Annotated in this window: 44 protein-coding genes (1 of these 44 running past the window's edge); 19 read left to right on the top strand and 25 right to left on the bottom strand. The window is 43.2% G+C overall.

All coding sequences use genetic code 11. From position 1 onward, the window contains the following. Window positions 1-402: 402 nt before the first annotated feature. The 4 genes from rimP to HHA42_RS01475 are packed head-to-tail and all read left to right on the top strand — an operon-like array spanning window position 403 to window position 5,585. The gene (gene rimP / locus HHA42_RS01460; RefSeq protein ID WP_168460415.1) at window positions 403-927 is read left to right on the top strand and encodes a ribosome maturation factor RimP; all 525 of its coding nucleotides are present in this window, start codon (window positions 403-405) and stop codon (window positions 925-927) included. Window positions 928-962: 35 nt separating this feature from the next. After that, a complete protein-coding gene (nusA, locus tag HHA42_RS01465; RefSeq protein ID WP_168417579.1) occupies window positions 963-2,447 on the top strand; it encodes a transcription termination factor NusA in 1,485 nt (494 codons plus the stop codon). A 10-nt stretch (window positions 2,448-2,457) separates the two neighbouring features. Continuing rightward, window positions 2,458-5,181 carry a translation initiation factor IF-2 gene (gene infB / locus HHA42_RS01470; RefSeq protein WP_168417578.1) on the top strand — a complete coding sequence of 908 codons (2,724 nt, stop codon included), beginning with the start codon at window positions 2,458-2,460 and terminating at the stop codon, window positions 5,179-5,181. Next, on the top strand, window positions 5,181-5,585 hold the full coding sequence (locus HHA42_RS01475) for a ribosome-binding factor A (RefSeq protein ID WP_168417577.1): 405 nt from the start codon (window positions 5,181-5,183) through the stop codon (window positions 5,583-5,585). The genes infB and HHA42_RS01475 overlap by 1 nt, the downstream gene beginning before the upstream one ends. Before the next feature lie 77 nt (window positions 5,586-5,662). Here HHA42_RS01475 and HHA42_RS01480 read toward each other — a convergent pair whose 3' ends face one another. The 14 genes from HHA42_RS01480 to HHA42_RS01545 all read right to left on the bottom strand — a co-directional run bounded on the left by HHA42_RS01480 (window position 5,663) and on the right by HHA42_RS01545 (window position 21,872). Beyond that, window positions 5,663-6,061, bottom strand: a complete 399-nt coding sequence (locus HHA42_RS01480; RefSeq protein WP_168417576.1) for a Na+/H+ antiporter subunit G — start codon at window positions 6,059-6,061, stop codon at window positions 5,663-5,665. Window positions 6,062-6,072: 11 nt separating this feature from the next. Next, window positions 6,073-6,348: a monovalent cation/H+ antiporter subunit F gene (locus HHA42_RS01485; RefSeq protein ID WP_104852958.1), complete on the bottom strand. Its 276-nt coding sequence runs from the start codon at window positions 6,346-6,348 to the stop codon at window positions 6,073-6,075. Beyond that, window positions 6,345-6,878: a Na+/H+ antiporter subunit E gene (locus tag HHA42_RS01490; protein WP_168525195.1), complete on the bottom strand. Its 534-nt coding sequence runs from the start codon at window positions 6,876-6,878 to the stop codon at window positions 6,345-6,347. The genes HHA42_RS01485 and HHA42_RS01490 overlap by 4 nt, the downstream gene beginning before the upstream one ends. Window positions 6,879-6,880: 2 nt before the next feature. After that, a complete protein-coding gene (locus HHA42_RS01495; RefSeq protein WP_168525197.1) occupies window positions 6,881-8,689 on the bottom strand; it encodes a monovalent cation/H+ antiporter subunit D in 1,809 nt (602 codons plus the stop codon). Continuing rightward, window positions 8,689-9,054: a Na+/H+ antiporter subunit C gene (locus tag HHA42_RS01500; protein ID WP_168417573.1), complete on the bottom strand. Its 366-nt coding sequence runs from the start codon at window positions 9,052-9,054 to the stop codon at window positions 8,689-8,691. The genes HHA42_RS01495 and HHA42_RS01500 overlap by 1 nt, the downstream gene beginning before the upstream one ends. Before the next feature lie 4 nt (window positions 9,055-9,058). Next, entirely contained in the window at window positions 9,059-11,896 is a 2,838-nt protein-coding gene (locus HHA42_RS01505) for a monovalent cation/H+ antiporter subunit A (RefSeq protein ID WP_168525199.1), read from the bottom strand. Between the two features lie 663 nt (window positions 11,897-12,559). Then, complete coding sequence (locus HHA42_RS01510; protein WP_168525201.1) at window positions 12,560-13,933, bottom strand: AAA family ATPase; 1,374 nt, start codon at window positions 13,931-13,933, stop codon at window positions 12,560-12,562. Between the two features lie 16 nt (window positions 13,934-13,949). Then, the gene (locus tag HHA42_RS01515; RefSeq protein ID WP_168460411.1) at window positions 13,950-15,452 is read right to left on the bottom strand and encodes a UvrD-helicase domain-containing protein; all 1,503 of its coding nucleotides are present in this window, start codon (window positions 15,450-15,452) and stop codon (window positions 13,950-13,952) included. 26 nt (window positions 15,453-15,478) lie between these two features. Further along, entirely contained in the window at window positions 15,479-16,261 is a 783-nt protein-coding gene (gene hisIE / locus HHA42_RS01520) for a bifunctional phosphoribosyl-AMP cyclohydrolase/phosphoribosyl-ATP diphosphatase HisIE (protein WP_168525203.1), read from the bottom strand. Window positions 16,262-16,387: 126 nt separating this feature from the next. Beyond that, window positions 16,388-17,467: a patatin-like phospholipase family protein gene (locus tag HHA42_RS01525; protein ID WP_168525205.1), complete on the bottom strand. Its 1,080-nt coding sequence runs from the start codon at window positions 17,465-17,467 to the stop codon at window positions 16,388-16,390. Window positions 17,468-17,660: 193 nt separating this feature from the next. Then, window positions 17,661-19,280 (bottom strand): AarF/UbiB family protein, encoded by a 1,620-nt coding sequence (locus HHA42_RS01530; RefSeq protein WP_168460409.1) that lies wholly within the window; start codon window positions 19,278-19,280, stop codon window positions 17,661-17,663. Window positions 19,281-19,293: 13 nt separating this feature from the next. Continuing rightward, on the bottom strand, window positions 19,294-19,989 hold the full coding sequence (locus HHA42_RS01535) for a hypothetical protein (RefSeq protein WP_168460408.1): 696 nt from the start codon (window positions 19,987-19,989) through the stop codon (window positions 19,294-19,296). A gap of 11 nt (window positions 19,990-20,000) precedes the next feature. Continuing rightward, complete coding sequence (gene ubiE, locus HHA42_RS01540) at window positions 20,001-20,945, bottom strand: bifunctional demethylmenaquinone methyltransferase/2-methoxy-6-polyprenyl-1,4-benzoquinol methylase UbiE (protein ID WP_168460407.1); 945 nt, start codon at window positions 20,943-20,945, stop codon at window positions 20,001-20,003. Window positions 20,946-21,164: 219 nt separating this feature from the next. Continuing rightward, on the bottom strand, window positions 21,165-21,872 hold the full coding sequence (locus HHA42_RS01545) for a hypothetical protein (protein ID WP_168525207.1): 708 nt from the start codon (window positions 21,870-21,872) through the stop codon (window positions 21,165-21,167). 191 nt (window positions 21,873-22,063) lie between these two features. Between HHA42_RS01545 and HHA42_RS01550 the strand changes: the two genes are divergently transcribed. Continuing rightward, window positions 22,064-23,482, top strand: coding sequence for a phosphate--AMP phosphotransferase (locus HHA42_RS01550; protein ID WP_168417563.1), 1,419 nt, complete (start codon window positions 22,064-22,066; stop codon window positions 23,480-23,482). 63 nt (window positions 23,483-23,545) lie between these two features. On the opposite strand, the gene HHA42_RS01555 is transcribed toward HHA42_RS01550, so the two are convergent. Then, entirely contained in the window at window positions 23,546-24,052 is a 507-nt protein-coding gene (locus HHA42_RS01555) for a hypothetical protein (RefSeq protein WP_168417628.1), read from the bottom strand. A 206-nt stretch (window positions 24,053-24,258) separates the two neighbouring features. On the opposite strand from HHA42_RS01555, the gene HHA42_RS01560 reads away from it, so the two are divergent. From HHA42_RS01560 to HHA42_RS01585, 6 genes are all read left to right on the top strand, one after another. Further along, window positions 24,259-27,987 (top strand): exodeoxyribonuclease V subunit gamma, encoded by a 3,729-nt coding sequence (locus HHA42_RS01560; protein ID WP_168525209.1) that lies wholly within the window; start codon window positions 24,259-24,261, stop codon window positions 27,985-27,987. Continuing rightward, window positions 27,984-31,754 (top strand): UvrD-helicase domain-containing protein, encoded by a 3,771-nt coding sequence (locus HHA42_RS01565; protein ID WP_168525211.1) that lies wholly within the window; start codon window positions 27,984-27,986, stop codon window positions 31,752-31,754. The genes HHA42_RS01560 and HHA42_RS01565 overlap by 4 nt, the downstream gene beginning before the upstream one ends. Before the next feature lie 61 nt (window positions 31,755-31,815). Then, window positions 31,816-33,597, top strand: a complete 1,782-nt coding sequence (gene recD, locus HHA42_RS01570) for an exodeoxyribonuclease V subunit alpha (RefSeq protein WP_168417560.1) — start codon at window positions 31,816-31,818, stop codon at window positions 33,595-33,597. A gap of 819 nt (window positions 33,598-34,416) precedes the next feature. Then, window positions 34,417-34,686 carry a 30S ribosomal protein S15 gene (rpsO, locus tag HHA42_RS01575; protein WP_067761248.1) on the top strand — a complete coding sequence of 90 codons (270 nt, stop codon included), beginning with the start codon at window positions 34,417-34,419 and terminating at the stop codon, window positions 34,684-34,686. Window positions 34,687-34,946: 260 nt separating this feature from the next. Continuing rightward, complete coding sequence (gene pnp / locus HHA42_RS01580; RefSeq protein ID WP_171525211.1) at window positions 34,947-37,034, top strand: polyribonucleotide nucleotidyltransferase; 2,088 nt, start codon at window positions 34,947-34,949, stop codon at window positions 37,032-37,034. Between the two features lie 226 nt (window positions 37,035-37,260). After that, window positions 37,261-38,499, top strand: coding sequence for a magnesium transporter CorA family protein (locus tag HHA42_RS01585; protein ID WP_168417558.1), 1,239 nt, complete (start codon window positions 37,261-37,263; stop codon window positions 38,497-38,499). A gap of 156 nt (window positions 38,500-38,655) precedes the next feature. Here the strand turns inward: HHA42_RS01585 and HHA42_RS01590 are convergent, their stop codons facing one another. The 7 genes from HHA42_RS01590 to HHA42_RS01620 all read right to left on the bottom strand — a co-directional run bounded on the left by HHA42_RS01590 (window position 38,656) and on the right by HHA42_RS01620 (window position 46,185). Further along, window positions 38,656-38,919: a DUF465 domain-containing protein gene (locus tag HHA42_RS01590; protein ID WP_104853289.1), complete on the bottom strand. Its 264-nt coding sequence runs from the start codon at window positions 38,917-38,919 to the stop codon at window positions 38,656-38,658. Between the two features lie 88 nt (window positions 38,920-39,007). Continuing rightward, entirely contained in the window at window positions 39,008-39,343 is a 336-nt protein-coding gene (locus HHA42_RS01595; protein WP_168417556.1) for a chaperone modulator CbpM, read from the bottom strand. Between the two features lie 364 nt (window positions 39,344-39,707). Further along, window positions 39,708-40,148, bottom strand: coding sequence for a DUF2147 domain-containing protein (locus tag HHA42_RS01600; protein ID WP_168417627.1), 441 nt, complete (start codon window positions 40,146-40,148; stop codon window positions 39,708-39,710). Between the two features lie 276 nt (window positions 40,149-40,424). Beyond that, window positions 40,425-40,889, bottom strand: coding sequence for a DUF2147 domain-containing protein (locus HHA42_RS01605; protein WP_168417555.1), 465 nt, complete (start codon window positions 40,887-40,889; stop codon window positions 40,425-40,427). Between the two features lie 232 nt (window positions 40,890-41,121). Continuing rightward, window positions 41,122-41,997 carry an Hsp33 family molecular chaperone HslO gene (locus tag HHA42_RS01610; RefSeq protein ID WP_104852971.1) on the bottom strand — a complete coding sequence of 292 codons (876 nt, stop codon included), beginning with the start codon at window positions 41,995-41,997 and terminating at the stop codon, window positions 41,122-41,124. Window positions 41,998-42,047: 50 nt separating this feature from the next. Continuing rightward, a complete protein-coding gene (locus HHA42_RS01615) occupies window positions 42,048-43,889 on the bottom strand; it encodes a monovalent cation:proton antiporter-2 (CPA2) family protein (protein ID WP_168417554.1) in 1,842 nt (613 codons plus the stop codon). A gap of 73 nt (window positions 43,890-43,962) precedes the next feature. Further along, a complete protein-coding gene (locus HHA42_RS01620) occupies window positions 43,963-46,185 on the bottom strand; it encodes a primosomal protein N' (protein ID WP_168525213.1) in 2,223 nt (740 codons plus the stop codon). Between the two features lie 151 nt (window positions 46,186-46,336). Between HHA42_RS01620 and gspF the strand changes: the two genes are divergently transcribed. Continuing rightward, window positions 46,337-47,542 (top strand): type II secretion system inner membrane protein GspF, encoded by a 1,206-nt coding sequence (gspF, locus tag HHA42_RS01625; RefSeq protein ID WP_104852974.1) that lies wholly within the window; start codon window positions 46,337-46,339, stop codon window positions 47,540-47,542. A 76-nt stretch (window positions 47,543-47,618) separates the two neighbouring features. Then, a complete protein-coding gene (gspG, locus tag HHA42_RS01630; RefSeq protein WP_104852975.1) occupies window positions 47,619-48,053 on the top strand; it encodes a type II secretion system major pseudopilin GspG in 435 nt (144 codons plus the stop codon). Window positions 48,054-48,187: 134 nt separating this feature from the next. On the opposite strand, the gene lnt is transcribed toward gspG, so the two are convergent. Beyond that, window positions 48,188-49,744: an apolipoprotein N-acyltransferase gene (lnt, locus tag HHA42_RS01635; RefSeq protein ID WP_168525215.1), complete on the bottom strand. Its 1,557-nt coding sequence runs from the start codon at window positions 49,742-49,744 to the stop codon at window positions 48,188-48,190. Beyond that, on the bottom strand, window positions 49,741-50,580 hold the full coding sequence (locus HHA42_RS01640; RefSeq protein ID WP_104852977.1) for a CBS domain-containing protein: 840 nt from the start codon (window positions 50,578-50,580) through the stop codon (window positions 49,741-49,743). The genes lnt and HHA42_RS01640 overlap by 4 nt, the downstream gene beginning before the upstream one ends. Window positions 50,581-50,779: 199 nt before the next feature. Here HHA42_RS01640 and tusA point away from each other — a divergent pair, with 199 nt between their 5' ends. From tusA to HHA42_RS01655, 3 genes are all read left to right on the top strand, one after another. Further along, window positions 50,780-51,037 (top strand): sulfurtransferase TusA, encoded by a 258-nt coding sequence (gene tusA, locus HHA42_RS01645; RefSeq protein ID WP_004975955.1) that lies wholly within the window; start codon window positions 50,780-50,782, stop codon window positions 51,035-51,037. A gap of 451 nt (window positions 51,038-51,488) precedes the next feature. Continuing rightward, complete coding sequence (locus tag HHA42_RS13615; RefSeq protein ID WP_354667082.1) at window positions 51,489-52,925, top strand: autotransporter domain-containing protein; 1,437 nt, start codon at window positions 51,489-51,491, stop codon at window positions 52,923-52,925. 30 nt (window positions 52,926-52,955) lie between these two features. Beyond that, window positions 52,956-53,189, top strand: coding sequence for a hypothetical protein (locus tag HHA42_RS01655; RefSeq protein WP_168525219.1), 234 nt, complete (start codon window positions 52,956-52,958; stop codon window positions 53,187-53,189). 208 nt (window positions 53,190-53,397) lie between these two features. Here HHA42_RS01655 and HHA42_RS01660 read toward each other — a convergent pair whose 3' ends face one another. Further along, a complete protein-coding gene (locus tag HHA42_RS01660; RefSeq protein WP_168417550.1) occupies window positions 53,398-55,110 on the bottom strand; it encodes an electron transfer flavoprotein-ubiquinone oxidoreductase in 1,713 nt (570 codons plus the stop codon). Window positions 55,111-55,305: 195 nt separating this feature from the next. Here HHA42_RS01660 and HHA42_RS01665 point away from each other — a divergent pair, with 195 nt between their 5' ends. The 3 genes from HHA42_RS01665 to HHA42_RS01675 form a co-directional block, all read left to right on the top strand. Continuing rightward, complete coding sequence (locus HHA42_RS01665) at window positions 55,306-55,917, top strand: DUF1285 domain-containing protein (RefSeq protein ID WP_168460395.1); 612 nt, start codon at window positions 55,306-55,308, stop codon at window positions 55,915-55,917. Window positions 55,918-55,962: 45 nt separating this feature from the next. Beyond that, window positions 55,963-56,838 (top strand): glutamate racemase, encoded by an 876-nt coding sequence (murI, locus tag HHA42_RS01670; protein ID WP_168525221.1) that lies wholly within the window; start codon window positions 55,963-55,965, stop codon window positions 56,836-56,838. A gap of 86 nt (window positions 56,839-56,924) precedes the next feature. Then, a protein-coding gene (locus HHA42_RS01675; protein ID WP_168525223.1) for a DUF4062 domain-containing protein crosses the window boundary here: on the top strand, window positions 56,925-57,671 show its 5' portion. Its footprint extends 273 nt past the window's final position; only the first 747 of its 1,020 coding nucleotides appear in the window; the start codon lies at window positions 56,925-56,927; its stop codon lies beyond the right edge, outside the window.

Raw genomic sequence — 57,671 nt, forward strand, 5'->3', positions numbered from 1 at the left:
GATGGAGCAGTCTGGTAGCTCGTCGGGCTCATAACCCGAAGGTCGTTGGTTCAAATCCAGCTCCCGCTACCATTTTTGAAAGTATGGTAACGCTGTTTATTGATAAGTCGCTACTCAAGCATGACTTTAAATTACTAGCGAAGATACTTGGTTCAGACCCAGTTTTCATTACCAAATTTCTTAAGAGGCTCACAACAAGGTGGGCCTTTTTGCACAGTGGACATTGGTTTTGCTGTGTAAGAATAGGGGCGATTACGCCCTTTTTTATTGGCTATCGTGTAGTGTCGATACAAGCCGTGCGCGGCCTAAAGTCAAAGTGTCATGTTTCACTACTACTATAGTTTGTATGAATGTGTAGTGGTCAAATAAGACCATTGAACCGCAGCAGAATGACGAGAGTAAATGAAGCTATCAAATAAAACTCAAGCACTTCAGGACTTAATTGCGCCAGCAGTGCAAGCATGTGATGTGGATCTTTGGGGAATCGAATTTATTCCACAAGGTAAGCGTTCTTTATTGCGTATTTATATCGACAAAGCGGTCGATGAAAATGCTGAACCTGTCTTAAATGAAGATGGTGAGTTAGAGCAAGGCCGTGGTATTGGTGTGCAAGACTGCGTGCGTGTGACTCAGCAAGTCGGCGCAATGTTGGATGTGCATGATCCAATTTCAGGTGAATATGCACTTGAAGTGTCCTCTCCTGGTTGGGATCGTCCGTTTTTTCAACTTGAGCAGTTGCCTGCTTATATTGGGCAAACTGTCGCGTTACGTTTGATCAGTGCTGTAGATAACCGTCGTAAATTTCAAGCGAAATTGGTTGCGGTAGATCTAGAAAATGAAACCATTCAGGTTGAAGTTGAAAAGCAGCAAGTATTGGAGATTGACAGTCACAATATTGATAAAGCAAACCTGATCTACCAAGATTAATCAAATTAATAAGAATCTGAACGAATAGGTGACTTATGGCACGTGAAATTCTTACCGTCGTTGAAACGGTTAGTAACGAAAAAGGTGTAAGTCGTGAGGCAATTTTTGAGGCGCTTGAACAGGCTCTTGTTGCTGCGACGAAAAAGAAATTCTACGAAGGCACAAACTCAGAAGAAGCACGTTTGCGTGTGGAAATTGATCGTAAAACAGGTGACTACCGCACTTTCCGTCAATGGGAAGTTGTGGCAGATGAAGATCATGAAATGCCTGCATGCCAAGATGCGATTTCTGATCTAGACCCTGCACAATGGTCAATTGGCGATATTCGCGAACTTGAAGTTGAGTCGATTGACTTCGGTCGTATTGCAGCACAAATCGCTAAACAAGTGATTGTGCAAAAAATTCGTGAAGCAGAACGCGCATTGGTTGCAGATGCTTATGAAGCCAAAGTAGGCGAGCTGATTTACGGTGAAGTGAAAAAGCAAACTAAAGATGGTTTTATTATTGATTTAGGCGATAACGCAGAAGCGTATTTGGCACGTGAAGAAATGATTGCCAAAGAAATTTTGCGTCCTAAGCAACGTGTGAATGCAATTTTGTACAACGTAAACCGTGAAGGTCGTGGTGCACAATTATTGTTGTCACGTGCTAAGCCTGAAATGCTGATTGCTTTGATGAAGAAAGAAATTCCAGAAATTTCTGAAGAAATCATCGAAATTAAAGCAGCAGCGCGTCAGCCGGGTGTACGTGCAAAAATTGCCGTAAAAACCAACGACCATCGTATTGACCCTGTAGGTGCATGTATTGGTATGCGTGGTACACGTATCCAAGCAGTACAACAAGAGTTGAATGGTGAGCGTATTGACGTCGTGGTATGGTCTGATGATCCAGCTCAATATATTGCCAGCGCTTTAGAGCCTGCCGATGTATCGGGTATTGTGATTGATGAAGAAGAACGTACTGCAGACATTATTTTTGCAACCAGTGATCAGTTGGCACGTGCAATTGGTTCACAAGGTCAAAACGTACGTTTAGCGTCTGAACTTACAGGTTATAAGCTGAATATGATGCTTGAAGAAGAGTATCACGCACGTCAGCAAAACGAAGCACAACAGTACTTAGATTTATTTGTTTCACGTTTAGACATTGCTGAAGACTTGGCAATGGCTTTGGTTGAAATGGGCTTCACTTCATTAGAAGAAATTGCGTATGTTCCTGCGGAAACATTTGACGAAATTGATTTAGATGAAGAAATCGTTGAAATGCTACAAAGCCGTGCCAAAGAAGTGGCATTGGCAGATGCATTGCAACAGCAAGAAAATATTCAAGATCCGAGTGACGAACTTCTGGCAATGGAAGGCATGACACAAGAGATCGCTTATGCGCTTGCCGCTCGTGGTGTCATCACAGTTGATGATTTAGCTGACCAAGCAACTGACGATATCGAAGATATTGAAGGTTTAGGTTCAGATAAAGCGGGTCAATTGATTATGAAAGCGCGCGAATCATGGTTTAACTAGGAGGTAATGTATGACGGACAAGTCGATTAAAGAGTTAGCGCTCAGTGTAGGTCGTCCAGTTGAGAAGCTCCTGGAACAGGTTCGTGACGCAGGTTTACCACAGCGTAAGGCTGACGATATTATTTCCACTGAACAACAAAATACCCTAGTGAACCACTTGAAAAAGGTTCACGGTCAAGAGGGTAATGCAGGACAAATCACGTTGAAACGTAAAACCACCAGTACGGCTAAAGTGGCAAGTACTTCGGGCAAGGCGAAAACGATTAATGTAGAAGTTCGTAAGAAACATACATTTGTAAAGCCAGACCCTGAACAAATTAAAGCGGAAGCACTGGCAAAAGCACAGGCTGAAGCAGCTGAAAAAGCTCGTGCGGAACAGCAATCACAAGCGACTGCAAAAGTACAAGCAAAAGCTGATGCGCCGCAAGCAGGTGCAGCAAAAGCAAAACAAGCTTTAGATGCAATGCGTGCAGCAGCAAAACAAGAAACAGCGAAGCAAGAAGTGGCTAAAGCTGCGGTTGTGGTAAAACGTAAGTCAACCAACAAGCCAATTGTGAAGCAAGCGGTGAAGGTGACTGAAACACCTGAACAGAAGAAAGCGCGTGAAGCACAAGCGGCACAGTTGAAAGCGACTGAAGAAGCAGCACGTCGTAAGGCAGCTGAAGAAGCGCAGCAACGTACGCTTGAACAAATGCGTCAGATGGCATCTAAATATTCAAATGAAGATGCTACTGCAACTATTCGCGTGGTAGATGATTCTCCATTGGCCGCTGGTTTGGTTGGTCAAGCGTATGAAGATTCATTCGCGAAAGAAGACCGCGAAATCAAACGTGGTACCAATACTACCAATACACGTTCACCGAAAAAAGGTGGTCGTCGTGGTCAAGAAGAGCAATCGTTTAGCCAAAACCCGCATAAACGTGGTTTAAAAACTAGTCAAGCGAATAAGCACGGCTTTGAAAAACCAGTTAAAAAACAAGTTTATGATGTTGAAATTGGTGCAACCATTGTTGTCGCTGATCTTGCAGCAAAAATGGCCATTAAGGTGCGTGAAGTAATTAAGTCACTTATGAAAATGGGTGAACTTGTAACGCAAAACCAAGCGATTGAGCAGGAAGTCGCGGCACTTGTAGTTGAAGAAATGGGCCATAACCCAGTATTGGTTTCAGATACTCAAGCCGAAGATAACTTACTTGAAGCAGCAGAAGAGGCACGTGGTGTTCAAACGACTCGTCCACCTGTTGTAACAATTATGGGTCACGTTGACCATGGTAAGACATCGCTACTTGACCGTATTCGTCGTGCCAAAGTGGCAGCAGGCGAAGCCGGCGGTATTACCCAGCATATTGGTGCTTACCACGTACAAACAGACAAAGGTATTATTACCTTCTTAGATACACCAGGACACGCAGCATTTACAGCGATGCGTTCACGTGGTGCGAAAGCAACTGACATCGTGGTATTGGTTGTTGCAGCTGATGATGGTGTAATGCCACAAACAGCAGAAGCGATTGATCATGCACGCGCAGCAGGTACGCCAATTATTGTGGCCATTAACAAAATGGACAAAGAGTCGGCTGATCCAGATCGCGTATTGAATGAATTGACTACCAAAGAAATCGTACCTGAGCAATGGGGCGGTGATGTACCAGTTGCCATGGTTTCTGCGCATTCAGGTCAAGGGATTGATGAACTTCTTGACTTAATTTCAATTCAAGCAGAAATGATGGAATTGAAAGCATCTGAAGAAGGTGCAGCGCAAGGTGTGGTAATTGAAGCACGTGTAGACAAAGGTCGTGGTGCAGTAACTTCTATTCTGGTACAAAACGGTACCTTGAATGTAGGTGACTTAGTACTTGCAGGTTCATCTTATGGCCGTGTACGTGCCATGACGGATGAAAATGGTAAGCGTATTAAATCTGCAGGTCCTTCAATTCCAGTCGAAATTTTAGGTCTACCTGAAGCGCCAATGGCGGGTGACGAAGTTCTTGTTGTGAATGACGAGAAGAAAGCCCGTGAAGTTGCAGATGCACGTATGGATCGTGAGCGTCAAAAACGTCTTGAACGTCAAAGCGCAATGCGTCTTGAAAACATCATGGCATCAATGGGCAAAAAAGACGTACCATTTGTCAATGTGGTATTGAAAACAGATGTACGTGGTACTTTAGAAGCCTTGATCGTAGCGTTAGGCGAATTGTCTACCGATGAAGTACGTGTTCGTGTGATTGGTTCAGGTGTAGGGGCAATCACTGAATCTGACGTGACATTGGCAGAATCTTCTGAAGCGGTATTACTTGGCTTTAACGTACGTGCGGACAATACTGCACGTCAAAAAGCAGATGCAGATGGTATCGACATTCGTTACTACTCAATCATCTATCAATTAATTGATGATGTGAAAGATGCGATGAGCGGTAAGCTTGCACCAGAACACCGTGAAACGATTCTGGGTGTTGCTGAAGTACGTGAAGTGTTCCACTCAAGTAAATTCGGTGCAGCAGCAGGTTGTATGGTACTGGAAGGCGTACTTCACCGTAACAAACCGATTCGCGTTTTACGTGATGACGTGGTGGTATTCCAAGGTGAGCTTGAATCACTTCGTCGCTATAAAGACGTGGTGGAAGAAGTTCGCGCTGGTATGGAATGTGGTCTTGCAGTTAAAGGCTATAAAGACATCAAAGCACTCGACAAGATTGAAGTGTACGATGTTCAATTGATCAAACGGAGTCTTTAATGGCGGGTAGTCAACGTCTGAAGCGTATGGCCGATTCAGTACAGCGTGAGCTGTCTGAATTGATTCGCCAAGAGCTGAAAGATCCACGCTTAGGTGGTCTGGTGACCATCTCTGCGGTGAAGGTGAGCCCAGACTTAGGATATGCCGAAGTGTACGTAACCGTAATGGGACGTGAATTAGGCGATGAGCAAAGCGAAGCGGCAAACAAAGAAACATTAGATGTATTAAACAAGGCATCAGGTTTCTTGCGCCATGAGCTGAGCCGTCGTATTAAAACACGCATTACCCCGCGTTTGCGTTTCCACTACGACAAAACCAATGCTTATGGTAACTATATGTTTGGTTTAATTGCAGAAGCAGTCAAAGATTTGCCGCCTGCAGAACCTAAGCAAGATGATGAATAATCGAATCGAGAAATTCTAAATAAAATGCCACCTTAGGGTGGCATTTTTTATGGTTAGAAAATAATGAAAGTTCAGTATTACATTAAATCATCATTAGACTTTTTTTCATAACGACGCAAGTTGCGACGTTGACGCTGCCATGGCAACGGACGCTCTAAGGTTTCAGGTACATTACCACTCATTGAACGTAAGCGTAAATGCAGTGCCGCTTGCGCCATTAAATTGGCTGAAACAGGCGCAGTAATAAACGCAAACAAGGTAATCAATACTTCAGCAAAACCAAAGCGACCTTCAAATGCTGCATAAATAATTGCAGCAATTAAAAAGCTCCCTAATCCTAAAGTACTTGACTTGGTTGGTGCATGTAAGCGCATGAATAAGTCAGGCAGACGCACCATACCAATGCCGCCAACCAGCATAAAAAACGCCCCAATAATTAAAAAGAATGACACCGAAATTTCCATGAGTAATTGCATGTGTAGTCTCCTTAATCAATCACGTGGCCACTGGTAAAGTAGCGCGCTAGAGCAGCTGTTGATACAAAGCCCAACATCGCCACCAATAAAGCACCTTCAAATAATGAGGTACTGCTCCAATAAATGCCCAATACCACCACCAAGCAGGTTGCGTTTAAAAATAAGGTATCTAAAGCCAACAGGCGGTCTACTATTGAAGGGCCAAGAATCAGGCGGAACAAGCACATTAACATTGAGATGGTGATCGCAATCATACAAATCCCAAGGGCATAGGGTAGGATGCTCATACCTTCTCTCCTGTTTGTGCACCAAAAATTTCAATTAATGGCTTTTCATAACGGTTTTTAATGTCCTGAATATCCACGTTTTCATCTTCAGTGCTCAGGGCATGTACCAAAATATCACCACGATCTTGATCGATACCTGCGGTAACAGTACCAGGAGTCGTGGTGATGATCATTGCCAGAATACTGTTGACTTGCTCATGTTGCGTTTCCAATGGAACACGGAACCATTTTGGCTGCATTCGGTCTGTCGGGCCAAGTACCAGTTTTGCGACACGTACATTGGAAATAATAATGTCCCAGAGCACCACAAAAAATAGGTGAATGGCTGCAGTCCATTTGATATCGGGCGTGCGAGCAATAAAAGGCTGAATCAATTTTGGAATTAGTAAAGCTAAAACCAAAGCCATCAACAAATTGCCTGCAGAGATACTATGCGCCAACATTAGCCAGCTCAGTGCGACCAACACTGAAACAAAGGGGTGGGGGAGCAACCTGTCCCAAAACGAAGTTTTTTGTCTCGTTTTTTGCATGTTTAAGGCTCCGCAGGTTTGAGTTGAGTATCGCTAGGTTGCTGTGCTTCCTGTCGATTTTGCTGTTGAATCTGACGTTGCTTATAGTCAGAAATATGTTCACCTTCCAAAGTGTTCGGGTGAATCACGTATGGAATTAAGTGTGCATTAGCATCCAGACTTTCTCCACCATATTTGGTTTCAGGTAAATATAGCGGGTCATAAGGCTGTACGCTAATCACATTACCCGCACGGTCTTTTTTCAAAATAATGGCTTCATAGGCCGCATTATTCTGAATTTGCTGGGCTGTACTGGCCATATAGTGCTGAATTGGGCTGGCAAATACTACATACAGCATCAAGCCTGCCAATAAAAAGTAAATCACACGGTCATTACGTGGTGGTGCAATAGCAGGCAGTGCTTGGTACTCATGGTAAGCTTCAGCTTGAATGTCATCTTCAGGTTTGGTTGCACGCCAGAACAGAATAAAACCAACACGAGTAAAGGCAATAATACTCAGCAAACTGACCAATAAAATGATGCCAATAATCCAGCCTTGATAAGGGACATTGGCCGTGGCTTGTAAGATAAAGACTTTACCCAAAAAGCCGCTAAACGGTGGTAAGCCTGCCATCATTAAAGCAATGATAAAGTATGCTAATGCAACCACTTTATGCTGTTTCATTTGTGGTGCGATGGTGAAATGATCTTTGAATTGTCCACGTTGTGAAGTAATCCAACCGCAGAGCAGATAGAACGCAGCAGCAATGAGCGTACTGTGTACCAAATAATACAGTGCGGCAGACCAAGCCTGCGTGTTCATCATGGAAATGGCAATCAAAATGGTGCCAATTGAAGACAGCACCATAAAACCAACAAAACGGCGCAGACGTTCTGCACCAATGGCGCCAATGACCCCATAGAGAGAGGTAATGAGACCAATTGGCAGCAGCCAGTTTTGTAGAATTTTATGGCTGAGCGCATCATCAAATACAGTACCGTTGACCCGTAAAATCGCATAAACACCGACTTTGGTCATGATGGTGAACAAAGCTGCTACAGGGGTCGTAGCCACGGCATAGGTTTTAGGTAACCAGAAACCTACAGGCAACATGGCGGCTTTAATACCAAACACTACAAATAACAGTAACCCACCTGCAACGGCAATTTTGTGAGCATCGGCATCTAACAGCGGGATGAGACGAGCAACATCAGCCATATTCAGGCTGCCCACACTGCCGTAAATCATGCCTAAACCAATCAGGAATAGGGCAGATGCCAGCAGGTTGATGGTGACGTAGTGAATCCCGAGCTGAAAACGTGCTTTACCTTGTCCGTGTAATAACAGGACATAAGAGGCTAGCAATAACACTTCAAAGAAAACGAACAGGTTGAATAAGTCACCTGTGAGGAAGGCACCACAGAGGCCCATGAGCAGGAAATGCACCATGGTGTGGAAATAGCGACCACGTTCATCCCATTTTTTGCTGGAGAACCACAGCAATGGCAAGGCTAGGGCATACGTCAGGACTAGCATTAAAGCCGACAATTGATCCAGCACTAAAATAATGCCAAACGGTGCTGCCCATTCACTCAAATTATAAATAATAATTTGTCCGCTACTGACTTGAATCAGGTAGCTGATGGCAGTGATTAAACCAAGTGTAGCCGAAAGATAGCTGATACCACGACGCCACGGCTGACGCCAGTCACGTGCGAGTGAACCAAACCCCGGGTTACCCAACAGCACTAAAATAAATGCGGTAAAGGTTGGAATTAGAATGCTAAAAATAGGCGAGTGCTGGGTCCAAAATTGGAGGAAATCAGTCATTATGGCTCATCCTCACGTGGATCTAGCAGCGGGTGTTCTTCTTTGGCATCGACATGGTCACTACCGGTTTCATAGCGACTGCGCAGTGCCAATTGCACAATAAAGGCAGTGGTAGCAAAACCAATGACAATGGCTGTTAAAACCAAAGCTTGTGGGAGTGGGTCACTGGTTTTACTGGCTTCGGTCAAAATAGCAGGCGCATTTAATTGAATACGTCCCATACTGAATAAGAAGATATTGACCGCATAGCCAATCATGGCCAAGCCCAGTACCACAGGAAAGGTACGGGCACGTAAAATTAAATAAATACCTGTCGCGACTAACATTCCAATGGCAGACGCAATTAAAATTTCAAGACTAATCATTGCATTACTCCTTTGGAAGTGGGCCAGACATGCCAGAGTGACGTGAGTCGCCCAAGACGGAAATCATCAGCATCACTGCGCCGACCACAGTCAGATAAACCCCAACATCAAACAAGGCCGCAGAAGCCAGATGTAATTCACCAATCAGCGGTGGATTCACATAAATATGTGCACTGGTCAAGAATGGACGTCCCCAGAACCATGCAGCAAGCCCAGTCAGCCCAGCAACACTTAAACCGATGCCAATCCAGATTTCGTATAAACGTCCAGATTTGGCTTTTAGCATTTGTTCGGTTTGATCTTGCCCTAGCGCAATGTATTGGATGATTAAAGCCATAGCGGTAATTAAACCTGCAATAAAGCCGCCACCCGGTAAGTTGTGACCACGCAAGAAAATATACAGACTCACCACCAATGCGATTGGTAAAATCCACGAAGCGGTAATACGCAACATCAATGGAGATGGGTTAAAGCGGTAGGTCAGGCCTTGGGTCATAATGGTGCCGTGTGTACGCATGCCATCCATGAGGCATAGTGTGCCAATTGCGGCAATGCCCAATACGGTAATTTCACCAAAGGTATCGAAACCACGGAAGTCGACCAAAATTACGTTAACCACGTTGGTACCGCCACCCAAAGGAATGGACTGCTGGTTGAAGAACCATGAAATTGAGTTATGGTCACGGGTCATCACCAACCATGCAATCCAGCCAATGCCAATCCCGCCACCAATCGCAATTAAGGCATCTCGCCAGCGACGTGAACTGCTTGACTCATACGGGGTTAATTGTGGGAGTAGGGATAGGCTCATTAACAATAAAACAGTGGTGACGACATCCACCGTGATTTGAGTTTGTGCCAAATCAGGTGCAGAAAGCCCCACAAAAATCATGGTTACGACTAAACCAACCGCACCGCTGATTAAGACAGCCTTGATGCGTTCATGGTGGAACCACAGCATCATCCAACATGCAGAGAACAGCAATAACCACAAGACTATAGCAATCAGTGGCGCATGGGTCAGTTCACGTGTACCTGTGCTTAACCCTTGATTCAACAAAGGTGTGGCGACTATAAACACGGTAAACACAATAATCCACACCAAATAGCTTTGTAGTGAACCATTTTCAGTTTTACGTTTGATTTTGCGTGAAACTTGTAGCAGGTGCTTTAAAAATGATTCAAACAGCAGTTTGCCTTGGAATTGCCCCAAGTGTGGGTCGAGGTCAATTTCACGGATTTTTCCACCTTTGGCGAGCGAGAAATAGAAGATGATCCCGCCTAGCAGAGCAATCGCACTCATTAATAGGGGTACATTAAAACCATGCCAAATGGCTAAATGTGCACCTTCAAAGTTGAGCAGTTGGGTACTGGCACGTGTGGTGCTATTGACTATGTGTTCGACCAATAATGCAGGCAAGATACCGACTAAAATACATAAGATCGCCAAGAGTGTTGCTGGTGCACGCATCCCAAAAGGCGGCTCATGTGCATCTTTATTCGGTACATCTTTACCAATTGGGCCATCAAAGAACACGCCATGTACTAGGCGAATAGAATAGGCGACCGCAAAAATACCCGCTAGTGTGGCAACCAACGCAGAGATGAGCATGACAGGGCCTGACAAATTGGCCAGTAGTTCGGTAAAGAACATTTCTTTGGACAAGAAGCCATTGGTCAGTGGTACACCTGCCATTGAAGCTGCGGTGATCATGGTTAAGGTGGCGGTAAACGGTAGCAATTGCCACAAACCACTGAGTTTGCGTAAATCGCGGGTACCTGATTCGTGGTCAATAATTCCCGCAATCATAAACAGCGCAGCTTTAAAGGTGGCATGGTTAATGATGTGGAAGATTGCTGCTGCCACTGCCAGTGGTGAACCAATGCCGAGCAAACACATGATTAGCCCTAAATGGCTGATGGTGGAGTATGCCAATAAACCTTTTAAGTCTTCTTTGAAAATGGCAAAGAAGGCGGCCATACATAGGGTAAACAAGCCAATAAAAGTGACCAAATTATGATACAGCGCTGCCCCAGCAAAAATTGGCAATAGGCGTGCAATTAAGAAAATCCCTGCTTTGACCATTGTGGCTGAATGCAGATAGGCCGATACGGGTGTCGGTGCAGCCATGGCATTCGGAAGCCAGAAATGGAATGGGAATTGCGCACTTTTGGTAAATGCACCCAATAAAATCAGTAATAATGTCGGTACAAATAAATGATGCTGCTGAATTTGCTCAGTCATCATTAAAATTTGATCAATTTGGTAAGTGCCTGTGATTTGTGCTAACAGCACGAAACCACCGAGCATGGCCAGCCCACCCATGCCAGTAATGGTGAGTGCCATGCGTGAGCCGCGTTGTGCAGCTTCATAATTGCTCCAGTAACCCACCAGCAAGAATGAGGAAATACTGGTCAGTTCCCAAAACGTCAGCAGTAAAATTAGGTTATTGGACAGGGAGATGCCCAGCATGGCAGCCATAAACAGCATGAGCAGCACATACAGCTTACTGAGTGAATTTTGAGGGCTTAAATAATAATACGCATAGATGAAAATGAGCGTACCGATGCCCGTAATTAGCAAAGAAAATAACAGACCTAGAGCGTCTAGACGAAAGCTTAAATCAATCCCTAACTGAGGGAGCCAAGACCATGTTTGAATGATCGTTGCGCCATTAAAGACCGCTTTTGCTTGAGTCAGTAGCAGAATAAGGCTGCTGAGACTGACTCCAATTGCCCCTAAAGCCGTTACCCCGCGCGAAAACTGTTTCAGCCACGAGACAAGGGTTGTGCCTAGTACTAACGGTAACAATATAATAATCGGTAGCACACTCATATCCATTGTCGTGAATAGGTTTGAAACCTAAGGATGAATCTTATCTTTCAAGGATTACAGGACAGCAACATGCCATCCAAAAGACTCAATCTTGAAAGCCAATTGGTCGTGCCAGTGGACACGTTGTCTATTGTTTTGACCAGCATATTGGTTGCAGCATGGGTCAGAAACAGCCTATGCAAAAATCAATTTTGCCTTGCCGCATGACCTTAGACAGCAAAATATGCTCATCTTTCGCTGTATGAAGCAGCGAACTGGGTTGTGCTTGGTTTTGGCTAATGCTGTGCTTAAAAATCTGTTAGATGCATCCGTTCAATAAGAAAATAGTCAGGCTATTTTCTTATTTGATGTCACACCTGCTGCATTTTAGTTTACAGCACTCACCGTGTATGAAAAGGTCGATAGACACGATTCAAAATATAAAAAAGTTGTATTGCGCAACTTAAAAAACTACAGCAAAATCGGATTTTACTATAAAAGTTTAAAATTAATCTGATTTTATTACATGAATAAAACAACATCAATTTTTTCTGCATACAGCGAAGTCATTATATACCCGATGGTACAGACCCAAAGCATCTTGCCCTGAATTTTATTGAAATATTCTGCTTAACCTTAAATTTTGTACAAAATAAATGGTCATGCTCTGCATCAAGCTGGAGTTTTAGCTTAGATTGAGTCAGGTAGCTGATCAGTTGTTGCTTGGCTATCTTCATTTTGCAAACGACGTAGCAGTTCCTGTTTTTGCTCTGGACTGCAATGGTTTTGAATCTGCTGCCAAATTTCACTGGTTATTTGTGCTTCAGTTTTTATTTCTTGTAGCGAGTTATCTTCTGAAACGCTGGTTTCCAGTAAATCTGCATAAATTTGTGCAAACTGTGGCTGTAGGCTTTGCCAATGAATAGTGTTTAATTGTTTGTGTTCCAGTTTTAGGCACTGAAAGCGTTCAGCCTGTTCTAAAAGTTCGCTACGGTTACCTGTGGCAATAATTTGCAAGCGTGGGAAAGCTTGATGCAAACGCATCAAAATTTGTGCAGCATGTGATTGATCCAGTTGATGGTCAATCTGATCAATCAATAAAATGCCGTCACCTTCTGTACACGGATAAAGGCTGTTCGGATTGAGTAGACATAAACGCCGTACAATATCCCCAACTAATGCAATCCAGTTGCGCTGACTGTTCGATAGTTGTTGATACAATAATTCTTTGCCCTGACAACGCACCATGAGTTGTAGCTTTGGCAAATATTGCAGATAAATATCTTCAATTTCAGGCAGTACAATTTGTAAGGCATCTTTGAGTGCTTGCAAACTGGGCGCATGCATGTGTGAGTAAGCATGTAATAGCGACTGATTTAGTGCCTGTGGCAACTCACTTTGCTGTTGCTGATACAACTTGTGTAGCAATTGCGCACTTTGGGCATTTTCAATATCAGAAATTTCCCGTAACCACTCAAAAAAACGGCTAAAGGTGGTGAAAGGAATCGCTGCAATTTCGTAGGCATGCCCAGGCTGTAAAATCAGTGGGTTATTTTTATTGAGTAAATTGACTTCATTTACAAAGCGTTCCGCAGGGTAGTAGGCAATCAGCGGTAAACCTTGCATTGGGTCATGTCGAATAGCATGCTGATAGAGCTGCACCATTTTTTCCAGTTTAGCGGTTTCTACTGTGCTCACCCCAACAGCATTGCTGTTCAGGGTTTTATAGAGTTGCCAGTCACAGTGTTGAGTATTTTCAATTTGTGTGTTGCTTGATTCTGCTAGGCTGCCAATTTCTGCTGGAATCTCCACACACACATCAATTTTTGCTTGTAAGCGCGTTTGCATAATATCTTGATCTTGCATGACCAAACCCGCAGTGCGTAAATCTTTATAACGTGCAGCAAACCAAGTCAGTGCCTGATAACTAAAGCGTAATAGCGAAGTCTTCCCCGCACTTTGGTCTCCTAAAATAAGGGTGATGGGAAGATCGTGATAATTCAGTTCAAGTTTTAAGTCAGCAAAATGGGTGATGTGTCTGAAATGAACCGATGTAATTTTCATAGCGCACCTGCTGCAGTTACCCCACCGCTTTGCGTAACGATGTCGGCATTTTTATTTTCAGTTGTTGTACCAAATCGTAAATATGATGAATATTTAAACTTACTTTAGCACGTGTGCAGGCCACGTACAGTAATCTTAACTCTTCATCACTAATTTTATGTTCTTTGTCATTCAGCTTAAACTGGTAGTCATCTTCAATATGTACCCGATTCCATTCCAGACCTTTGGCTTTATGTGCTGTCGAAATAATATAGTCAGCTTGGTCAATCGGGGTAATTTTAGCCAGTGCCCGTTTGAGTGGGTCGGTTCCGTGATCATCCACTAGTTTTACCAAGGGTTTGATGTCACTGCCATCGTTGGTTTCGCAATATTCATGGACATCATGCCATGAGTTAAACCAAGCCAGTTCAGGCACATCAGTCACACGTTTGCCTTGTTTTAGCATTGCAGCAGCATCAACAAAACGGTTTAAACGCACATGGTCAGCCTGTAAACTGACTTTATCGCCATGCACCAAACCTGCCAGTAACAATTCCATAGCACGGGCATTGGTGCGGCATAAAATTGCATCACGCATTTTGGTGTGTGGCTTGTTCACTACTTTTGAGTGTAGTTGCGGATTACCAAGCAAAGGCACGGTTTCATTCAGTCCGCCTAAAATGGCATTGGCCGTCAGCGCAATTTCTTCACCAAAACGGAAAGATGTGGTCAGGCGTGATTCAGGCAAGGGCAGTTGTTGCATGGCATTGACTGCACCACGCCATGCGTAAATTTGCTGGTGTGCATCGCCCACATAAATTACCTGCGTATTGCGTTGCTTGAGTAAAATACCCAACATGAGCGGGTCAGCATCTTGCGCTTCATCAAACAGGACATAATCGGCAGGAATGTTCGGTTCAGACAAAGCCCAAAGTTTGAGGTAAATATCGTGCCCAATACCAGCCTGATGATTGGGGTCAATCGACTCCAGCCAACGCCGCTCTACCGCAGGGTAAAGATGTTTTTGTAAAGTGTCGATGTCGTCTGGGTGCAACCAACTAGGTGCTTGTAAATGCCGTGGGGCAGGGTATTGTGAACTGGTCGAGCAGAAATAACTGACTGCATTTGCGACCAAGCTTGCTAATCGACTTGGCATCAGCACATATTTTTCATAACGTCCGCCCATCATCCGTCTAAGGGTAATTGGCTCTAAACGGTACTCTTTTGCAATAAAGCTAGGGCTTAAGCGTGGCAGACGTAATTTGTCGGTGACTCCACGTGGAACGCTGCGGTAAGCAAGCGAGTGGAAAGTGCGACAATCGACCTGACGGTGAAATTTACTCTGTGCTTCAGAGGCAATGGCTTTGTTAAAAGCCAAATACATGCCACGCCGCTCAGGCATGGCATCACTGATCATTTGTAAGGTCGTGGTTTTACCTGTGCCTGCATAGGCAATCACTTTAAAGGATTTACCCAGACGTGCGTTGTCTATGGCAGTGGCTTGCTCATAGGTCGGGCTGGGCTTGATAATGACAGACACAGATCAGCGTTGGTTTTAATTAAGCGTTAGTGGCTGCGGTTGGCTTTTTCAACTAAGCCAGATAAGCCTTGACGACGTGCCAATTCATTCAGTACCACTTGCGGCTCAATGTCGAAATAACCCAACATCACAATGCTGTGGAACCATAAATCGGCCACTTCATAAATTAGGTCATTTTTATTGTTGGCATTGGCTTCGGTGTTGAAGTCTTTGGCTGCAATAATCGCTTCTACGGTTTCTTCACCGACTTTTTCCAAAATTTTGTTCAAGCCTTTGTGGTACAGCTTTGCTACATAAGAAGAGTCAGGATTGGCGGTTTTACGCTCGCTCATCATTTGCCCTAAATAGGCCAAAACTTCAACTTGCTCAGCTTGTGCCTTAGACTGACTCATGGCCTGCGTGTGGGCATTGGCGGCTTGTTCACCGTAAATTTGATTTGGGTCTTTCAGTTGTGCATCTACAATTTCCCAGCCGTTGGCTGTGAGTTTGCGATAGAAACAAGATTCACGACCTGTGTGGCAGGCAATGCCGCCATGCTGTTCAATTTGTAGAATGATGACATCGGCATCGCAGTCTAGGCGAATTTCATGCACAGTCTGAAAGTGTCCAGATTCTTCACCTTTGTGCCACAATTTATTGCGTGAACGTGAAAAATATACGGCCTGATTTTTTTCAGCAGTCAGTGCCAATGCTTCACGGTTCATCCATGCCACCATCAACACACGTCCTGTTTGATGATGTTGTGCAATGGCAGGCACTAATCCTTGTTCGTTAAATTTTACTTCATCGAGCCATTGCAAGTTATTCATGAGTTGTTCACCAAAATTAATTTAAATTGTATGGACGCCATTTTCTAAGCGCACGATTTTGCATCGTCCCTATAGTGTACGTGATTCAGGACAATTTACCTAAATTATCTTGCTAGATTTATGCTGTCAAAGCGTTTGCATAAACTGCGGGAAGTTTTGTTTTTCCACCATTTCCAAGAATTCATCGCCCAAACGTTGGCTTTCCGCTACGGACTGTTTCCATAAGCGAATTCGCTGCGCTTGATCTAGACCTTTTAAAGTGAAGTCTTTACGATCTGGCAAACGGCCTAAAGGCAGGCTGCTCAAATATTCTGCCGAAGGTGATAGTAAAAGTGTCCGTGCCTGATTTTCAGGATTGGCCTTGCGGTTTTTCAACATTTTATCGAACCAGCCCGGGGTGATGCTGTCAGTAAAGTGTGGATACAGCACGATGCCCTGACTCTGGTATGGCAAATCTAAGTGGTAGTCAATCAAGCCACCATCCCGATAACTGCCCACTGGCGCATCAGGAATGTCACGAATAGCAGACATCACCCCTGGAATAGACGCTGAGGCGAGTAGCCACGGTGCGACATTTTGCTCATTTAGGGCTTGGTAATGGGTGACAAAATCATCCTCAACCATAAACTGTTGCCCTTGCGCAGGTTGGCTGATGACCCGTTGCATAAACAAGCGGTTGTATTTACGTGCAATGGCATTGCTACCAATAATTCCTGCCACAGAAGCGAGCAAAGGTAAGGCTTGGTCACTTTGGAAAATATGCTGAGCTTTGACTGAAATGACTGTCAGGTGATAGTCAGGGTGGTTAATCAGTTGTTGTTGCTGTCCTTGAATCAGTTCAAACAGCATGTTCTGACAAATATCAGCCACCTCTTGGCGTGACATTTTTTTATGAAAATATAGGTTGGTGTATAAATCGGACAGGCGCTCAGTACCTTGTTTTGCACCCCAAGCCAAAATACTGGCAAAGCGCCAGCTACCAATGGAAGAACCGACAACAGTACGGCGTTTAGGGGATTGGGCAAAAAACTCACCAAAAATTGCTTGATCTAGCCCTTGTATGCCAATGCCTTTGGGGCCACCTGCTGCACCAGGAATAATATCAACCTGTTGGGCGTGTAAACCTTCTTGTTCAATCAGTTGGCGGGCCAAATGTCCTGCACGGATACTGAGGGCAGGGGCACGTTTATGCAAAATCTGAGTCATGCTTAATCTATAACGCTACAAATGTGCATTAATTGTAGTCGTGGAGATTTTTGCAGCAATGGCGAGAGGCATCACTTGGTGACTGATCAGTCATAGAGCTGTTTGTGGTGATGCTGATATTTAGAGGATAAAAAATCCTGCTTTTAAAGCAGGATTTTAAATATTGATGATCTGCTGATCAAACAATGTAACTTTATTTGACTACGCGCCAAACCGCCAAAAAGCTTGCTAAGGCAATCAACACAATAGACACATACCACGGTGCAATAATTGCAATGGATAGGAAAATGGCCATGATGCTGCCAAAAATCCAACTGCGTTTTTGCTGATGTTCCATTTGCAAGCGCATGCTTTGTAATTCATGCAATTGTTTAGAATGCCACGCTGACTGGTTTTTAAGTCCATTTAAACTGTCAATCATTAAACTTGGCAAGTCTTGCGCACCCAACAGCAGGTCAGGAATTTGCTGACCAATTTCTTTGACATTTTTGACAGGATTCATATTGGCTTTAATCCAGTCGGTCAAAATTGGTTTTGCCAGTTTCCAAATATCCAGTTCAGGGTATAAGTCTGTTCCCAAGCCCTCAACATGTACCAAAGTTTTAAGTAGCAGCATCAATTGCGGTGGAATTTCCAAATGGAAACGGCGTGCAATATCCATGACTTGAATCAGGATGCCTGCAAAGTCCAATTCGTGCATTGGTTTAGACACCATTGGCCCGACAGTACGGCGCATTTCACGGGCTAAGGCATCTTGATCTGTGCCTGGTGGAATCCAACCTGCCTGATGTACTACTTGAATCAACTGCATGAAGTTGCTGTTCATGACTGCAAGTAGCATGCGCGCCACAGTCATTTGGTCATGCTTGGACAACTCCCCCATAATGGCACAATCCAGGGCAATAAAACGCGGATTGTTGGGATTAATGGTTTCCACAAAGACGTTGCCTGGGTGCATGTCGGCATGGAAAAAGTTGTCACGGAACACTTGGGTAAAGAAAATGGTTAGGCCTTTTTCAGCCAAATCGGCACGATCCATGCCCAAACGGTCAAAGGTTGCTGTGTCGGAAATTGGCACACCAGTAATGCGCTCTGCCACCATGACATCTTTACTGTCCATATAGACTTCAGGCACGTACATCATGCTTGAGCCTGTAAAGTAGTGGCGCATGCGGCGAGTATTGTCTGCTTCTAAGGTCAAATCCAGTTCATTTAGAATAATTTGACGATAGTCCTGAATAATTTCAGACAAATGCAAAGCGCGTGCAGCTTCTAGGCGTTTTTCTAGTGCAGCACCTAGCCATTCCAGAATTTCAAAATCTTGCAAAATTTGCTGGCGAATATCGGGGCGGGTGACTTTCACCACCACTTCACGGCCATCATGCAAAGCCGCTGTATGTACTTGTGCAATGGATGCTGCTGCTAAAGGCTGCTCATCAAAACGGGCAAATAGGGTGTTGATGTCTGCCTTGAGTGATTGCTGAATCCGCATTTGTGCCACATCAGAACCAAAAGGTTTGACACGGTCTTGCAGCAAGACCAATTGCTGTAAAACTTCAGGTGGAATCAGGTCACGACGAGTAGACAACAACTGACCAAGTTTAATAGCCAGTGGCCCCATTTCTTCTAGGGCTTCTTTGAGCTTAAGCGGGTTTTTACGCTCTTTACTTGACCATGCCGCAGGGTGCATGCGAATCAAACTCAGCGCATGTCGAGCCTTTTCTGGTAGTTCTTCCGCAGGAAACAACGTGTCGAGTCTATAGTGCGCGGCAATGCGCCAAAGTTCGAGTAAACGTGAAACGTGCGGAATCATAAAGACTTATTTCCTAGGGCTGAGTGGAGTTTGAAGTATCAGAAGCCGTTTCTGGCATTGCATCAAGCTGCGCCTGTAGCTGTTGAATTTTAGCTTCAGCGCGGTCTAAGTTTTGCTGGAAAATGCGAGTGTCTTGTTGCAAGTCATCCATTTGCCAGCGTGGGGCAAATAGACCACTGTCTTCTTTTAAGGCATCTTCAGCAAAAAATAAATGGCTGTGCAGGCTGCGTTTTAAATGTTTCGGTGCAAGCTGAATTTTACCAATTTCATGCGCCAATGCAGGGCCAATCCAAGGGCTTAAATGCGCTGCCAAGTCTGGTTCGGCCTGTTGCATAATACGCTGAATATCTTGCAACAGATGATAGTCACCTTGCAGTGGAATATTGCCCACTTCATCTGACAGCAACAGTTTGAGCAATTGCACCACATTCTTCACATGCAGCGTTGCCGTGGCAGCACTGATATTTTCGGCTTGATCAAAAGGACGTTGTTCAAAAATAGATGCACGCTCACTGTGACCTGTTACAGTTGGTTCTAAACGGACTTTATTGTCGTCAAAAAACACATCTACCGAAAGTTGTGGTGAGTCGAGCACTACACGTAACATTTTGCCGTGCAGTTGGTTGAGCTGGATGCGAGTAATTGCATCCAAATCAATAATATGGTGAATGAGTCGTTCTACAGCACCAAGGGCAAGAATAGACCACATTGTGCGCCGCCTTAGAGTTTAAAACCACGGTGAACGGCAACAATACCACCCGTAAGATTGTGGTAGTCACAGTTTTGGAAACCTGCTTGTTCCATCATACCTTTTAAGGTGCGTTGGTCTGGGTGCATACGAATAGACTCTGCTAAGTATTTATAGCTTTCAGAATCGTTCGCAACAATTTTACCCATGATTGGCAGTGCAGTGAATGAATATAAGTCGTACAGCTTAGAGAATGGCTCAAAGACGGGTTTAGAGAATTCTAGAATTAATAAACGGCCACCTGGCTTAAGTACACGGTACATTGCGGCTAAGGCTGCATCTTTATCGGTCACGTTGCGCAAACCAAAAGAAATCGTGAGCAAGTCAAAGCTGTTGTCTTCAAAAGGTTCTAAAGTTTCGGCATTGGCCAGTACAAAATCGACATTGGTACAACCCGCATCAATCAGACGGTCACGCCCCACATTTAACATAGATTCGTTAATATCTGAGAGGACGACATGACCTGTAGGGCCAACTTCACGACTGAATACTTTGGCTAAATCACCTGTGCCACCCGCAATATCCAGTACACGCTGACCACGGCGTACACCTGACATATTAATCGCAAAGCGCTTCCATAAACGGTGAATACCAAATGACATTAAGTCATTCATAATGTCGTATTTGCTGGCAACCGAATGGAAGACTTCTGCGACTTTTTGAGCTTTATCTTCACTGCTCACAGTTTGATAACCAAAGTGTGTGGTCGGGCCAACATTGCCTGTATTGGCACCACGTGGCAAATTATATTTTGGCACTGCACCTGTCACAGAGGTGTCCGTTAATTTTTGTTCTAAAGATTGTTGCTGACCTTGTGGAGCGCCTTGTGGTAGAGGCTCTGTTAAGAATGGACTCACTTTGTCTGTTGGTTGTGCCGACTCGGGAGTAGCGGTAGGCATTTGATTTTCATTCGACATTGGAGTCACTCCTCAGATAAAAAGGCTTAAGGCTGCAGTGTATGCATGATGACAGATTCTAAGCACTTGTACAGTAATCATCATGCAATTGTTATGAATAATATACAGAAAAAATCAAATAGTGCGCTAGCCATGCGCGGAATTGTTGGCTATTTCACAGAATAAGCAATCCTCTGCTTGAGCTGACAGATAGCTTAAAGATCAACTGAGTAAACATGCCTACGATTGAAAGGGATGTAAGTCACCTGCATGGACTTTGGCAATAATCTCGCGTTCTGTGGCTGTGAATTGTTTCACAAACTTTTCTGCAGATTTGAGGGGTTTCATGGCTAAGAAACCATCTTGCATAAATTCATACATGATTTGAAAACTGTATTTTTGAGCTGCACCCTTGCACATTTTAAATGCGGTATATACCACAAAAGAACGCATGTATTTATCTAGATTTTTACCCAGCTCATCAAGCATGGTTAATTGTTTTAAGCGAGCTTCGCCTTGATCGAGCTTTAAATAAGTCAAACGCATCATTTCATCATTTAAGGGCATATTTTCAGGATAGTCCTGTAGCAACTGCGCTGCGACCTGTTCATCAAGCTGTACCGCAAGAATGGCTAGACTCACACCAGATGTGCCAGTTTTAATCGCATTTTCAGGAATGATTTTTTCAGCCTTATGTGCATATTTGAGCAGTCGTGCAATTTGACCTGCCAAAGCGTCAAAATCGGGGCCGCCGTATAAACGGTTTAAAAAGTAGTCTGCCATTAATACATTCTGTTTTTCTGCAAACTGCTGGGCGTGAGTACGCTGCATACGCTGTTTTTGCCATGCTTGCACATCTTGTAAGCGTTGAAATAAAACAGGATTTTTATGATATTTAAATTGATAATACAGTTCTAACAGCTCATCTAAAGCAGCAAGTTTAGACATAGGATGTCTCATTATTGTCTTGAATAGGCAAATCTTAAAGTGAGTTCGACTTTGGAGCTATGACAAATTACACACAATTCAGAAAGCAACGAGTCAGTGTGTTGAATTTATAAACAAAAACCTGATAAAAACTGTTAAAAAATGAGTCGATATTCGTATACTGATAAAATAACACAAGAACAGAGCAGATGATGTCAAAAGCAAATACTGAATTTAAACTCATGGAAGAAGAACAACTTTCAGTCGAGCTGATTGAAGCACAATATGCCTTAAAAAATACCAAAGGTGAAAAGAACGCCAAAAGTTTGCTGATTTTGGTGAGCGGTATTGAGTTGGCGGGTAAAGGTGAGTCGGTTAAACAATTAAGAGAATGGGTTGACCCACGCTATTTACGTGTAAAAGCCGATGCACCGCATCCGTTTAATCCTAAACAGGCACTGTGGCAGCCTTATGCACGTTTTATCCCTGCCGAAGGTCAAATGATGGTGATGTTTGGCAATTGGTACAGCGACTTGTTAAGTACCGCTATGCATGTGTCTAAGCAAATTGATGACACCATGTTCGACAACTATGTTGAGAAAATGCGGGCCTTTGAAGAAGATTTAAAAAATAACCATGTTGATGTGATTAAAATTTGGTTTGATCTGTCATGGAAATCATTGCAAAAACGCTTGGATGATATGGAGCCGAGCGAAGTGCATTGGCACAAATTACATGGCTTAGACTGGCGTAATAAAAAGCAATATGACAGCTTGCAAAAACTGCGTCAGCGTTTTACTGACGACTGGATCATGATTGATTGTGAAGATGAAACCGTACGTGATCAGCAGTTTGCACAACATATTTTACGTGCACTGAAACATTGTCCTACACATCCGACCAGCTCTGGCATTACTTGGCAGCCTGCAGAAATTCCTGAAGTTTTATTGAATCCTGTATCTGAGGCGGTGGCAGATGATGAATATAAAGCTGAATTAAAAAAACTCACGAAAAAAGTGGCAGATGCACTGCGTTTTGATAATCGTAACGTCAGTATTGTATTTGAAGGGATGGATGCCGCAGGTAAGGGCGGTGCCATTAAACGCATTGTGAAAAAACTGGATCCACGCGAATACGAAATTTATACCATTAGTGCGCCAGAAGCCTTTGAAATCAGTCGCCCGTATTTATGGCGTTTCTGGACTAAGATTCTGCCCGAAGAGAAAATTAACATTTTTGATCGTTCTTGGTATGGGCGTGTTTTGGTCGAGCGGGTGGAAGGCTTAATCAGTCCGTTGGAATGGCAACGTGCCTATGATGAAATTAACCGTTTTGAAAAAGATTTAAATGATCATCAAACGGTGGTGATTAAGTTTTGGCTGGCGATTGATAAAGACGAACAAGAACAGCGTTTTAAGGCGCGTCAAGAAACTGCACACAAACGCTTTAAAATTACCGATGAAGACTGGCGTAACCGTGGTCGTTGGGATGACTATTTGGTGGCTGCGGCAGATATGCTGCAACGTACCAGTACGGAATATGCACCGTGGTACGTTATTCCAAGCAATGACAAAAATGCAGCTCGTCTAGAAATTTTAAGAACCATTTTAAAACAACTCAAGGCAGATTAATCTGCCTTGGCGTGAATGTTCGTATGAGTGTTTAAATGAAGTCGAAATTAGTTTTGGAGCAGCTTAAGCATTCACAACTTTGGCTTGTTTGAGCTGAATGCTTTTGGCCAGTTTGTAGCTTTCTTCAACATGGGTTTCGGCAATTTTTTTCATAATAAAATAACCCAAACCTGCTGCCACCATTTGTCCACCCAGTGGAATAAACTTGGTAACTTGTTTGGTGATGTACTTGGCTGCAACATTATTCAGAGATTTTTTCACTGCGGTACGTGCCACGACTAAACCTGAAAATTCAACGCCACGTTTACGCAATTCGCTCCAGTGCACTTTTCGGGTTTCTGGGTCGTAAACACTGACTTGCTCAGGTGATAATCCAAAGCGTGCATTAATTTCGGGAATCAGTTGCGACAAGATGCCAACGTCAATCACGACATCTAAAAAAGGGACTGGAATCACGGCTGCGCCTGCAGAAAAATAGGCACGTTTTTTGACCAGTTCTAGGCATTCTGCACGAATCATTTCCAAATCTAAGCTTGGATCAATCGAATCTGGGACGGTATCTCTTTTTATCATATATATAACTCTAAAATGGCACCTAATGTTTTGCTATTTGCTATCATTAAGCTACTTTATTCAAAGCATTTTTTGAATCAAGTCATGAATGAAAATATGCTTTTAAGGTGGCATAGCGTGTTGTGAAAGTATAGTAAATAATCTTTATTCTTTTGTTGTATTTAGCATTTTATTCATTTTTAAAAAATAAGGAATAAGTATTTATGGCGATTCATGTCATACAAAGTCAGCGTATAGAAGTTTTGCTTGAAAAGATGCTGAACAGCATACGTCAGCCGACATTGAATCCCTTACAGGTACTTAAAACCCAGCATTTTATTGTGCCTTCGGTTGCTGTAGCAACGTGGCTGACTGAAAAGATTGCTGAACAACAGGGCATTAGTGCCAATACTCAGTTTCATCATCGTATTCGGGCGTTTCAGTGGGCAGCTTATCAGGCAGTACTGGAAGATAAAGACCGTGTAAGGCAGGCGAATATTCCACGTATTGTGATGCAGTGGCGTGTATTCTATGACTTACAGCCTTGGATCCAACATGAACAGAACCCATTAGAAACTGAGCATGCTTTATACCGTTTAATTCAGCGAATTTATGACAGTGCAGCATCACTACAGTCGGACTCAGAGCGGCAGCTAAAAAAACAAAATATGCTGTACTGGGTGGCAGACAAAGTGTCGCGCTTGTTCAGTAACTACATGGCTTATCGTGGCTTTTGCCAAAAAGGCTGTGCAGGAACCTGCCAATGTCAAAGTAATTGGCTGTCGATTTGGGGGCAGCAGCAACATCTGGATTTAAAGCAGCAGATTTATGTCCCTAAAAGCTTTGATACTGAAGAAGAGAAACAGGCGGCCTTAGCGCTTGCAGCATTTACGCAGGAGCAGGCAGAAGAATTAGAACAGTGGCAAAGCTGGTTGTGGTCGCATATTTTTCATGCCGATTTTGAAAATATGCAGGAGATTGATCGGCAATTTTGGCAGGCCTTGGGCACACCTGAAAACCCAAATTCTTGTATCAATAAGCTTCCTCAGCAACTGGTGATTTTTACTGTCTTGGATTTGCCGCCGAGCCAGTTATATTTTATGCGCCGTTTAGCGCAGTATATGGATATTTTTATTCTGCATTACAACCCATCGCAAGAATACTGGGCCGATATGGTCGATCCAAAATGGAAGTTACGGGTCGATGCACGTATTAAAGACCGCTTTGTTCGTGAGATGGAAAAACAGAACAAGACCGTGAGCGATGATGACATTGCGGCGTATATTGAAAAATATAATGGGCATTTTAATGCCGATATGCGTGAATCACACCATCCGCTGCTGACACGATTTGGCAAACAGGCACGGGACCATTTTTCATTGCTTTCGGTTTTGTCGAGTGGTGAGGAAGGCGAATGGGTAGATGAGTTCCATGAACAATATCCTCAACATTTATTGGGCAAAATTCAGTCCGATGTATTGAATTTAGAAGTGCCTGCAGCACAGTCGTATTGCTTAGACCCTGAAGATGATTCCATCGAAATTCATGTTTGTCATTCGAGTTTGCGTCAGCTGGAAGTTCTAAAAGATCGCTTAATTGCATGGCTAGGCCAAGATGATAGCCGTCAAGCCAGTGATATTTTGGTGCTTAGTCCGAAACTGAAAGAACAAGAGTCGTTAATTCGGAGTGTCTTCGCTGCACCGCCAAGCGAGCGCGATTTATATCAGAAAGGGCAGCAAAAAGGCCAACAGAGTCAAGCGGGACTCGCACATCAACTCAGTCAAGACAGTGTCTATTTGCCCATTCAAATAGCAGGGATTAGCTCCCTTGATATTCACAATGCTTGGCGTGCAGTCACTGGGCGGATCACTTTGGTTCAGGGACGCTTTAGTTTTGAAGAGTTTAGTGACTGGCTCAGTTTGGCCGCCACGCAGCAGCGTTATGCGTTGAACTTAAATCATATTGAACGTATGAATACGCTATTGTCTGAAGCGGGGTTTAAGCGAGGTTTAGATGCAGAACATTTGCGCCGTAGTTTGAGCGCAGGCGATCAGGATTACAGATTTACCCTCAAATTTGCTTTAGACCGTTTGGCTTTAGGGGTAGCCGTCCCTGAACATTGCGTGGTCAATCAGACCTTAAGTTATGCCGATGTACAGCCCGATGATTTTGAGCTGGTCTTCAAACTTGTACAAATTTATCAAGATTTTGCGGCACGCCGTGACTGGTTAATTCAGCATGAATTGGGTCAGTCAGAAACGGTAGAGTTCTGGCTGAAACAACTGATGCAAGATGTCAGTGAGTTTCAGGATGCAGGTGTAGATGTACTAGCCTCGGTCTTTGGTTTGGTGCAAAAGCATGACCGTATGCTGACTTTGGCCAGTTATTTTGATGAGCAATCGGGACATGACATCCGTCATTTAAGCTTACCCTTAGACTATATTTTGCAAGAAATAACAGCGCAGCTTGAAACACAACTCGAGCAAGCCAGTCCATCGGGGGCGATTACTTTTAGTCAAATTGGTGCGATACGCCCACTGCCTTATAAACTGATTGTGATGTTGAATTTGGACAATGGTGTATTTCCAAGTCGTGATCAGCAACTGCCTTTTGATTTGATGCAGTTGTTGAAGCCTCAGCTTGGAGATCGTTCACGGCTAGATGATGATCAAGGCGCTTTTTTAGACAGTGTTTTGCTGGCTCAGGACAGTGTTTGGCTGTTCTATAACGGCTTTGATGTGAGCGATGGCGAGGTGCGTGATCCCTCTGTGGTGGTACAGGAATTTGTACAGCATCTGGCTTTTATTGTGAAACATCCCGAAGGTGAAGTTTCTAAAAATATCAAAGTGCAAGGTGTTGATATTCCAGTGCAGTTGCTGCCAATTTATCACTTGCATAGCTTACAGCCTTTCGATCAGCAGCGTTTTGCCGAAAGCCGTGAAATTCGCTTTAAAGACCAGTGGTATCGGGTGGCCAAACAAATGCAGCAGGGTACTACACCGCGTGAAGCATGGTTTTGTGAATATCCATCATTGCCACAAGATGTGGTGGTGCTAGACAGTACGCAGTGGATTAAAGATGTTTGTTTCCCTGCCCGTGCCTATTTAAAAGCCATTGGTGTGAATAATCTAAAGTCAGATACAGCTGCGCTCAATCAAGAACCGTTGATTTTAAATGGTTTGGAAAAATACGCTGTGCGAGACTTTTTACTTAAGTACGGCACACAAGAAGCAAAAAGTTTATTGCAAGATACTTTGCCTGTAGGCAAAACCCTGAATGCCACTTTTAAAACTGGGGTGCAGGAGCAGCAATATTTACGTGATGTTTTAATGCAATATGCAGAACAAGAAACCTTGACCACTCAGCAGGTCTGGAAAATGACTCCGCAAGTGCACATCCGCATTCAGGTACCTGCAACGACAACCACCCGTTGGTGTAACGTGGTCGCTTCACGGGCAACGCCACAGCGCTATGCACATGTTTGGTTGGAATATTTGTTGTGGGTAGCATATCAAAATACTGCGCAGCAGGACTTGGAACGGATCGTGGTCTGTAAAGATGATGTGATCCATTTTGCTGGGGTGAATGCCGCACAGGCACAAGATTATTTAGCGATGTGGATGGAGTTTTGGGCACAGGCACAGCAATATCCTGTGTTGCTGCCTGCTGCTTTGGTTCTAAAAATGAATGATAAAAAAGAATTTGAAATTGAGTGGGATGATACAGACTTCGAACAGGTTTTGAATATAGAGAGCTTTGCCAAATATTGGCAGGGCGGAGCTCGGGGGGGCTTTATTGACGAAAGTGAAAAAAATCACCCTGACTGGGCCTTTATTTTTCAAGACAGTGAAACTGAGCCATTGTTGATTCAGGCATTTCAGCAGCATAGCTATCGGTTGTATCAGCCTATTACCCAACAGCGCCAAATTGCGAATCAGGGAGAGTCAGCATGAATACATCCACCACATTTCCAATTTGCTATGACCCGATTCAAGAAATGCAATTTAAAGGCTTGCACTGGATTGAGGCTTCTGCGGGTACAGGTAAAACTTATACCTTGTCCAGTTTAATGGTGCGAATTTTTCTTAAGGATTATTTGCCGAATCAGGTGATTGCCACAACATTTACCCGTGCTGCTGCGGCTGAACTAAAAAGTCGAATTCGTGCTCGCTTACAGGAAACCAAACAATATTTTGATGCGTGTTTAGATTTATCTCAGCCAGAAATCTTAAAGAAAATTGAGCAAGAACAAGACCCTTTGCTTAAGCATGTGTTGCAGGAGCATCATCTAAAAGTAGATTACGCCAGTTCACGTTTGCAATTGGTGATTGCGCAATTAGACGAGTTGTTTGTGGGTACCTTAGACAGCTTTAGCCAAAAAATGTTGCGAGAATTTGCATTTGAAAGTGGCAAAATTGAACGTGCCGATATTACCGACCAAGCTTCGGTTTATACAGAACAATTGGTACATGATGTGTTGCGGGAATGGATTCAGGCACAACCTCAGCATGTTGTGGACTATATGCTGTTATGTGGGCGCTTAAAATCGGCAACTGAATATGTGGGTTTAGTGGGTACAAGTTTGAATTTTGCATCTGCAAAAATTCAGGGGATTGAGCAAGTACAACTGGAAGTGCAAGATTTAGAAGTCGCCTTGCAGCATTTAGCCACAATAGATCTCACTCAAATTGAAGAATTAAAAGAATATTATGATGGTCAATACAGCTTTAATTTTTCCCATTATGTCGCGGGCAGTGACAAGAAAAAATTACATCCACTATTTACTGTCACGTTGCCCAAACTGATTGAAATGCTGCAGCACAATCCGTTAGAGCAGTATTTTAATCTGCATTTAAGCGATGGGTTTAACGAAGTTCTTGGGTTGTATCTCACTTCTGAAGGTAAGCCAAGATCGGCAATTTTTAATAAAGCCAAAGCACCGTGTACCCAAGACGTGCAGGATGCCTTTTTTGACCATCCAGTGATTCGTAAAATTAAAGCGGTGGCGGATGCCAAACTGCAATTTGAAAGCCAGATAGATTTGGTGGATACCAACTTAAAATTTTATTTGGTACAACAAGTCAAACAGCGCTTACCACAGTTGTTGCAGCAAAAAGGTGAAACCACCTTTGCGCAACAAATTCGCACTTTGGCAGAAGCTTTACATGGTGAGCGCGGACAGCGTTTTGCACAATTTGTACATACACGTTATCCACTAATTTTGGTGGATGAATTTCAGGATACCAACCAAGATCAAGATGACATGCTCTCGCAAATTTGGCGTAATCCAAAATGGTATGCACGGGGCTGTATGATCATGGTGGGTGACCCCAAACAGGCGATTTATGGCTTCCGTGGCGGCGATATGCTGACCTATAACAATGCCCGTGATGATGTACTGAAAAAACAGGGACGCATTTATTCCCTCAGACAAAATCATCGTTCTGTCAAAGAATTGGTAAGCGTGGTGGATGAGTTATTCCAACGTCATACCAATTTTGGTGAGCAGGTGACGTATCATCCGGTTATTGCGGGTTCACGGCCTCATCCTGCTTTAATCGATCGGCAGCAGGCCAACCCTGCACCGCTTCGGTGGATCACCGTTGCACATGATCAAGATGAATCTATTCAAATTGCTTGGAAAATTCGTGATTTATTAAATCAGGGGATTTCAGGCCAGTTATATTTTGACCATCCTACAGACAAGCTTGCATTACAGGCCGATGATATTGCGATTTTATCCACCAGTCATAAATTACTGGATCAAGTGCAATATGAGCTGGAGCGTATTGGTATTCGGGTAAATCGGAGCAGTAAGCGCAGTGTTTTTAGAGGATTTTTAGCGCAAGATGTGGCGGCAATTTTAACGGCAATTTTACATCCTTTTGATGAAGCGAAAGTAAAGCGTGCCTTACTGACTCGTTTGCTGGGCTATAACCTGCAGCAGTTAATTGAACTTGAGCAACAAGGCTTGGGGCAGTTTATATATGACTTCGACTGTATTCGTGAAATGTGGGTCAATAAAGGCTTTTTAACCGCTTGGAGTTACTGCCTGAACTTATTTAAAGTTTGGGAGAATCTGGTGGCAAAGCAGAGCTTTGACAATGAACGGCATGTGGTGAATTTACGTCATTTAACTGAGTTGCTTAGTCGGCAGAGTGAGCGTCATCAAGGCGCTTACATGCTGTATTACTGGTATTTGCAGCAGGTTGAATCACCTGGAGAACGTGACTGGGAAGTTGAACGAAAGCTATCGAACGCGGCAGGTGTAAAGCTGATGACCATTCACCAGTCCAAGGGACTTGAGTTTAAAGTGGTCTTTTTAATGTCAGCAGATCAGCCGCCAAAACCTGATAAGTCTGCTTTGGTGTTTGCAACGCAGGAAGAGCAAGGCATAGAGCAACGTGTCATTGCCATTAAACATAAAGACATGGATGCAACAGCAATGCAGCAGCATCGTGAGCGTCGTTTAGCCGAGCTGAATCGCTTGTGGTATGTGGCATTAACCCGAGCCAGTTATCGGGTCTATGCGATGTTAAAACAGCCTAAACCTAATGAAGATGCCAAAAGTAAGAAGCCGTCTGCACCTAAAGCGGACGGATTAAATGTCTGGCGTTTAAAAGCATCGGTGTGCTCACAGACTCAGCAAATTGCAGCGCAATTCAGTACTGAGGAAGCACCTATGTTGAATTTACCTCAGGCATTGGAATTACAACAAATACAAGATGTTGTGATTGAGGCCGCAGACTTTCCAGTGCGCCGTTTTTACCCACGCACAAAAACCAGTTTTAGTGGTTTGGCACAGCATCTGCCGAGTACAAGCCCTCGGGATAGCTTGGTGGTGATGGCTGAGGCGCAGGCAGCGGCAGCGGATGAAATCAATCAAGAACCTGTTGAGGCGATTGAGCTTGCGCAGCCGATCGCATGGATTAAAGCCAATTTTCAGCGTGGCACTCAGGCGGGTAGTTTTTTACATAAACTATTTGAATATATTGATTTTCAGGCCAGTCGAGACCGCATTGCAGACGAAGTGAAACGCCGTTTTCATAATGATAAAGAGTTTAACTCTGATGTGTTATTGGCCGATTTGGTTGCCAAGCTTCACCAAGCTGATGTGCAGAATACCGTGCAGGAAGCCGAAGTATTTGAGCTAATGACCGATTGGCTGATGCAGGTTTTGCACACACCATTGCATCAAGACTTTTGTCTGTCTGCATTGGCTGTAGATGGCTATTTGTCTGAGTTTCCATTTTATTTGGCTATGGCAGACCAACGCTTATTGTTACCCGCCATTCAACAATTATTTAACGATGCAGAGCGGCCTATTCAGGGCTTAAACGAGGCCAACAGCGCTCGTTACCTGACAGGTTCGATTGACTTGGTGTATTTCGATGGTCAGCGCTATCACATTGCGGACTATAAAAGTAACTATTTAGGTGCAGATCAGCAGGATTATGCCTTGAGTTATATTGAAAATAATATGACTCAGTCTAGTTACTGGCTGCAAGCAGGACTGTACTTGGTGGCCTTACATCGTTATTTGGGCAGCAACATGCAGGGTTATGATATTTATCAACACTTGGGTGGCGCCAGCTATTTGTACTTGCGCGGCATGAATGGTGAGGTAGGACAAGGCGTATGCCATTGGCAACCTGAAGCAGATTTTATTCTGCAATTGGATGAAACATTAGGTTACTTTGACCTTAAAAAATCAAACTAAGCCTGTTCTTAGATGTAATAAAACAAATGCTTATCCTGTGGATAACTTTGAGGATAACTGTGTGGAAAACAAGCATATTCACTTAATTCCAGCGCAATCTGCCATGCAGGCGTGGTTGGATTACCTGTGTCAGCCGCCATTTAGCACTGCAACGATCGATACTGCTGGTAAATCTTTGATGCAGCAAGTCCTTGACGCAATAGAACAGGGGGATAGTTGTATTCCTGCAAGTGCGGCACAGGTTGCGGCTTTGCATGATTTACAAATCACACTATCCGTCCCGCCCTCGGACACAGCAGCTGCAATTGCCCCATTTGTATTTGACGGGCAGCGTTTGTATTTGTATCGCTACTGGAAGTTAGAACAACAAGTCGCCACCGACATTTTAAGGATTCAAGCACAGCAACCGCTTTCATTTGAGTTAAAACCTGAACAGCTCAACTTATTGCAAGACCCACAGCAACAGCAGGCTTTACAGACTGCTGCCAGCCAAAGTTTGAGTATTATCACCGGTGGGCCAGGAACAGGGAAAACCTATACCTTGGCGCATATTATTGCCGTACTCAATCAAGCTTTGCCAGATATTCGCATTGCCATGGCAGCACCGACAGGCAAGGCGGCACAGCGTATGCAGGAAGCCTTAAAAAATGCGTTGAATAGCAAAGCCTTACAAGCCTTTGATGTGGACGCTTTACAACAGTTACAACCTGTCACTTTGCATCGTTTACTCGGTTTGGGGAATACAGGCAAGCCTCGTTTTCATGCCAAACAACCTTTGCCTTACGATGTGATTGTGGTCGATGAAGCTTCTATGCTGGATTTGCACTTGTCACACATGTTATTGGCTGCCATTCCTGCACAGGCACGTTTAATCCTGTTGGGGGATGCCAATCAGTTAGCTTCAGTTGATGTTGGTACGGTGTTGGCAGATTTACAGCAAGTTCCTGAATTAGCAAAAAATCGTGTCAATTTAGTCACCACACGCCGTTTTGCTGAAGGGGCAAAAGTTGGGGCAATGGCGAAGTTCATTCAGCTAGAGCATCCTGCACAACAGGTTTTGGCAGCGTTTGAACAGCAGGTGGTTACTGCCACCCAGTTACGCAAAATCAATTTAGAACAAATACAGGTCGATGAAGTTCAACTTCAATATCTACCAAGTCAAGACAGCCCAATGTCTGCAACAGATTTGGATGGCTATTATGACCAGCTCATGTATGGCTATCAGTCCTATGTGGAAGTATTGAATGCGGGCTTGGCTGATGGCAATGATTTGCAAGACTTTCAGCATTTTGTGATGCAGGTTATTCAGGTGTTTGATGATTACCGTATTTTAACCGCGATTCGTCATGGTCATTTGGGCTTAAAGCAACTGAATGTGCAGATTGAGCAGCGCCTTTTACAGCAATCCAAACAGCAAAAAGAAGGGGATTGGTATATCGGCCGACCTGTGATGATGACCTATAATGATTACCAGCTGGGACTGTCGAATGGTGATATTGGCATTTGCTTTATGCGAACACATAACGCACAGCGCCAGTTTGAAGTGTATTTTCCAAGTCTGGACAAATGGGTACCTGCAACACGCTTACCTAAAAATATTGAAACAGCTTTTGCGCTCACTATTCATAAATCTCAAGGTTCGGAATTTAGCCATACAGCTGTGGTGCTAGATGCTATGGCTAAAAACTTGCTCAGCAAGGAACTGATTTATACGGCCATTACCCGTGCTAAAAAAGTGGTGAGTTTACTGGTCGATGCACAAGCGCTGGAACAGGCATTGAGTATTCGCACCCGTCGTAGCAGTGGTTTGTTAGCTAGAATTAATGAGGTTCTGAATTATTAAGCAGAAGTGAATAATAGGTGCTTTTGTACGAAATAGCTTACATCAATTCGAGAAATTTGCGCATAGAGATTCGAGTATGTTTTTGAGAAGATGACTTCACACAAAAAGCTCAATAAGGATTTTGAGCATAATCGCAGAATAATAATGATAATTGTCGATAGACAGCGAACTGACAGGACGTGAGTGAGAAGAGGAAACTTACAGCCGCTAAGCCTTGTAGTTTTGGGAGAGACTACAGGGCTTTTTTATGTCTGTTGGTTTTGTTGGCTTGCAAAATATAGACAATGCTTACTTGTTGTAAGAAAAAGCTTACAAATAGATACGAGAAATACGACTTCTTTCACTTTAGTATTATGGCAAAATCTACCACACAAGGACGTGAAACCCAGAACAGGAATGTTCAGACAATAAGACGCGAAAACGCGCAAATAACGACAATAAACAAAACAATAAGAATAATAAGACAAGAAACTACAGCGCAAAAACAGCCCGAGCTCTGCTCGGGCTGTTTTATTTTGTGAGCTAAAAATGACATTATGTTTTATGTTATTGGCAAAATATTACATATTATCAAACATATACAAATGTATATTTATTTATGCGGAATACTTTATACTTTTATCTATGCAGAACAGCGGGCAGAAAAAATCTGGTGTGACTGCTTAAAGTAAAAATTAAAGCAGTTGTTAGTCGTTCTGTTTTGCAATCGGCACGTTTTTGCCTTAAAATGATGCCCTTGCTGTAGTGATGCACGGCAGTCAGTTGATTCATCAATTGATCGGTATCAAATCTTTTTATTAAGCATCTCGGAGAAATCGAATGGCTTTAACAAACGCAGATCGCGCAGAGATCATTGCTAAATTTGCTCGTGCTGAAAACGACACTGGTTCACCAGAAGTTCAAGTAGCGCTTTTAACTGCTCAAATCAATGACTTACAAGGTCACTTCAAAGAGCACAAACACGACCACCACAGCCGTCGCGGTCTAATCCGTATGGTTAACCAACGTCGTAAGTTACTTGACTACCTTAAAGGCAAAGATGCGACTCGTTACAGCGCATTGATTGCTGCTTTAGGTTTACGTCGTTAATTCGATTTAAGCTTTTATTTTCGGACTATTGCATGTTGAATGCTGTATTACTGAAAACTAAAGTAAATCTAGCTTTGGCTAGATCAGTGGAAGGGGCGAATGTTTCGCTCCTTCTTTGTGTTTAAAAATCGTGTTTCATTCGAGTGAGGTCGGCTTCTAAGCTTTGTCATTTACCAAAATATTGTGTTGTGAATGCCAAACCTTAGGGGTCTCCACGAGAATAATTGTTCACAAGAACTAGGAAAAAATAAAATATGTCGATGTTTAATATTATTCGTAAAGAATTCCAATTTGGTCAGCACCAAGTTGTTCTAGAAACTGGTCGCGTTGCGCGTCAAGCTAACACGGTTATGATCACTATGGGTGGTGTAACTGTATTGGTTGCTGTGGTGGCTCAACCTACAGCGAAAGCGGGTCAAGACTTCTTCCCGTTGACTGTTAACTACCAAGAAAAACAATATGCTGCGGGTCGTATCCCTGGTGGTTATGGTAAGCGTGAAGGCCGTGCATCTGAAGCGGAAACTTTAATTTCACGTTTGATTGACCGTCCAATTCGTCCGTTGTTCCCAGAAGGTTACTACAACGAAATTCAAGTGACTGCGACGGTTGTGTCTTCTGACAAAACCATGGACGCTGACATTGCAGCCATGTTAGGTACTTCTGCTGCACTGGCAATTGCAGGTACGCCTTTCCGTGGCCCAATTGGTGCTGCACGTGTCGGTTTAATCAACGGCGAATACGTACTTAACCCGAACTTTGAACAAATGGCGCAATCTGACCTTGACCTTGTGGTTGCAGGTACAGAGTCTGCGGTATTAATGGTTGAATCTGAAGCGAAAGAACTTTCAGAAGACCAAATGTTAGGTGCAGTACTTTTTGGTCATGACGAAATGCAAATTGCTATTCAAGCGATCAAAGAATTTGCTGCGGCTGCTGGCGCAACAGAATCGACTTGGACTGCACCAGAGAAAAATGAAGACCTTCGTGCGAAGTTAAAAGAAGCGTTTGAAGCGAAAATTTCTGAAGCGTATACGATTGCAATTAAGCAAGACCGTTATGCTGCATTAGACGCACTTCAAGCTGAAGCTGTGGCTCAATTTGTTCCAGAAGAAGACGTTGATGGCATCGCAGATGACTTAAATGAACTCTTTGAAGACCTGAAATACCGCACTGTGCGTGACAACATCTTGTCTGGTAAGCCACGTATTGATGGTCGTGACACCAAAACTGTACGTGCATTAGATGTACAGGTGGGTGTGCTTGATCGCGCGCACGGTTCAGCATTGTTCACCCGTGGTGAAACTCAGGCTTTAGTCACCACGACTTTGGGTAATACACGTGATGCCTTGATGGTAGATACACTATCAGGTACTAAAACTGACAACTTCATGTTGCACTACAACTTCCCTGCATACTCTGTAGGTGAAACAGGTCGTGAATCTGGTCCTAAACGTCGTGAAATTGGTCACGGTCGTTTGGCACGTCGTGGTGTGCAAGCTGTTCTTCCTGCTGCAGACCGCTTCCCGTATGTGATTCGTATTGTATCTGACATTACTGAATCAAACGGTTCATCTTCTATGGCGTCTGTATGTGGTGCATCTTTATCACTTATGGATGCAGGTGTTCCGCTTAAAGCACCAGTTGCAGGTATCGCAATGGGCTTGGTAAAAGAAGGCGAGCGTTTTGCAGTGCTTTCTGACATCTTGGGTGATGAAGACCACCTTGGTGATATGGACTTTAAAGTTGCAGGTTCTGCCAACGGTATTACTGCACTTCAAATGGACATCAAAATTGAAGGTATCACTGAAGAAATCATGGAAGTTGCATTGAACCAAGCTTATGCAGGTCGTATGCACATCTTGAATGCAATGAACCAAGTGATTTCACGTGCACGTCCAGAAATTTCTATGCACGCGCCGACCTTCCAAGTCATCAACATCAACCCAGACAAGATTCGTGATGTAATTGGTAAAGGTGGTGCAACCATCCGTCAAATTACTGAAGAAACTAAAGCCGCAATTGATATTGAAGACAACGGTACAGTACGTGTATTTGGTGAAACCAAAGCTGCTGCACAAGCTGCTGTTGCAAAAATTCAGGCATTAACTGCTGAAATCGAGCCAGGTACAATTTACACAGGTAAAGTGATCCGTATTGTTGAATTCGGTGCTTTCGTAAATATTCTTCCAGGCACTGACGGTTTGCTTCACATTTCACAAATCTCGAACGAGCGTATTGCTAACGTAGCAGACGTTCTGAAAGAAGGTCAGGAAGTGAAAGTACAGGTTGCCGATGTAGACAACCGTGGTCGTATCAAATTAACTATGAAAGACATCGAACAAGCATAATGCTGTGTTGATGATCTGAAATGGTCAATGAAAAGCCCGTATTCAAACTGAATGCGGGCTTTTTTTTATGTGCAAAATTTTGTTGATTTTAATCGGCGATGCAATCATTACACGAACACTAGAATAAATAGCAACGCATATTTGAAAACGATCGCATTTCATGCTTAAACTGAGTCAAGCTGATATTTAAAAGCCTACAAAAACTGAAAATAGAGTAGCCTGTTCTATGCAAAGTTATTATTTCTATCTGCATACCAATCACAAAACCAATATTTATGTGCAAAAACAGCCAATTGAAGGGCTTGAGCCTGAATTTATCTGGATTGATTGTACCCGTGATGATGTACTGAACCGAGCCGAACAGTGGCAACAGGAAATTTTTCAGCATAGTCAGTTGTCGCTGAACGAGTATCATGTGCGTGATATTTTAAATCTTGAACATCCTTGTGCTTTTGACACCTTAGATGATTATGACCTGCTCATTCTTCGTAAATTGATTACTCCCGAAGACCGTATTGCCACAGGGCAGCAACTGGGGGAGAAACATGAGCGGGTTTTTGGACTTACTACCACGCCTATGAGTTTTATTATGACACCGCAGGTGCTGATCACCGTACGTGAGCAGGGCAATAAAGTCATGGAAAGCTATTTGTCACGTGTCGAAGCAGCGGTGCAACGTCCTATTGAAGAACAAAATAAGGCACGCAAACTGGCCGCAACGCCACTGGATTTGACTTTACGTTTACTGAATTTGGTGGCTGATGATTACTTGGATATTCGCATGCCACTGACCCGCCGTGTGGAATATTGGCAACAAGAATTATTGCAAGGTCATCGGCGTTTTACCCGCTGGCATCAATTACTGCAAGAAAATATGGCATTTCAGCAAGTTGAAAATTTGTGTGAAGAGCAAATTGAAGCTTTGCAAGAATTGCGTGATGAAATTGTGGATAACTACCCGCATTTGCGTGGAAAAAAGCGTAGTGAAAAGCAGGATATTATTTTAGTGCGGTTAGATGATTTAACCAGTCATATTGAACGAATTCAAAAGCATACTATTCGATTGCGTTCCGCAGTACAAACTGCCATTGATCTGCATTTTTCTGCAATTGCCAACCAAACCAATGAGAATATGCGAATTTTGGCGATTATTACCGCAGTTTTTGCGCCTTTAACTTTATTTACAGGTATTTATGGCATGAACTTTGAGTTTATGCCAGGTTTAAGACATGCGCAGGCCTTTTGGATTATGCTGGGCGTAATGGTCATGACCACTTTACTGTTGCTGTATTATTTCTATCGCCGTCACATGGTGGGGCGGGGTGAAAAAAGTGTGATAGATATGCTGGCGCAACAACATAGCGATCAACACATGAGTTTATTTTGGTTTTTAGATTACGAACCGATCAAACAAACTGTAAAAGGCACCATCAAAGAAGTAGAAAAGCTGACCAAGCTGAAATAATTAAGCTATTGCTTTTGCTTGCCTAAAATGTGACAGCTTTTCAGCACATTAGTCGTTTCAGTACGTTTGAGCTCACATACAGCCAAGAATTCTCTGCCTTAATTCAATATTTAAGGTGAGATATTGATGGACTAAATTTTGAATATTGAGTGTGTATCAAGCCAGTTGATCATTCTGTGCATTGCGAAGCAAGTGGTACATTTCATCTTTAAGCTTGAGTTTCTTACGCTTCAGCGCTTCAATGTCATCATTAATTTGATGCACAGGATCAAGCTCAAGTTGGATAATCTCACGATCAAGCTGTTCATGGTCTTCAAAAATTTTTGAAAAATGTGGATTGCTGTCACGTAATACCTGAATTAAATCACGAAATTCAGGGAACATATTTTTAATCTTTTTGTTGCAGTCTTTGGTCTTCATTGTGGCGATCATTCTCAAGAAACAATTAATAGGGCATACAAAGAAAAACGCTCTAGCAAGCTTAAATGGACTTGGCTAGAGCGTTGGCTTAGCTATGTTGAAAATTCAGATGTTTAACTTCTTTGCGTAATTTTTGAACTTCATCAATCAGGTCTAGCATCATGGCTACAGCTGAAAAGCTGGCTTCAAAGTCGCGTTGTAGACGATAGGCCTGACGAGCGCGAGTCACATCTTCACCAAAAAATTGATGGATACGTTCTGCAGGGCGGGAAGGTAAGATGTCATATTCTAGAAGTTGTAAGACCCATTCTGGGCTTTGCCCACAGGCAGCAGCAAAATTTTTTAAATCGAGTTGGGTAAACTCTTCTATGAGTTCTGTATGTTGTCCGTCTAAAGTAGTTTCACGATATAGAATAGTGGTCATAGCATACTCCTTCTAGTTTATTTCAAGTTGAATCATCAACCTGAAATGAGGGATTGTATTTGCATCTGATTGCTTTATATCAAAGTGGATGATCCTTTAATTTAGCGCCTATAGCATGCAATTGAGTCTATTATTTGTATTGCTTTGGTGAATTTGTGGCCTATCCATGCCGTTGGGTTATTCTGCTTAGAATTAAAATGCACAACCAATATAGATTGTTTTTTGTGCAATGTGTTTAATTATTCAAGCATTTCATCAGAAGTGATAGCCTAAAGTTTAAGCTTATTGTTTCAAAGTATGACAATAAAAAAGACCCTTGAAAGGGTCTTTGGGATCAGCAGCTTATTCTGAATGGCGATGGAACTTAGTATTTCACCCAAGTCACGCTTCGGCCAATTACAGAAACACCAACATAACCACGTAAGGTTAAGCGTTTACCATTTGCACTTAAGCGAGCTTTGCCTTTATAAACCTTACCGCCAATTGGGTCTAGCACGTGGCCTTGGTTAAATTCACGTGGATTTTTCGGGTCTTGTTTAAAGCCCCAAATAAAAGGTAAACCAAGGAAAGGTTTATTTTTGAGTGTGCCTGGACATTTGGTGCAGGTCACCATTTTTTCTGCGCCAGGAACATTGCGGGTTTCAACGATAATACCCTCATAGGTACCATCTGCTTTTTTGCGAATTTCTACATCCGCACGTGAATACCCTGTACGGTCATCAATGGTTTTCCATTTGCCAATTAGAGGATCACTTTCAGCAAAACTCAAACTAGAAAGTGTGGCTAAAATCAGACCTGCAAAAATCCCTTTATAATTTTTTTCATCAATGTGTCCCCAAATGCGTTAAAAATCTTAAAAATAGAGTAAAAATTCTATTTTGAGCTTTATAGCAAGAAAATACTGATGACGCAAATTGATCATGGTAAATTTAGAGAGAAATACGCAAGAAAAACGTGAAAATTAAAGCTTTAGTTCGCTTTTGAAGCTATTGTTTTGATGAGTGCGATAAAAGTCCAATTTAGGATATATCAATCATTTCAGACTTTTATCGCTTAAAAAGAGATGGGGAAAGAACAGCGACTAGTATTTAATCCAAGTCATTTTACGGCTGGCATTGGTAGAAATATCTACATTGTAGAGGGTTAAATGTTTGCCGTTACTGCTTAGGCGTGCGCGCGTTTTATATTGCTTACCCGTACGTGGGTCTAAATAATCACCTTCATAAAATTCAATTTGATTGCTTGGTGTCGCTTTTAAGTGGCTTAATGGCACAAAACCCATGAGTGGCTTATCTTTATTTTTACCAGTGCACAGTGTGCAGCTTTCCAGACGTGGTGCACCAGGTACAGCACGGAGTTCTACAATCTTGGCGGCATAAGCACCTTGTTTGTCTTTGCTCATGACAACATCTGACAATGAAAATCCTGTACGGTAATCTAAAGTTTTCCATTTACCCACGAGCGGGTCAGCATTGGCTGCATAAGCCAGACTTGAACAGCAGATTGCGCTTATGAAAGCTAAACGAGAGAAGAACAGTGTGTTCATAAAATTAACATCCAACAATGAAGACAGCCAAAACATAAAGGCATAAAAAAAATACGGGATTATTTATACCCAATTTTTGCGGTATTTTCTAGTAATTACATGAAAGTTTTGTGAAATAAATCACATGAAAAATAAAGGGATGATAGCTTTTAACGATGCTCAAAGCAGAAATAAAAAATGAGCAGTCAAGGCTGCTCATTTTTTATGGTTTTCATGGTTTGGATCACAAAATTTAGCTTAAGTGTTCTCCAAATAAGCCAAGTGCTTCTTCGGCACTGAAGGTATATTGTGCGCTACAGAATTGGCAATCCATAGTAATTGGATTTTGATATTCCAGTGTTTCACGTACTGCAGCGACACCAATTTGAATTAACGCATTAGCACAGCGTTCTTTAGAACAGGTACAACCAAAACGCAGTGCTTCTACTTCAGGTAAACGCACCTGTTCTTCATTGTATAAACGGTACAGAATTTCATTGACTTCTAAATCTGTCAATTCTTCGGCCTTTAAGGTTTCCGTGAGCATAGTCACACGTGGCCATAAATCTTCATCGACTCGTTGTTGTTCTTCTTCACTGTTACGTGGCAACAGTTGAATTAGTAAGCCGCCCGCACGTTCTGCATTGCTGGCTAACACAATACGGGTAGGAATTTGTGCAGATAAGTCATAATACTGCATTAAACATTCGGCTAAATTGGCTTTATCTAACGGTACAATCCCTTGATAACGTTCACCAAATTCTGGCTCAATGTTAATAAACAACACAGGGCTGACCAGACTTTTCAGTACGGTGCTGCTGTCTTCTGCAGTTAAAAAGTGTGGATCTGGTTCGTAGTCTGCCAACGCACGGACTTCACCCAAGTGGTTACATTCAGCCATGGCCCACTTAAACGTGCCAGATGCCTGAATTTGTAGGCTGATGCGACCCTTAATTTTTAGGGTACTGGCCAACAATGCAGTGGCGCAAAGCATTTCGCCCAACAATACTTGTACCGCTGGCACATAGTCACGTTGTTTTAGAATGGTTTGCAAAGCATCTTCGAGATGAACTACCTCACCACGAACAGGGCTATCTTCAATAAAAAAGCGTTGGCGTAAATCAGACATAAAATTCTCCATAACCCTGTTTTAATGGTGGCATTATTGTAAAACACAAGTCAGTTTGCTGCATCACGTGTTACATCAATATGACCACTATGTAAGCCACGTTTTAAATCGACCCCGAGTGGCATTTCACGGTTTTGTGCATCACTTTCAAACAGGTGTTCTAATTCGGCCAAGGCATTACGATGGGTTTCATAAATTTTTTGTTCATCGGTATAAATATGTTGCTGCTGTGCCAATAGCTTTTCATCATAATCACGGAACAATTCAATACTTTTATAGGCATCATCTTCATTAATACCCAAATCACGCAAAGCCTGATAGGCCATGCCCAAGGAGGATAAATAGGTTTCCCGCCAAATATGGGTCACGCCTAAATCACGTAATAAATGCACGTGATGGCGGTCACGGGCACGTACCAATAATTTCAATTCAGGATAATTCAGGCGAATATGTCGTGTGACATTCATTGAATCTTCAATATCATTAATGGCTAAAATAAAAATTTGGGCATGTTGAATGCCTGCGGCACGTAAAATTTCAGGTTGGGTGGCATCGCCATAATAGACTTTGCCGCCATAATTACGCACAAAATCAATTTTGTCGATATTACTGTCAATTGCGGTAAAGTGCTGATGCTGTAAATGCGCCACACGGGCAATGATTTGTCCAAAACGGCCAAAGCCTGCAATGATCATAGGTGGATGCGCATCGGGAATCTCATCATACACAGGTATTTTTTCCCGCTCCAAACGCGGGATAATTTGACTGCTCATCAACCAATATAAAATTGGGGTCAGTACCATCGACAACGTCACAATCAAAGTCAGCGGTTGCAGCATGGCTTGACTGAGCACACTTTCACTTTGCGCAACGCTCAGCACCACAAAGGCAAACTCACCGCCTTGAGCCAAGCACGTTGCCAAGAGCAAACTATTGCGCCAAGAATATTCAAAATAACGTGCAATGGCCGTTAGGGTTAGCAGTTTGATGAGCATTAAGCCCAACGCACCGCCAATAATCAACCATGGCTGTTCCACCAACAAGGAAAGCTGGGTGCTCATACCTACAGTCATAAAGAATAGGCCCAGTAACAGACCCTTAAAGGGTGCAATGCTGGCTTCGAGTTCATGACGAAATTCAGAGTCGGCCAACAAGACACCCGTTAAAAATGCGCCTAAAGTGGTGCTAATGCCCAGCACATCCATAATGCTGACCACGCCGAGCACAATGAATAGACCTACTGCCGTGATCAGTTCATGTGCACCACTTTTGGCCACAAAACGGAAGAAGGGACGCATTAGATAACGGCTAAATAAAAACAGTCCGCTAAAGGTGGCAATAATGGCTGCAAAGTAGGCAATACCATGGTGGGTAGATTCAGCACCTGCCAGCATGGGAATCATGGCAATTAAAGGAATTGCGGCGATATCTTGAAACAGTAAGATTGAAAAGGATTGCTGCCCATAACTGCTATTGAGTTGTTGCTTTTCTTGCAGCATTTGCAGCACAAATGCGGTGGAGGACAGCGCTAATGCAAAACCAATTACCACGCTTGCAGCAATGCCTTGCTGTAAGGCAAAAAATGCCAACACAGCCAGTAAAACGCCTGTAATGCCGACCTGTAAACTGCCTAAAACAAAAATGGGTTTACGCATATCCCATAGTCGTTGTGGACGTAGTTCCAAGCCAATAATAAACATCAGGAAGACCACGCCGTACTCTGCCAATTCCTGAATGGCATCCGGGTCGCTGGCAATATTGAAAACACTTGGGCCAAGTAAGATGCCTGTAAACAAATAGCCCAGCACTGTGGCAATGCCAAAGCGTTTTAGTAAGGGCACTAGTAGCAAAGAAGCACCCAAAAAAATGGTCATTTGTAACAATAAGGACATGTGGGCATCCAAAGTTTAAAGCGGTGGATTATTGCAATACAGGGTTTTGCAGCCAAAACAGCAATTTACTGGGTTAGCTAAATTCTTGTGGATCTATATCTAAACTTAGTTTCATGCTGGATGGCTTTTCATGCAACATATTTTGCCACCAGTTCCTGATATAAAAATGTAAGCGCGCCCGATCTTTAGACAATAGCACCATGTGCGCTTGGAAACGACCTGCCTTACGTTCCATTGGCGCAGGAATAGGCCCCCAAATATCAATTAATTGTTCGGAATGTTCCCTGAGCCATTGCGCATGTTGTTGTAAAAACTGTTGGTTTAATTCCTGACTTTTGGACTCACAGCGAATCAGCGCAGTATAACGATATGGCGGCAGTTGCGCGGCTTTGCGCTCTTTTAAACTTTGTTTGGCAAACTTGCGGTAATCTCCCTCGACCAAGGTGGTGAGTAAAGGATGATCAGGACGTAAACTTTGCAAATAAACATCGCCTTTATGTTCACCACGCCCTGCACGTCCTGCCACTTGCACAATCAGTTGGGCGGTACGTTCAGGTGCGCGAATATCAACACTGAGCAAGCCTGAATCGATATCTAAAATAGCCACCAAGGTTACATAAGGAAAGTGATGTCCTTTGGCCAGCATTTGTGTGCCCAGTAAAATTAGGGGTTCACTGCGTTGAATACGGTCATAAATTTTTTGCCAGCTGCCGACACGACTGGTTGAGTCACGATCTACCCGAATCACATCTATATCTGGGAACAGTTCATTTAGACTGTCTTCCACTTTGGCTGTACCCATGCCCACAGGTTTGAGTTCTTCATGGTTGCAGGCAGGGCATTGCTCAGGTTTGCGGTGAATTGTTCCGCAGTGGTGGCAGTGTAAATGCACATAAGGTTGATGATGCAGGGTAAAGTTGGCATCACAATGTGGGCATTTGGCTTGCCAGGCACAATTTTCACAAATCAGGACTGGAGCATAGCCACGTCGGTTTAAAAACACCAAGACTTGTTCTTTTTTTGCCAGACGTTTTTTCATTTCATCAATCAATTGTTGACTGATGCCATGCTGTTTTTTTGCAATTTTTAAGTCAATCAGGTGGATTTTAGGCATAAGCGCGGTGCCCGCCCGTTGATTCAGCTCCAAACATTGCATTTTGCCTTGATCGACCAAGGCATAACTGTCAATACTTGGTGTAGCTGAACCTAAAATAACAGGGCAATTTTCCAGATGGGCACGGTAAAGGGCGACATCTCGGGCATGATAGCGAAAACCTTCTTGTTGTTTAAAAGACAGGTCGTGTTCTTCATCTAAAATAATCAAGCCCAAATTTGGCAATGGAGTATAAATCGCAGAGCGTGTGCCTAAAATAATAGACGCTTTGCCTGTTTGTGCCGCCTGCCACGCTTGCAAACGTTTGGAATCATTTAAACCTGAATGTAAGAGGGCAATATGGCAGTGAAAACGTGACTGAAAACGGCTGATGGTTTGCGGGGTCAGTCCAATTTCTGGGACTAACACCAGCACTTGTTTGCCCTGTTTTAGTACCTCATGCATGATGTGCAAGTACACTTCAGTTTTGCCGCTGCCTGTTAAGCCATCTAGTAAAAAAGCTTTATATTGCTGCCGAACTTTAAGTGCGCTGTCGATGGCTTTTTTCTGATCGGGATTGGGCGTTAAAGGCATTTGTGCCAAAGTGACAGGCATTGGGCTGAAATCTTGGGTTTCCAAAACACATTCGCAAATTTCTTTGCTTGCTAAAGCTTTTAGGGTGGCGGTTTCAATGCCTGCTAAATTTAAAATATTTTCAGAAGTGCCCGTTGGATGCAGCTTTAAAATTTTATAGGCTTCCTGCTGTTTTTCTGAGCGTTTAATTTTAGCCTCGGCCTGTGCATCTAGCAGTTTCCAAGTTCGAGCCAGTAAATTATAGGGCTTGGCTTGACGCAATAAACTTGGCAAAGCGCTGTGCATCACTTCACCAATGGGAAATTGGTAATATTGTGACGCCCATGTCAACAAAGTTAAAACTTTAGCGTCTAAAATCGCTTGTTCATCTAACAGTTCGGTAATGGCTTTGAGTTTAAAACGTGGGTTAATTGGGGTGTCGAGCGCCAGTTTTTCGACAATAATCCCAACCAAGTTTTGCCGACCAAAGGACACCAACACCCGTGCGCCAACGGCTGCTTGCTGATATTGTGCTGCACTGAGCATGTAATCGAAGCAGTCATAAAGATATACGGGTACAGCCACTCGAATACGGTAAATGGGCTGCGGGTCTAAAGTCGAATCTGGCATAAAAAAGTCGTACCGTCCTGTGAAAATTGGCATCGTGCTCTGTGTTGGCTTGTGATAGAGTGAGCACAGAATTTATATCTAAGAATATGAATGATTTTAGTGGTCAGACGCAACTGCGCTGCAAGAAATTTTGGAAAATTAGAGCATTACAATGCCAGCATATCAATTTACTGCCATTGACGCTTCAGGGAAGCAGCAAAAAGGTGTTTTAGAGGGCGATTCTGCACGTCAAATTCGTCAGCAATTGCGGGACAAAGAATGGATTCCTGTCAGTGTCGATGCCGTTGAACAGAAAGATAAGCACAGCGGCAGACAGTGGTTTCAGAAAAAAATTACCGCCTATGATTTGGCTTTGCTGACCCGACAATTGTCAGTATTGGTGGCAGCCTCAATTCCATTGGAAGAAGCGGTTCGTGCAGTGGGCAAGCAAAGTGAAAAAGCGCACGTGCAAAATTTGCTGATGTCGGTGCGCTCCAAAGTACTAGAAGGCTATTCACTGGCCAATGCTTTACAGCAATCGGGACGTTTTCCAGACTTATATATTGCGACCATTGCCGCAGGTGAGCGTTCAGGGCATCTGGATTTAATTCTGGAACAATTGGCAGACTACACCGAAAATCGTTTTGCCATGCAGAAAAAAATTCAAGGCGCCATGATTTATCCCATCATTTTAATGCTGATGTCCTTTGCGATTGTAATGGGCTTAATGACCTATGTGGTGCCCGACATTGTTAAAACCTTTGACCAAAGTAAAGATGCTTTGCCGTGGATTACCGTAGCTTTAATGAAAGCCAGTGATTTTATCCGTGCAGCATGGCCATTTTTACTGGTGGCATCGGTGATTGGGGTTTTATTGCTGGCTCGTTTTTTACGTACTCAGGCAGGGCATTATGCCTTTGACCGTTTAACCTTAAAATTGCCGTTATTTGGCAAGTTATCACGCGGAATTAATGCAGCACGTTTTGCCAGTACCTTGTCTATTCTGACCCAGTCAGGTGTGCCTTTGGTCGATGCACTGAAAATTGGAGCGGCGGTTAGCAATAATTGGGTGATTCGTGATTCTGTCAATTTGGCAGCAGAAAAAGTGACCGAAGGTGGTAACTTGGCGACTCAATTGGAGCGGAGTGGTTATTTCCCACCGATGATGGTACAAATGATCAAAAGTGGCGAAGCCTCGGGTGAGTTAGACCGCATGTTGTCACGTGCCTCGGTGATGCAGGATCGTGAAGTGACCACGTTGATTTCAACCTTGTTGGCACTGTTGGAACCGCTCATGTTAGTGTTGATGGCCAGTATTGTATTGGTGATTGTAATTGCGGTGATGCTGCCAATTGTGAATATGAACAATATGATTTAAATCGTTTTGAAGCATCCTTCTTCAAACAGAACTTAAAATAAATGTCGAATTGATATAAATACATGAGAGAAATTGAATGAAACGGAATCAACTCAATAAGCAATCTGGTTTTACCCTGATTGAAGTGATGGTGGTGATTGTCATTTTAGGGGTGTTGGCTGCCTTAATCGTACCGAATGTGATGGGACGTGGTGAAAAAGCCAAAGTGGATACCACTGCCATTACTTTAAAAGGAGTAGCAGGGGCGCTGGATCAATATAAACTCGACAATGGTAAATATCCATCTATGCAAGATGGCGGTTTAGATGCTTTGGTGAATCAGCCTGCATCGGCTAAAAACTGGTTGCCTGGCGGTTATGTGAAAGGGGGCTATCCGAAAGACAGTTGGGATAATGACATTCAATATGTGATTCCAGGTGCGGAAGGACGTACGTTTGATTTGTATTCATTTGGTGCAGATGGTCAGCAAGGTGGTGAAGGCACCGATGCCGATATTTATTATCAGCCTTAATGTTTATTGAATGTGGTATACGCTGCATTTATAAAGCAAATAGATTCAACATCTATAGCCGTTGTTATCGATATGATGAAATAAAAAACCGAGCATAGCTCGGTTTTTTAAGTTATTTTGCCTGAGCTGCATCATTAGCGCCGTGATTTAAACGAGACATCTACCTGACGTGGACGATAAATCCAGCCCAGAATTAATAACAGCAAAGAGAAAATCAGCACAGGCCAATCGCTGAGTCGACTATACAGTGTTTCACCTTGCATGGCAGGCAACTCACCGCGTAGCACAAACTCTTGATCCATTGGTGCTTGTTTTACAATACGACCATGATGATCAATAAATGCAGTCACCCCTGTATTGGTGGCACGAATAAACCAGCGTCCATTTTCTTTGGCACGCATTTGCACCATTTGTAAGTGTTGCAGCGGCCCTGCGGTACCAGTAAACCACGCATCATTAGATACGGTTACCAAAAAGTCACTTTGGCTGGCATTTCTGCGGGTCAGGTTCGGATAGGCTACTTCATAACAAATGGCTGCACCCAAATCATGCTGCTTAATGGAAAGCGGTTTTTGATCTGATGCACCCCGTGAAAAACCACTCATCGATGGGTCATTTTGCATAGCAGGTAAAACCCAGCTCAGTAAGCCTGAAAGTGGAATGTATTCACCAAAAGGCACCAAACGTTGTTTTTTATACAAGCCTTCTGCGGTATCACCTGTTGCCATAATACTGTTGTAATACATTGGATGTTGCTGAACTTGTGATTCTGGCAAGTCCCAGTACGGAATACCCGTGACCCATGAACTGCCTGTTTTCTCTGCCTGTGTTTTCATGGCATCTAAAAACGGTTCAATATCGGTCTGGAACATTGGAATTGAAGACTCCGGCCAGACAATAATGTCTCGTCCCCATTCGGTCCGGGTCAGGCGAGTATAAATTTCCAGTGTCTTGATTTGGTATTCTGTGAGCCACTTTAAGTCTTGTGGAATGTTGCCCTGAATCAGAGAAACCGACAGCGGCTTTTCTGCTTTTTCAGTCACAAAACTGAGTTGCGCTGCCCCCCATGCGCCCAAGAGTAAAATTGCAGATGGAATAAGCCAGAAGATTCGTTTTTTCAGGATTTCTACCAGTGCACAGGCCAGTAGAATGACCACAAAAGACACCCCGAAAATACCAAACAGCGGTGCATAGCTATCTAAAAAGCGTTCGGTGAAGGCATAGCCTGCAAATAGCCATGGAAAACCTGTAAATACCCAAGTTTTCGCCCATTCAAAAAATACCCACAGTGGAGCGAAGGTCAGAGGTGTTTCAGGGAAAAACCGCCGATACAACCACGTCTGCACGGCAGTAAACAGCCCCATGAGCAAGGCCATAATCGCAATCATCACCACGCTTAAAAAAGCGTTGGTATCGCCGTAGACATGAATAGATGTATAGAGCCAGAAAGCACCAACAAACCAAAGCCCGATCCCGTAAGACCAACCGATAAAGAAAGCCTGTTTAGGGTTGCGTTTGCTTAAGCTGGCATACAGTAAAGCTGGTGACAGCAGGGCAATCCACCAGTAATGATAAGGGGCAAGTGCCAGACTAAATACGGCACCTGCTAACAGCGCAATGATGAGTGGATAAATCAGAGGCAGTTGTTGATGTTCTGAAGCATTGGACAGCTTGGAAAAAAAAGACCTCATTGACGTACGGCTCGAATCAGATGAATAGTGCGGGCATCTGCTTCAAGAATGGTGAACTCCCAATTGCCAATCACAATCACTTGTCCTTGCAAGTCACTCACTAAACCAATTTCTTGAAGCAATAAACCACCCACAGTTTCTACTTCATCGTCAGAAAAATCTGCATCTAAAACATTGTTAAAATGTTCGATTGGTGTAAGTGCTTGTACCAGCCAAGTGTTTGCAGTTTTCGGGTCATTATCTGGAATAATGTATTCTGCTTCTTCGTCTATATTGTCGTGTTCATCTTCAATTTCACCGACAATCTCTTCCAAAATGTCTTCTAGCGTGACCAAACCTGAAGTGGTGCCGTATTCATCAATCACAACCGCAATATGGGTTTGAGTGTTTTTAAGCATGCGCAATACTTGGTCTGAACGTGCACTTTCAGGCACAAACAATGGCTGACGCATGAGGGCACGAATATCGACTTTAGTTCTTTGTTCGGTCAGTAATGGCAATAAATCTTTTGCCAATAAAATTCCCACCACATTGTCTGGTTGGTCAGATGAAAACACAGGAAAACGTGAATGTGCCGATTCGACCAGAACGTGCAGAATGTCAAGTAACTCGTCATCTTCCTGCAAGCTAATCATTGCGGTACGTGGGGTCATCACTTCACGAATTTTGGTGGCAGGTAAATCCAGAACACCTTCGAGCATTGCCACCGTATCGGGTTCTAAAAAACGACGTGAATCTTGTACTAATTTTAGCAATTCATCGCGGGTTTCTGGCGCGGTGCCTAACCATTTTCTTAAGCCACGCATACCCCACGATGGGCCTGATTCCTCGTGCATGATCTTTCCTAAAGACTCTTTATATCTAAAAAACTTAGCTTAATCATACCTTAGAAAACACAGTTGTCTATTGCTAATCTTGGTAGAAAAGCAGGGCAAAGACGTCATGTGCAAGTGCTGCGGGATGCAGCGGCAACACATCAAATAAGAGTGAGCTTTATGCTAAACTAGCGCGATGTTTTAAATACCGAGTCTGTGCATGTCTGAACTTCCTGTCACACCTAGCATTCAATTAAATACGCGTGGTTTGCGTTGCCCTGAACCTGTGATGATGTTGCATCAAGCCATTCGCAAGTCTAAATCGGGTGATGTAGTTGAGGTTTTTGCAACAGACAACTCTACGTCTTGGGATATTCCAAAATTTTGTATGCATTTAGGGCATGAGTTGTTATTGCAAGAAGAGCGCCTAGATGAGCAGGGCAATAAAGAGTTTCACTATTTAGTGAAAAAAGGTTAATGAAAAAGTATTCGCACTGAAACCGCCCATCATGAAATAACGATAACTATAAAAATAATGTGATCAATACAGGCATATTTCATTTGTTATTTGTGCAAATTGAAATATGCCTTTTGTGTTTTTGAACGTCCAAGACATCTTTATTTTTTTAATGATTCAAATATTGAACCCGCATCACAGCTCAAACTGAAAAATGCTGAAAGTATCCATTTCTTGCGTTAGGCATCGCACATTTTTGGGGATGCTTTTTAACTTTTATGCATTTTTTTAGCTTGCTGTGTGCTGGTGCAAAATTATGCGACGTTATGTGTAAGGTATAAAAAACCATTTGTAAAATGTGAACTTGAATTGTATTTTAATTATTGATTTTTAACAAAATAATTTAAATTATTTTTTAATATATGGAAAAATTAGCCTATAATGCGATCAGTTTATTGAGTTCGATTGCAGAATATTTGGGGATAAAGGCTTTACCAAATCGGGTGAAGACAAGTTGGTGTTTACAGGCAATAACCAGTATTTGGGCGATTCGATTGTGCGCGGTGGCGTGCTGGAAATTAATGGCTATAATGGACCATCAAAATTTCAGTTGCATGCAGGTGAGCTAACCGGCTATGGCCGTATTGCAGATGTACAGCAAACTGGTGGCTGGCTGAATAATGAAGGCAATTTGACCATTACAGGCAATTATTCAATGCAAATTGCTGCAGACCAGCAGCAAAACGCTGGTTTTAAAGCACGTTTTGGAAATTTACTGACCGTCACGGGCACTGCAAATTTGGCAGGCACGCTAAATCTGTTTGATGAAGTACCGCTGGATCAACCGCTGATTACTGCACAAGGTTCACAAACTACGGTGCTTCGTGCACAGCAAGGGATACAACGTGAGTTCGATACGTATCGTTCTACCAATCCATTATTTGAACTGACCCAAGTCAGTTATCGTCCTGAACTGAATACAGCGGGTGAAGTGCTACGAGCAACAGATAGTTTAAAAACGGATGTGGTGATTACGGCAAAACGTAAATCGGCAGAAACCGTTGCAGCACTTGCTCCAGAGCTTGAAGGTCGTGAACAAGTTGCCCGTAACTTAGATGCTGTACTTGCTGGCCTAGACCAAAAACAGCAACTTACTACATTGGAAGATGCCGAAAAAGTATTTGCCAATCGATTATTCAATAATTTTGCACAGACCGTACGCTACAACAATGCTGAAAGCACTGTCTCTACGCAGGCGCTGAATCAGTTATTTCACCAATTTGATCCGAGTTTTTATGCCAACACAATTTTAAATGTGGCAGAGGAAAGCAGTCAGCAAGAACGTCAGTTTGCACAGCGTTTGGCAACTATGCAGCCGAAGCAGGTTTGGTTTTCGGGCGATTACCAAAGTTATGATATGGATTATGCGGGCTTAAATAGTGAGCGCCGTACCCATCACCAAGGCGCAGGTATTGCAACAAAACTGGCAGGCGTAACTTTGGCGGCTCAAGCAGATTTAAGTCAAATGGATTTAGCAGATCGTCTGAACATGGGAACGCAAAATCGTACCGAAAGTAAAGGTTATGCCCTGACTTTGGGGGCTGCGCAGCAATTTGGGTCTGATTTAAGTGTTGCGGCATGGTTAAAAGGTATGCATGTGAATGTGGATGCACAGCGCAGTCATGCACAAGCACAAAAAGTTGAGTTTGATGGACAAATGTATGCTGCAGGTTTGCGTTTAGATTATAGCTATCCACTCAACCAAAAAATGCAGATTCAACCGTATTTAGATGCATCGTTTCAGCATTATGCGCATGCAGATCAGACCAAGCATGACGTAGTCAATAGTTTAGATGACTTGGTGATGCAGCGCTGGAATTTAGGTGCGGGTGTACAGGCCAATTATTAGTTTAATCCCGCTTGGCAGTTGCAAGGTAGTTTGTACTATAGCCAGCCCATTCAGGAAAAAGCTTATTTAGATACACATTATGTAGGCACAACGGAGCAATTGAAGTTTGATGCTTGGCATGCCGATAAAGGCCAATATCATGCTGCTCTGGGGTCAAAAATTGATTCGGGGCAACATAGCTTTATCAATTTGAATTATGAATATAGTGGGCGCTCACACAGCGACAGTCATCGGGTACAGTTGGCGGTGACCACTCAATTCTAATAACAGTTTCAAGCATGGATGAGAGGCTTGAATTTTAATGAAAACAGCTCCGCAGATACATGTTGGGGCTGTTTTTATGCAGCTTAACTTTAACAGCTAAGTCTGCGTGATCAATAGACCCTATTTAGATGATAAGGAATAGACTCTATTGAGCATAAAAAAGCAGTGCCAAGGCACTGCTTTTGAGTTTTTGAATTGCGATTCGTAATTACATATTTGGATAGTTTGGACCACCGCCACCTTCAGGTGTTACCCAAGTGATGTTCTGTGATGGGTCTTTAATGTCACAAGTCTTACAGTGCACACAGTTCGCTGCGTTAATCTGGAAGCGTTTTGAACCATCATCATTTTCCATGATTTCATAAACACCTGCAGGGCAGTAGCGTTGAGCTGGCTCATCCCATTTTGGTAAGTTCACGTTTACAGGAATGTCTGCATTGGTTAATTTCAAATGTGCAGGTTGGTTTTCTTCATGCACAGTATTGGATACAAACACCGAAGATAAACGGTCAAAGGTCAATTTGCCATCTGGTTTTGGATAATTCGGTTTAAAGCTCACTGCATCTACAGTTTTTAGTGCACTAAAGTCAGGCACTAAATCATGCAGGGTAAATGGCACTTTAAATACGTTCTGATCGATGAAGTTAAACGCACCGCCGAACCACTGACCAAATTTATGCATTGCAGGGCCAAAGTTACGTGCGTTGTATAACTCTTCTTTGAGCCAGCTGTTGTTGAATTTTTCTGTGTAAGCAGTCAATTCTTTAACAAAGAAATCTTCGCCTTCAGTGACACGGGCAATTGCTAAATCACCGCCTTTTGCGACACCCGCAGCAATCGCTTCAAATACCGCTTCACCGCAAAGCATGCCAGATTTCATGGCCGTGTGAGAGCCTTTGATTTTGGCAAAGTTTAAGAAGCCCGCATCATCACCAATTAAAGAACCACCTGGGAAAGTGAATTTAGGCAATGAGTTAAAGCCACCTTTGGTCACTGCACGTGCGCCATAAGAAATACGTTTACCACCTTCCAAATATTGCTTGATCAGTGGGTGAGTTTTCCAGCGTTGCATTTCCATAAATGGATACATGTGTGGGTTGGTATAAGACAAGTCCACAATCATACCCAAAGTCACTTGGTTGTTTTCTGCGTGGTATAACCACCAACCACCAGAAGAACCCGTTTCGCTTAATGGCCAGCCTGCGCCGTGCATAACTAAGCCTGGCTTGTGCTTGGCAGGGTCAATTTCCCATAACTCTTTAATACCAATCCCGTAGTGTTGTGGGTCAGCATCTTTATCTAAATTGAATTGCTGGATTAAACGCTTACCTAAGTGACCACGGCAGCCTTCAGCAAAAATAGTGTATTTGGCATGCAACTCATAACCTGGAGTAAAGTTATGCGTTGGCTCGCCATCTTTACCAATGCCCATGTCACCAGTTTGAATACCTTTTACCGTACCATCAGCATGATACAGAATTTCAGATGCCGCAAAGCCTGGGAAAATAGAAACTTCAAGCTCTTCCGCTTTTTGGCCTAACCAGCGCACAACGTTCCCTAAAGAGATCACGTAATTGCCATCGTTATGCATGGTTTTTGGCACCATCCAATGCGGTGCTTCTTGCGCTTTTTCAGGAGACATTAAGAAGAAAGTTTTATCTTCAGTCACAGGCACATTTAAAGGTGCGCCTTCTTCTTTCCAGTTTGGGAATAACTCATTGATGGCACGAGGTTCAAGCACTGCCCCTGAAAGGATATGAGCACCAACTTCAGAGCCTTTTTCGACCACACAAACGGACAGATCATTTAAATTGTTTTCAATTGCAAGTTGACGAATTTTGATCGCGGCAGAAAGACCCGCAGGGCCTGCGCCTACGATTACAACGTCAAACTCCATCGATTCACGTTCGATGTGTTCCATGTAGGACTCCTCATATAATTGAAGGTGGCAACCGCAGAAACCAACGGTGCTGCCATGAGTATTTCTAGTTCCCAGAGACAAATTTAATTATGTCTTTTACAGTATGGGCAAGTATTGTGAGCTAGTATAGTTTTAAACCGAGTCTTAGCCAATTGGCTGAATCGTATTATTTTTCCGTCAGTAAGGTACCGCAGCATGAAGCATGACGATAATTCAATCAAACCGACAGAAAATGTAGCTATGGCTGATAATAAAAACTTAATGGACATTGCACAATATATAAAAACTGGACAGTCAGGTCACAAAAGATCAATCCCACCTTTGGCACAATGGCATCCAAAGCATTGTGGTGCAATGGATTTAGTGGTAAAGGCCAACGGAGAATGGTGGCACGAAGGTCAATTGATCAAGCGTCAGGCACTAATAGATTTGTTTTCTAGCGTGCTGTGGAAAGAGCAGGACAAGTTTTATTTAAAAACACCTGTGGAACAAATTGAAATTCAGGTCGAAGACGAACCTTTATTTATTAATCAGGTCGATATTGTTCAGATTGCACAGCAAGACTACATTCAGCTCACCACAACCCATCAGGACATTGTCATTGTGGATGCTGAGCATCCTATTTTCATGCGTGAATATGCAGGTGAGCTGCGTCCTTATGTGCATGTGCGTTTTGGTATTAATGCCCTGATTCAGCGTGCGGCTTTTTTACATTTGGTGGAATTGGGCGAGCTGAGTGAAAATGCGCAGGGCGAAACGATTTTATCGTTGAAAAGTGGTGATTTGCACTTGCATTTAAGCAGCTGAGGTTTAAGCTTTATTCATCCCATTTTGTATTGCTGACCGCTTGCTATGACAGCCATTCATCCTGTTTCTCCCTTAAATCAAGCCATGCCAAAAGCACAAGCCAGTGCGCCAATTGGTATTTTTGATTCGGGCATAGGAGGCTTGTCAGTTGCCATTGAAATTGCAGAATATTTGCCCAATGAGCGCATCCTTTATTATGCCGATACTGCACATGTGCCGTATGGCCCACGTGATGATCAAAATATTCGAGAACTCACTGCAGCTGCAATCGAATGGTTATATCGACAAGGTTGTAAAGTTGCGGTCGTGGCGTGTAATACTGCTTCTGCTTTTAGTCTAGATTATCTGCGCGATCATTACGGCGAAGATTTTCCCATTATTGGTTTGGTACCTGCTTTAAAGCCTGCCGTATTACACAGCCAATCAAAGACTGTGGCAGTTTTGGCAACGCCTGCGACTTTTCGCGGACAACTTATTAAAGATGTGATGCAGCGTTTTGCGATTCCTGCTCAAGTGCAAGTCTTGAATGTCACCAATCTAGATTTAGTGCCTTTTGTTGAGCAAGGGGCGCAAATGAGTGAGGCATGTTTAAGTTCCTTACAGCAGAGTTTGCAACCTGTGGTCGATCAGGGCGCGGACTATTTGGTGCTCGGTTGTACCCATTATCCTTTCCTAAAACCTGCGATTGAGTCCATTTTTGGTCAGAAACTGACATTAATTGACTCAGGAATTGCCGTTGCGCGTCAAACTTCCCGCATTTTAATTAAAAATGAGTTATTATTTGAACAAAGTTTGGCAGATACTTTACAAATTGCGTGTTATGTCAGCGGGAACAATGCAGAACAATTAAAGCCCGTGTTGCAGCATCTTATTCCAGGCAATATTTCTTGGAGTATCGCAAATGTGAGTACTGTGGACTGACTTTAAGATAATTTTTTTATGATTGGGGAAAGGCATTACAAGTAGACGGTGACCGACTTGTAATGGCAATAGGAGAGGGGAAACCAATGCTCGATAAGCGCTATCAGGTCTTTATCTCGACGTCTGGGGCAGATATGCAGCCAGAACGGGTGATCTTGGCTCAAACATTGGTGGGAATGGGTTTTTTTTCGTGGGGATTAGAGCAACGCACCCCACTCAGTACCGCTTTTGCACGTCGTCAAATTGATGATTGCGATTATGTGGTGATATTACTGGGCAGCCAATATGGTGAGCAATCGGTATCGGGCGTGGGTTACATGCATTTAGAATATATCTATGCCGTGACCAAACAAAAACCGATTGTGGTTTTTATGCATGAAGATCCAGATTCAAGAGATCCATCGTTACATGATGAAAAGCCTGAACTGCGTGAAAAATTTAAAGAATTTCGCAAATTGCTACAGCAAGAGGTTGATCAGGTCTTTAGCTACCGAACCATGCGTGATTTAGAGTTGGCTGTTCGTTTTAACATGTCGCAAATGTTGGAGCGTTATCCGACCACAGGTTGGGTGCGTCCACAAAATACGCAAGCCTTGCATGATGAAATTGAGCGTTTAAAGAATAAATTAAGACAATTAGAAACTGAAATTGGTAAGCGTGAAGAAGACCCATTTTTAAACTTACCCAAAGTGTCTATGCATGAGCCTTATCGGTTTGAATATCGTATGCATGCCTATCAGGATGGTAATTTTAAAGAATTAAAGATTGAAAAAAGTCTAACTTGGGCGCAGTTGCTTGCTGTGCTTGGCAGCACTTTTATTCACCCGACACCT

The organism is Acinetobacter sp. A3, assembly GCF_012371415.1.
GTDB lineage: Bacteria > Pseudomonadota > Gammaproteobacteria > Pseudomonadales > Moraxellaceae > Acinetobacter.

Bases quoted from the DNA above. Each gene is read 5' to 3' on its own strand.
- rimP (WP_168460415.1), top strand. From the start codon at position 403: ATGAAGCTATCAAATAAAACTCAAGCACTTCAGGACTTAATTGCGCCA.
- nusA (WP_168417579.1), top strand. From the start codon at position 963: ATGGCACGTGAAATTCTTACCGTCGTTGAAACGGTTAGTAACGAAAAA.
- infB (WP_168417578.1), top strand. From the start codon at position 2,458: ATGACGGACAAGTCGATTAAAGAGTTAGCGCTCAGTGTAGGTCGTCCA.
- HHA42_RS01475 (WP_168417577.1), top strand. From the start codon at position 5,181: ATGGCGGGTAGTCAACGTCTGAAGCGTATGGCCGATTCAGTACAGCGT.
- HHA42_RS01480 (WP_168417576.1), bottom strand. From the start codon at position 6,061: ATGCAATTACTCATGGAAATTTCGGTGTCATTCTTTTTAATTATTGGG.
- HHA42_RS01485 (WP_104852958.1), bottom strand. From the start codon at position 6,348: ATGAGCATCCTACCCTATGCCCTTGGGATTTGTATGATTGCGATCACC.
- HHA42_RS01490 (WP_168525195.1), bottom strand. From the start codon at position 6,878: ATGCAAAAAACGAGACAAAAAACTTCGTTTTGGGACAGGTTGCTCCCC.
- HHA42_RS01495 (WP_168525197.1), bottom strand. From the start codon at position 8,689: ATGACTGATTTCCTCCAATTTTGGACCCAGCACTCGCCTATTTTTAGC.
- HHA42_RS01500 (WP_168417573.1), bottom strand. From the start codon at position 9,054: ATGATTAGTCTTGAAATTTTAATTGCGTCTGCCATTGGAATGTTAGTC.
- HHA42_RS01505 (WP_168525199.1), bottom strand. From the start codon at position 11,896: ATGGATATGAGTGTGCTACCGATTATTATATTGTTACCGTTAGTACTA.
- HHA42_RS01510 (WP_168525201.1), bottom strand. From the start codon at position 13,933: ATGAAAATTACATCGGTTCATTTCAGACACATCACCCATTTTGCTGAC.
- hisIE (WP_168525203.1), bottom strand. From the start codon at position 16,261: ATGAATAACTTGCAATGGCTCGATGAAGTAAAATTTAACGAACAAGGA.
- HHA42_RS01525 (WP_168525205.1), bottom strand. From the start codon at position 17,467: ATGACTCAGATTTTGCATAAACGTGCCCCTGCCCTCAGTATCCGTGCA.
- HHA42_RS01530 (WP_168460409.1), bottom strand. From the start codon at position 19,280: ATGATTCCGCACGTTTCACGTTTACTCGAACTTTGGCGCATTGCCGCG.
- HHA42_RS01535 (WP_168460408.1), bottom strand. From the start codon at position 19,989: ATGTGGTCTATTCTTGCCCTTGGTGCTGTAGAACGACTCATTCACCAT.
- ubiE (WP_168460407.1), bottom strand. From the start codon at position 20,945: ATGTCGAATGAAAATCAAATGCCTACCGCTACTCCCGAGTCGGCACAA.
- HHA42_RS01545 (WP_168525207.1), bottom strand. From the start codon at position 21,872: ATGTCTAAACTTGCTGCTTTAGATGAGCTGTTAGAACTGTATTATCAA.
- HHA42_RS01550 (WP_168417563.1), top strand. From the start codon at position 22,064: ATGTCAAAAGCAAATACTGAATTTAAACTCATGGAAGAAGAACAACTT.
- HHA42_RS01560 (WP_168525209.1), top strand. From the start codon at position 24,259: ATGGCGATTCATGTCATACAAAGTCAGCGTATAGAAGTTTTGCTTGAA.
- HHA42_RS01565 (WP_168525211.1), top strand. From the start codon at position 27,984: ATGAATACATCCACCACATTTCCAATTTGCTATGACCCGATTCAAGAA.
- rpsO (WP_067761248.1), top strand. From the start codon at position 34,417: ATGGCTTTAACAAACGCAGATCGCGCAGAGATCATTGCTAAATTTGCT.
- pnp (WP_171525211.1), top strand. From the start codon at position 34,947: ATGTTTAATATTATTCGTAAAGAATTCCAATTTGGTCAGCACCAAGTT.
- HHA42_RS01585 (WP_168417558.1), top strand. From the start codon at position 37,261: ATGCAAAGTTATTATTTCTATCTGCATACCAATCACAAAACCAATATT.
- HHA42_RS01590 (WP_104853289.1), bottom strand. From the start codon at position 38,919: ATGAAGACCAAAGACTGCAACAAAAAGATTAAAAATATGTTCCCTGAA.
- HHA42_RS01595 (WP_168417556.1), bottom strand. From the start codon at position 39,343: ATGACCACTATTCTATATCGTGAAACTACTTTAGACGGACAACATACA.
- HHA42_RS01605 (WP_168417555.1), bottom strand. From the start codon at position 40,889: ATGAACACACTGTTCTTCTCTCGTTTAGCTTTCATAAGCGCAATCTGC.
- HHA42_RS01610 (WP_104852971.1), bottom strand. From the start codon at position 41,997: ATGTCTGATTTACGCCAACGCTTTTTTATTGAAGATAGCCCTGTTCGT.
- HHA42_RS01615 (WP_168417554.1), bottom strand. From the start codon at position 43,889: ATGTCCTTATTGTTACAAATGACCATTTTTTTGGGTGCTTCTTTGCTA.
- HHA42_RS01620 (WP_168525213.1), bottom strand. From the start codon at position 46,185: ATGCCAGATTCGACTTTAGACCCGCAGCCCATTTACCGTATTCGAGTG.
- gspF (WP_104852974.1), top strand. From the start codon at position 46,337: ATGCCAGCATATCAATTTACTGCCATTGACGCTTCAGGGAAGCAGCAA.
- gspG (WP_104852975.1), top strand. From the start codon at position 47,619: ATGAAACGGAATCAACTCAATAAGCAATCTGGTTTTACCCTGATTGAA.
- lnt (WP_168525215.1), bottom strand. From the start codon at position 49,744: ATGAGGTCTTTTTTTTCCAAGCTGTCCAATGCTTCAGAACATCAACAA.
- HHA42_RS01640 (WP_104852977.1), bottom strand. From the start codon at position 50,580: ATGCACGAGGAATCAGGCCCATCGTGGGGTATGCGTGGCTTAAGAAAA.
- tusA (WP_004975955.1), top strand. From the start codon at position 50,780: ATGTCTGAACTTCCTGTCACACCTAGCATTCAATTAAATACGCGTGGT.
- HHA42_RS01660 (WP_168417550.1), bottom strand. From the start codon at position 55,110: ATGGAACACATCGAACGTGAATCGATGGAGTTTGACGTTGTAATCGTA.
- HHA42_RS01665 (WP_168460395.1), top strand. From the start codon at position 55,306: ATGAAGCATGACGATAATTCAATCAAACCGACAGAAAATGTAGCTATG.
- murI (WP_168525221.1), top strand. From the start codon at position 55,963: ATGACAGCCATTCATCCTGTTTCTCCCTTAAATCAAGCCATGCCAAAA.